This window comes from Streptomyces sp. NPDC001137, assembly GCF_040298885.1.
Classification (GTDB): domain Bacteria; phylum Actinomycetota; class Actinomycetes; order Streptomycetales; family Streptomycetaceae; genus Streptomyces.
The window spans coordinates 72,348-128,432 of the sequence record NZ_JBEPBA010000028.1 but is presented as its reverse complement, the minus strand read 5'-3'; the positions used below and the strand labels follow the sequence as shown (position 1 = coordinate 128,432).

At 70.2% G+C, this 56,085-nt stretch carries 50 protein-coding genes and 4 pseudogenes (1 of these 54 cut by a window edge); 25 read left to right on the top strand and 29 right to left on the bottom strand.

Going from position 1 to position 56,085, the window contains the following annotated elements:
• Positions 1 to 493 precede the first annotated feature (493 nt).
• Entirely contained in the window at positions 494 to 1,360 is an 867-nt protein-coding gene (locus tag ABT254_RS39320) for a helix-turn-helix transcriptional regulator (protein WP_351481522.1), read from the bottom strand.
• Between the two features lie 147 nt (positions 1,361 to 1,507).
• Here ABT254_RS39320 and ABT254_RS39315 point away from each other — a divergent pair, with 147 nt between their 5' ends.
• Entirely contained in the window at positions 1,508 to 2,422 is a 915-nt protein-coding gene (locus ABT254_RS39315) for an SDR family NAD(P)-dependent oxidoreductase (RefSeq protein WP_351481519.1), read from the top strand.
• A gap of 171 nt (positions 2,423 to 2,593) precedes the next feature.
• Positions 2,594 to 3,046: a transposase family protein gene (locus ABT254_RS39310; protein ID WP_351481516.1), complete on the top strand. Its 453-nt coding sequence runs from the start codon at positions 2,594 to 2,596 to the stop codon at positions 3,044 to 3,046.
• A gap of 70 nt (positions 3,047 to 3,116) precedes the next feature.
• On the opposite strand, the gene ABT254_RS39305 is transcribed toward ABT254_RS39310, so the two are convergent.
• Together ABT254_RS39305 and ABT254_RS39300 are read right to left on the bottom strand one after the other, a co-directional pair.
• On the bottom strand, positions 3,117 to 4,424 hold the full coding sequence (locus ABT254_RS39305; protein WP_351481513.1) for a flavin-containing monooxygenase: 1,308 nt from the start codon (positions 4,422 to 4,424) through the stop codon (positions 3,117 to 3,119).
• Positions 4,425 to 4,550: 126 nt separating this feature from the next.
• Positions 4,551 to 5,501: a LysR family transcriptional regulator gene (locus ABT254_RS39300; RefSeq protein ID WP_351481510.1), complete on the bottom strand. Its 951-nt coding sequence runs from the start codon at positions 5,499 to 5,501 to the stop codon at positions 4,551 to 4,553.
• Between the two features lie 192 nt (positions 5,502 to 5,693).
• Between ABT254_RS39300 and ABT254_RS39295 the strand changes: the two genes are divergently transcribed.
• The 3 genes from ABT254_RS39295 to ABT254_RS39285 all read left to right on the top strand — a co-directional run bounded on the left by ABT254_RS39295 (position 5,694) and on the right by ABT254_RS39285 (position 9,154).
• Positions 5,694 to 7,583: an APC family permease gene (locus ABT254_RS39295; RefSeq protein WP_351481508.1), complete on the top strand. Its 1,890-nt coding sequence runs from the start codon at positions 5,694 to 5,696 to the stop codon at positions 7,581 to 7,583.
• A 106-nt stretch (positions 7,584 to 7,689) separates the two neighbouring features.
• Positions 7,690 to 8,448 (top strand): SDR family NAD(P)-dependent oxidoreductase, encoded by a 759-nt coding sequence (locus ABT254_RS39290; protein WP_351481546.1) that lies wholly within the window; start codon positions 7,690 to 7,692, stop codon positions 8,446 to 8,448.
• Positions 8,426 to 9,154 (top strand): SDR family NAD(P)-dependent oxidoreductase, encoded by a 729-nt coding sequence (locus ABT254_RS39285; protein WP_351481506.1) that lies wholly within the window; start codon positions 8,426 to 8,428, stop codon positions 9,152 to 9,154. Before ABT254_RS39290 ends, ABT254_RS39285 begins: the two co-directional genes overlap by 23 nt.
• A gap of 159 nt (positions 9,155 to 9,313) precedes the next feature.
• On the opposite strand, the gene ABT254_RS39280 is transcribed toward ABT254_RS39285, so the two are convergent.
• Positions 9,314 to 9,931 (bottom strand): TetR/AcrR family transcriptional regulator, encoded by a 618-nt coding sequence (locus ABT254_RS39280; protein WP_351481504.1) that lies wholly within the window; start codon positions 9,929 to 9,931, stop codon positions 9,314 to 9,316.
• Between the two features lie 96 nt (positions 9,932 to 10,027).
• Between ABT254_RS39280 and ABT254_RS39275 the strand changes: the two genes are divergently transcribed.
• The 8 genes from ABT254_RS39275 to ABT254_RS39240 all read left to right on the top strand — a co-directional run bounded on the left by ABT254_RS39275 (position 10,028) and on the right by ABT254_RS39240 (position 19,143).
• A complete protein-coding gene (locus tag ABT254_RS39275; protein ID WP_351481502.1) occupies positions 10,028 to 10,966 on the top strand; it encodes an aldo/keto reductase in 939 nt (312 codons plus the stop codon).
• Positions 10,967 to 11,095: 129 nt separating this feature from the next.
• The gene (locus ABT254_RS39270; protein ID WP_351481499.1) at positions 11,096 to 11,854 is read left to right on the top strand and encodes an SDR family NAD(P)-dependent oxidoreductase; all 759 of its coding nucleotides are present in this window, start codon (positions 11,096 to 11,098) and stop codon (positions 11,852 to 11,854) included.
• Between the two features lie 241 nt (positions 11,855 to 12,095).
• A complete protein-coding gene (locus tag ABT254_RS39265; RefSeq protein WP_351481496.1) occupies positions 12,096 to 12,944 on the top strand; it encodes a helix-turn-helix transcriptional regulator in 849 nt (282 codons plus the stop codon).
• Between the two features lie 179 nt (positions 12,945 to 13,123).
• On the top strand, positions 13,124 to 13,741 hold the full coding sequence (locus ABT254_RS39260) for a (2Fe-2S)-binding protein (RefSeq protein ID WP_351481494.1): 618 nt from the start codon (positions 13,124 to 13,126) through the stop codon (positions 13,739 to 13,741).
• The gene (locus tag ABT254_RS39255) at positions 13,741 to 14,718 is read left to right on the top strand and encodes an FAD binding domain-containing protein (RefSeq protein ID WP_351481491.1); all 978 of its coding nucleotides are present in this window, start codon (positions 13,741 to 13,743) and stop codon (positions 14,716 to 14,718) included. The genes ABT254_RS39260 and ABT254_RS39255 overlap by 1 nt, the downstream gene beginning before the upstream one ends.
• Positions 14,715 to 16,925: a xanthine dehydrogenase family protein molybdopterin-binding subunit gene (locus ABT254_RS39250; RefSeq protein ID WP_351481488.1), complete on the top strand. Its 2,211-nt coding sequence runs from the start codon at positions 14,715 to 14,717 to the stop codon at positions 16,923 to 16,925. Before ABT254_RS39255 ends, ABT254_RS39250 begins: the two co-directional genes overlap by 4 nt.
• 31 nt (positions 16,926 to 16,956) lie before the next feature.
• A complete protein-coding gene (locus tag ABT254_RS39245) occupies positions 16,957 to 18,186 on the top strand; it encodes an XdhC family protein (RefSeq protein ID WP_351481485.1) in 1,230 nt (409 codons plus the stop codon).
• Positions 18,187 to 18,204: 18 nt separating this feature from the next.
• The gene (locus ABT254_RS39240) at positions 18,205 to 19,143 is read left to right on the top strand and encodes an aldo/keto reductase (protein ID WP_351481482.1); all 939 of its coding nucleotides are present in this window, start codon (positions 18,205 to 18,207) and stop codon (positions 19,141 to 19,143) included.
• A 198-nt stretch (positions 19,144 to 19,341) separates the two neighbouring features.
• On the opposite strand, the gene ABT254_RS39235 is transcribed toward ABT254_RS39240, so the two are convergent.
• Complete coding sequence (locus ABT254_RS39235) at positions 19,342 to 20,268, bottom strand: NADP-dependent oxidoreductase (protein WP_351481479.1); 927 nt, start codon at positions 20,266 to 20,268, stop codon at positions 19,342 to 19,344.
• 50 nt (positions 20,269 to 20,318) lie between these two features.
• Here ABT254_RS39235 and ABT254_RS39230 point away from each other — a divergent pair, with 50 nt between their 5' ends.
• The 3 genes from ABT254_RS39230 to ABT254_RS39220 all read left to right on the top strand — a co-directional run bounded on the left by ABT254_RS39230 (position 20,319) and on the right by ABT254_RS39220 (position 25,683).
• Positions 20,319 to 20,945: a TetR/AcrR family transcriptional regulator gene (locus ABT254_RS39230; protein WP_351481476.1), complete on the top strand. Its 627-nt coding sequence runs from the start codon at positions 20,319 to 20,321 to the stop codon at positions 20,943 to 20,945.
• Between the two features lie 271 nt (positions 20,946 to 21,216).
• Positions 21,217 to 24,579: an alpha-L-rhamnosidase-related protein gene (locus ABT254_RS39225; RefSeq protein ID WP_351481473.1), complete on the top strand. Its 3,363-nt coding sequence runs from the start codon at positions 21,217 to 21,219 to the stop codon at positions 24,577 to 24,579.
• Between the two features lie 426 nt (positions 24,580 to 25,005).
• Positions 25,006 to 25,683 (top strand): arginase family protein, encoded by a 678-nt coding sequence (locus ABT254_RS39220; RefSeq protein ID WP_351481470.1) that lies wholly within the window; start codon positions 25,006 to 25,008, stop codon positions 25,681 to 25,683.
• Positions 25,684 to 25,878: 195 nt separating this feature from the next.
• Here ABT254_RS39220 and ABT254_RS39215 read toward each other — a convergent pair whose 3' ends face one another.
• On the bottom strand, positions 25,879 to 26,619 hold the full coding sequence (locus ABT254_RS39215; RefSeq protein WP_351481467.1) for a GNAT family N-acetyltransferase: 741 nt from the start codon (positions 26,617 to 26,619) through the stop codon (positions 25,879 to 25,881).
• A 129-nt stretch (positions 26,620 to 26,748) separates the two neighbouring features.
• Positions 26,749 to 27,630, bottom strand: a complete 882-nt coding sequence (locus ABT254_RS39210) for a helix-turn-helix domain-containing protein (RefSeq protein WP_351481464.1) — start codon at positions 27,628 to 27,630, stop codon at positions 26,749 to 26,751.
• A 194-nt stretch (positions 27,631 to 27,824) separates the two neighbouring features.
• Between ABT254_RS39210 and ABT254_RS39205 the strand changes: the two genes are divergently transcribed.
• The 3 genes from ABT254_RS39205 (at position 27,825) to ABT254_RS39195 (ending at position 29,830) form a co-directional block, all read left to right on the top strand.
• Complete coding sequence (locus ABT254_RS39205; protein ID WP_351481462.1) at positions 27,825 to 28,490, top strand: SDR family NAD(P)-dependent oxidoreductase; 666 nt, start codon at positions 27,825 to 27,827, stop codon at positions 28,488 to 28,490.
• 194 nt (positions 28,491 to 28,684) lie between these two features.
• A complete protein-coding gene (locus ABT254_RS39200) occupies positions 28,685 to 29,032 on the top strand; it encodes a cyclophilin-like fold protein (RefSeq protein ID WP_351481460.1) in 348 nt (115 codons plus the stop codon).
• Positions 29,033 to 29,062: 30 nt separating this feature from the next.
• Positions 29,063 to 29,830, top strand: coding sequence for an SDR family NAD(P)-dependent oxidoreductase (locus ABT254_RS39195; RefSeq protein WP_351481458.1), 768 nt, complete (start codon positions 29,063 to 29,065; stop codon positions 29,828 to 29,830).
• A 54-nt stretch (positions 29,831 to 29,884) separates the two neighbouring features.
• On the opposite strand, the gene ABT254_RS39190 is transcribed toward ABT254_RS39195, so the two are convergent.
• The 5 genes and pseudogenes from ABT254_RS39190 to ABT254_RS39170 all read right to left on the bottom strand — a co-directional run bounded on the left by ABT254_RS39190 (position 29,885) and on the right by ABT254_RS39170 (position 35,876).
• Positions 29,885 to 31,456: a carboxylesterase/lipase family protein gene (locus ABT254_RS39190; protein WP_351481455.1), complete on the bottom strand. Its 1,572-nt coding sequence runs from the start codon at positions 31,454 to 31,456 to the stop codon at positions 29,885 to 29,887.
• A gap of 856 nt (positions 31,457 to 32,312) precedes the next feature.
• Positions 32,313 to 32,810 (bottom strand): DUF6644 family protein, encoded by a 498-nt coding sequence (locus ABT254_RS39185; RefSeq protein ID WP_351481551.1) that lies wholly within the window; start codon positions 32,808 to 32,810, stop codon positions 32,313 to 32,315.
• Positions 32,807 to 33,847: an SDR family NAD(P)-dependent oxidoreductase gene (locus tag ABT254_RS39180; RefSeq protein ID WP_351481452.1), complete on the bottom strand. Its 1,041-nt coding sequence runs from the start codon at positions 33,845 to 33,847 to the stop codon at positions 32,807 to 32,809. The genes ABT254_RS39185 and ABT254_RS39180 overlap by 4 nt, the downstream gene beginning before the upstream one ends.
• 145 nt (positions 33,848 to 33,992) lie before the next feature.
• Positions 33,993 to 34,124, bottom strand: a pseudogene (locus tag ABT254_RS39175) (histidine kinase); the annotation flags it as partial.
• A 717-nt stretch (positions 34,125 to 34,841) separates the two neighbouring features.
• Positions 34,842 to 35,876 carry a zinc-dependent alcohol dehydrogenase gene (locus tag ABT254_RS39170; protein WP_351481449.1) on the bottom strand — a complete coding sequence of 345 codons (1,035 nt, stop codon included), beginning with the start codon at positions 35,874 to 35,876 and terminating at the stop codon, positions 34,842 to 34,844.
• A gap of 291 nt (positions 35,877 to 36,167) precedes the next feature.
• Between ABT254_RS39170 and ABT254_RS39165 the strand changes: the two genes are divergently transcribed.
• Together ABT254_RS39165 and ABT254_RS39160 are read left to right on the top strand one after the other, a co-directional pair.
• Entirely contained in the window at positions 36,168 to 36,671 is a 504-nt protein-coding gene (locus ABT254_RS39165; protein WP_351481446.1) for a MarR family winged helix-turn-helix transcriptional regulator, read from the top strand.
• A gap of 130 nt (positions 36,672 to 36,801) precedes the next feature.
• Positions 36,802 to 36,969 (top strand): annotated as a pseudogene (locus ABT254_RS39160) (GntR family transcriptional regulator); the annotation flags it as partial.
• Positions 36,970 to 37,273: 304 nt separating this feature from the next.
• On the opposite strand, the gene ABT254_RS39155 reads toward ABT254_RS39160, so the two are convergent.
• The 6 genes from ABT254_RS39155 to ABT254_RS39130 form a co-directional block, all read right to left on the bottom strand.
• Positions 37,274 to 38,722, bottom strand: coding sequence for an MFS transporter (locus ABT254_RS39155; protein WP_351481443.1), 1,449 nt, complete (start codon positions 38,720 to 38,722; stop codon positions 37,274 to 37,276).
• 108 nt (positions 38,723 to 38,830) lie between these two features.
• Complete coding sequence (locus tag ABT254_RS39150; protein ID WP_351481441.1) at positions 38,831 to 40,105, bottom strand: cytochrome P450; 1,275 nt, start codon at positions 40,103 to 40,105, stop codon at positions 38,831 to 38,833.
• A gap of 23 nt (positions 40,106 to 40,128) precedes the next feature.
• Positions 40,129 to 41,322 carry an NAD(P)/FAD-dependent oxidoreductase gene (locus ABT254_RS39145; RefSeq protein WP_351481438.1) on the bottom strand — a complete coding sequence of 398 codons (1,194 nt, stop codon included), beginning with the start codon at positions 41,320 to 41,322 and terminating at the stop codon, positions 40,129 to 40,131.
• Positions 41,319 to 41,519, bottom strand: coding sequence for a ferredoxin (locus ABT254_RS39140; RefSeq protein ID WP_351481435.1), 201 nt, complete (start codon positions 41,517 to 41,519; stop codon positions 41,319 to 41,321). The genes ABT254_RS39145 and ABT254_RS39140 overlap by 4 nt, the downstream gene beginning before the upstream one ends.
• A complete protein-coding gene (locus ABT254_RS39135; protein ID WP_351481433.1) occupies positions 41,516 to 42,193 on the bottom strand; it encodes a TetR/AcrR family transcriptional regulator in 678 nt (225 codons plus the stop codon). The genes ABT254_RS39140 and ABT254_RS39135 overlap by 4 nt, the downstream gene beginning before the upstream one ends.
• A gap of 2 nt (positions 42,194 to 42,195) precedes the next feature.
• On the bottom strand, positions 42,196 to 43,416 hold the full coding sequence (locus tag ABT254_RS39130; RefSeq protein ID WP_351481430.1) for a cytochrome P450: 1,221 nt from the start codon (positions 43,414 to 43,416) through the stop codon (positions 42,196 to 42,198).
• A gap of 290 nt (positions 43,417 to 43,706) precedes the next feature.
• Between ABT254_RS39130 and ABT254_RS39125 the strand changes: the two are divergent.
• The 4 genes and pseudogenes from ABT254_RS39125 to ABT254_RS39110 form a co-directional block, all read left to right on the top strand.
• Positions 43,707 to 44,194: pseudogene (locus ABT254_RS39125) on the top strand (IS701 family transposase); the annotation flags it as partial.
• A 272-nt stretch (positions 44,195 to 44,466) separates the two neighbouring features.
• Positions 44,467 to 44,683: pseudogene (locus ABT254_RS39120) on the top strand (IS701 family transposase); the annotation flags it as partial.
• An 83-nt stretch (positions 44,684 to 44,766) separates the two neighbouring features.
• Positions 44,767 to 45,024 carry a hypothetical protein gene (locus tag ABT254_RS39115; RefSeq protein ID WP_351481548.1) on the top strand — a complete coding sequence of 86 codons (258 nt, stop codon included), beginning with the start codon at positions 44,767 to 44,769 and terminating at the stop codon, positions 45,022 to 45,024.
• Between the two features lie 111 nt (positions 45,025 to 45,135).
• Entirely contained in the window at positions 45,136 to 46,032 is an 897-nt protein-coding gene (locus tag ABT254_RS39110) for a DUF5655 domain-containing protein (RefSeq protein ID WP_351481543.1), read from the top strand.
• Positions 46,033 to 46,180: 148 nt separating this feature from the next.
• On the opposite strand, the gene ABT254_RS39105 is transcribed toward ABT254_RS39110, so the two are convergent.
• The 11 genes from ABT254_RS39105 to ABT254_RS39055 all read right to left on the bottom strand — a co-directional run.
• Positions 46,181 to 46,483 carry an SPDY domain-containing protein gene (locus ABT254_RS39105; RefSeq protein WP_351481427.1) on the bottom strand — a complete coding sequence of 101 codons (303 nt, stop codon included), beginning with the start codon at positions 46,481 to 46,483 and terminating at the stop codon, positions 46,181 to 46,183.
• Positions 46,368 to 47,480 (bottom strand): hypothetical protein, encoded by a 1,113-nt coding sequence (locus ABT254_RS39100; RefSeq protein ID WP_351481424.1) that lies wholly within the window; start codon positions 47,478 to 47,480, stop codon positions 46,368 to 46,370. Before ABT254_RS39100 ends, ABT254_RS39105 begins: the two co-directional genes overlap by 116 nt.
• Positions 47,481 to 47,604: 124 nt before the next feature.
• Positions 47,605 to 48,744 (bottom strand): DnaB-like helicase N-terminal domain-containing protein, encoded by a 1,140-nt coding sequence (locus ABT254_RS39095; protein ID WP_351481421.1) that lies wholly within the window; start codon positions 48,742 to 48,744, stop codon positions 47,605 to 47,607.
• Positions 48,744 to 50,021, bottom strand: coding sequence for a DNA cytosine methyltransferase (locus ABT254_RS39090; RefSeq protein ID WP_351481418.1), 1,278 nt, complete (start codon positions 50,019 to 50,021; stop codon positions 48,744 to 48,746). The genes ABT254_RS39095 and ABT254_RS39090 overlap by 1 nt, the downstream gene beginning before the upstream one ends.
• Positions 50,018 to 50,779, bottom strand: a complete 762-nt coding sequence (locus tag ABT254_RS39085; protein WP_351481415.1) for a hypothetical protein — start codon at positions 50,777 to 50,779, stop codon at positions 50,018 to 50,020. Before ABT254_RS39085 ends, ABT254_RS39090 begins: the two co-directional genes overlap by 4 nt.
• A gap of 217 nt (positions 50,780 to 50,996) precedes the next feature.
• Positions 50,997 to 51,440: a hypothetical protein gene (locus tag ABT254_RS39080; RefSeq protein WP_351481412.1), complete on the bottom strand. Its 444-nt coding sequence runs from the start codon at positions 51,438 to 51,440 to the stop codon at positions 50,997 to 50,999.
• Positions 51,433 to 52,173 (bottom strand): tryptophan synthase subunit alpha, encoded by a 741-nt coding sequence (locus tag ABT254_RS39075; protein WP_351481409.1) that lies wholly within the window; start codon positions 52,171 to 52,173, stop codon positions 51,433 to 51,435. Before ABT254_RS39075 ends, ABT254_RS39080 begins: the two co-directional genes overlap by 8 nt.
• 694 nt (positions 52,174 to 52,867) lie before the next feature.
• On the bottom strand, positions 52,868 to 53,146 hold the full coding sequence (locus ABT254_RS39070) for a hypothetical protein (RefSeq protein WP_351481407.1): 279 nt from the start codon (positions 53,144 to 53,146) through the stop codon (positions 52,868 to 52,870).
• Positions 53,147 to 53,159: 13 nt separating this feature from the next.
• Positions 53,160 to 53,468 (bottom strand): hypothetical protein, encoded by a 309-nt coding sequence (locus tag ABT254_RS39065; RefSeq protein WP_351481404.1) that lies wholly within the window; start codon positions 53,466 to 53,468, stop codon positions 53,160 to 53,162.
• Positions 53,469 to 53,703: 235 nt separating this feature from the next.
• Positions 53,704 to 55,500, bottom strand: coding sequence for a vWA domain-containing protein (locus tag ABT254_RS39060; RefSeq protein WP_351481401.1), 1,797 nt, complete (start codon positions 55,498 to 55,500; stop codon positions 53,704 to 53,706).
• Positions 55,497 to 56,085, bottom strand: the 3' portion of a protein-coding gene (locus ABT254_RS39055) for an AAA family ATPase (RefSeq protein WP_351481540.1). 554 nt of this gene lie beyond the right edge of the window; 589 of the gene's 1,143 nt are visible here — the last part of the coding sequence; its start codon lies off the right edge, out of view — the gene reads right to left on this strand; the stop codon is at positions 55,497 to 55,499. The genes ABT254_RS39060 and ABT254_RS39055 overlap by 4 nt, the downstream gene beginning before the upstream one ends.

The window sequence follows — 56,085 nt, the reverse complement described above, 5'->3', positions numbered from 1 at the left end:
GAGACGACACCCGGGCCCTCAGCCTGCCCGCCCTCCACCACCGACAACAAAATGGGCCGCCGACTTCGTCGACGGCCCACCACGAAAGTTCGAGGCTAGGGAATTCTCTCCTAGGATAGGAGCCCTCCTGGGAGAAAAAATCCCATACCTCACCGAGGTATTCCTCGAATTTAGCCGGAGCGATATGGCTCACGTTCGGGGGCGGTGAGAATTCCGTCGGACGCCTTTCCTGTCCCAAGGCAATTAATTGGTCATGGGACAGGAATGGGATTCTTTCATTACGCTGTTCGACCTGGTCATACTGCTGACCGTGCTGCTGTTCGCCGTGTCGGGCTACCGGCGCGGGCTCGCGGCCTCCGTGGCAGGACTGATGCGTTCCCAGGCTGCGAGATGCAGCAGGTCGAGCGCGCGCTCGGGCCCCGACCGATAGTGGTGGGCGGCAGCGGTGAGCTTCGCCCCAGTCAGCTTGGTGAAACCGCCCAGCAGCCGTCGGTCAGGGGAGCGCGGTGGCGGTGTGGCCACCTGTAACGCGAAGAAGGTCCATTTTGCCCGCGTCGCTGCTTCCGGTCGCTGCCGTGTAGGCGACCATACGCAGGTCGGCACCGGGGACGACGAGGACGTCGCAGTCGAGGTGGATGTTGCCGATCTTCGGATGTTGGATCGTCTTGCGGTCAGTGGTGTGTTGGGCGGCGGTCGTCTGCGTGGCCCAGTAACGAGCGAAGGCGTCGGACACGACTCGCAGTTCCTGTACTAGACGATCGAGCTGGGCGTCGCCGGGATAACGGGACACCGCGTCCTTGAGGTCGGCGACGATCGACGCCTCGAAGACGTCTGGTCCGCGCTCGGATTGGACGGGAAGCATTGCGGCGTGTGCGACGCCGTCGCCGAAGAGCGCACGGGCGAGGTTCCGTTCGGCGGGCGGGATGACAGCTGCGTCGCCGAACACGGCGCTCCACATGGTGTTCCACCACACCAGGGACCAGTCCGCGCTGAACACGCCGACCGGGACGTCGCCCATACGCGCGGCGAGCCGTTGGACGCTCGCGGGTACATGGGTGTTGACAGTCCCGTCCTGCGGCGGCAGGAGCCCGGCGCTCCGGTAGAGCTGGTCACGCTCGGCGTTGGAGAGCTGAAGGGACCGGGCGAGGGCGCCGACGACCTGGGCCGAGGGGTTCTTCGCACGTCCCTGTTCCAAGCGCAGGACGTAGTCGACGGAAAGCCCGGCCAGTTGCGCGAGCTCCTCGCGGCGCAGTCCTGGGGCACGACGGCCGTCCGTCACGGGGAATCCGGCGTCGGCCGGAGCCAGGCGGTCTCGCCAGGCGTGCAGGAGGGCGCCGAAATCGGAGCGGGAGGAAGCCATGGGGTCATTCTCGCCGCGCGGCGGCGCATCAGCCTGGGTACTGCCGGTCCTAGTGACGGGGACGGCACTGGTTGGCGGTGGTGCAAACGGCGAGCGTGGAGATGTGTCCGAGCCGGGCGCATCGGCGAAGCAGTGAAGGAGCCTTGCATGAAGCACACCATTGTGATGACGGGCGCGAGCCGCGGGATCGGCCGCGTCGCCGCGAGACACATCCTGCGCCAGTCGCCGGAGGTGCGCCTCCTCGTCGTCGCCCGCGGATCCTCCGGCGCACAGCTCGCCGCGGAACTCGCTACGGGCGGGCACGCGGTCTCGTACGTCTCGGCGGACCTCGGCTCGCTGGACAGTGTCCGCTCGGTCGCCACCGAGATCCGTGACCGGCTCGATCGCGGCGTCCTCCCGCCGCTGCGCGGCTTCGTGGGCAACGCGGGCATGCAGTACACGAACGCGCTCACCGAGACACCCGACGGGTTCGAGGCCACCTTCACGGTCAACGTGCTCGCCCACCACCTGTTCATCCGCATGCTCCAGGACCGCTTCGCCCCTCCCTCCCGGATCGTGATCACCGCCAGCGACACCCACTTCGGCGACTTCAAGCACAACATGGGCATGGTCCCCGGCCCGGCCTGGAAGTCCCCAGACATCCTTGCCCGCACCGGCGCCTTCCCCAAGCCGGATACCGTGGCCGCCGGGCGCACGGCGTACTCGACGAGCAAGCTGGCCGCCATCTACCTCGTGCACGAGTACGCGCGCCGCCTGCCGGCCGGGATCGACGCTGTCGCCTACAACCCGGGCTTCGTCCCCGGTACCGACCTCGCCCGCAACGCCGACCCCGTCTCCCGGTTTGCGATGCGGCGCATCCTGCCGGTGATGACCCTCACCCCTTTCGCCACCAGCCGCAACGCCGCGGGTCGCTATCTCGCTGACGTCGTCCTCGGCACGTTCCAGGCGCCGACCGGCTCCTACGTCGACCGTGGCGGTGTGGACCGCTCGTCGGAGGAGTCCTACGACCCACGGCGCGAAGGTGAACTCTGGGATGCCGCGGAACGGTTCACCGCGGCGTGAGCAGCCAGGACGGATGCGCTCTTAGGTGACCTAGTGAGCGGGTGTCCCCGATAGATTGAACAGTGCTCGAACAGCCCGACTGGCGGCAGTGAATGCGAACCTGATGATCAAGATTGTCGAAGCCTTTCATCATGAACAGGGGTCGAGTTCGCGTGTCATCCTCTCTGATCGGTGTCCTGCGGTGCCACTGCGCAGACATCGACTCCGCCTGCCCGGATCCGGAAGTGCCGCACTTGCCTGCCTGGCGGACGTGCTGGGCCGGCACCCGAGCCCCGACGGGTCCGAGGCCGCCGCTTACCGCCTGGACCCCTGCTCGCGCTGTGCCTGGTCGCCGTCCTCGGCGGAGCCGTGTCCCTGGCCGCCATCGCCCGCTTCGCCGCTGATGCCGACCGCGACCTGTGTGAACGGCTGGAGCTGACTGCCGGCACGCCGAATGCCTCCACGCTGGGACGGCTCTCGGCCAGCCTGAACGGCGACACAGTGGGCGACGCCGTGGGCTCCTGGCTCGCCCGGTGCACGGCCGACGCGGTCGACGAACCGGGCGATATGCAGATCGGCCTGGCCCTGGCTGCCGACCGACTGCGTGACCTCGCCGACCACTGGGCGGGCCGGCAGGCCCCTTGAGCCGCGGCCCGTGAGCGCGTAGCGGTCAGGCCCGTCCCCGCAGGCAAATCCTGTGGGGACGGGCCCGGTCCTACACAGTCTGGAGCGAGGGGGCCGTGTCGCCGGAGGACAACTCGTAGGCGGCGAGCAGGCGTTCTGTGTCGGCCATCTGCCTCAGCCAGCCGTCGCGGACCACGTCGATGCCCGTCTCGGGCTCCTGAAGAGACGCCAGGTACCGGGCGAGTGGGGCGCCCGACGGACCAGCCTTCTCGTGCAACTCGATCATCTTGGCAGCGAGTTTGGCCTGCATGCCGTAGATCGGGATCTGAGGACCGCGCGGGGCGATGAGGCCGATGAAGTACAGCTTCTCGACCGTCTCGGTGACGATGCCGCCCGCGTAGCGGACCGGTGCACCGGCGGTCCACGGGAAGAGGGAGTCCTCGAGGAAGGGGAGGCGGACGTTGAAGCCGGTGGCCCACAGGACGGTGTCGTAGTCGCGGGACGTGCCGTCGGTGAAGTGGACGGTGGTGCCGTCGAAGCGCTCGATGCCGGGGCGGACGGTGATGCGGCCGTGGTGGATCCAGTACAGGAGAAGGTCGTTGACGACCGCGCGGCCCTCGGCGAGGGTGGCGCCCTCCGGCTGCGGCAGGCCCGGGTAGGCGTGCCAGTCACCGATCGACAGACGGGCCATGAGCCGGTTGATCAGATCCTGCTCGGCGGGGGAGAACTCGGCCAGGAACGGCACCTGTTGACGCGGCACCCCGAAGTAGGTCTTCGGCTGGAACCACGATCCGTGCCGGACGACGATGTCGGCGTCGATGCGGTGCTGGGCGGCGTCCACGGCGAGATCGCAGCCGGAGTTGCCCGCGCCGACGACGAGGACGCGGTCGCCCGCCAGGTCGGAGACGTTGCGGTACGACCCCGAGTGGATCGTCTTCCCGGTGAACTCACCCGGAATCTCAGGGATCTTGGGGTCCCAGAGGTGGCCGTTGGCGACCAGGACACCGTCGTAGACCTCGTCGTGGCCGGACGACGTCCTCACACGCCAACCGTGCGAACCGGGGCGCGCGTCGGCGGGGCCCTCGACCGGCTCGACGCTCGTCACCGCCGTACCGAAGCGGATCACGTCGTAGAGGCCGTGCTCGCGGGCGTACGACTCGATGTAGGCGCGGACCTGGTCGCGGCGCGGGAAGTGCGGGTAGTGGTCCGGCATCGGGAAGTCCTCGAACGTCGTCATGTCGCGCGAGGTGATGAGGTGGAGGGCGTCGTAGTCGGTGTGCCAGTGGCCGCCGACCCGGTCGGTCTTCTCGAAGCAGTCGACGTCGTGCCCGAGGGCGCGGAGCCGCTGGAGGGCGGAGACGCCTGCGGCGCCGGCGCCGATGACGCAGTAGCGGGGCATGGGGATTCCCTTCGTGGGCGGGATCCGTGCGGGGCGCGAGGGAAAGGGCGGGGGGATGACCGAAGTATCGGCAGCGGGCCCGCTCCAGGTGAAGCCGTGTTTTCCGGCAACACCCATAGCCGTTCCCTATGGCTGGGCGGGGCTTCCCAGGCGGGCCAGATGCTTCGCGGCCAGCTCCATCAGCACTCGTGTCGCGGGGGACAGGTGGGCTTCCCGTCGGGTGATGAACGCGAACGTCTCGTGCAGTGGCGGGTCCAGGGAGACCGCGTGCAGACGGTTCATGTAGCCGAGCCGGCGGGCCAGGGGCAGGGAGCTGACGGTGTCGCCGACCCCGCGGGCGGCGAGCTCGACGGCCAGGGCGGGGGACTCGACCTCGACCACCGGGGTCAGGGAGAAGCCCTCCTTCTGCACGCGCTCCAGCAGTCGGCGCCGGGTGGGGTCGGCGTTGCCCCAGCGGGCCTCGGGGAGGATGAGCGGGGCATCGGCCAGCCGCTCGGCGGTGGGCGGCTCGGCGGTGCGTGACGGGTCGGCGCTGAGGTAGACGGCCTCGCACGTCCAAACGGCACTGCTCACGTCCAGGCCGCGGTCGTCCACGGGGAGCGAGACGAGCCCCGCCTCCAGCGTGCCCTCCCGGACGGCGTCGGCGACCTCTGTGGAGTTGAGCCCGACGACACGGACCCGCACCTGCGGGTGGCGGGCGCGGAAGTCGGCGATCAGATCGCCCAGCATCAGGTGCTGTGCGCTGCTGAACGTGCCCAGGGAGACGGTGCCTCCGGTCAGCGTCCGCACTCCGCGCACCGACTCCTCCGCCTCCTTCGCGGCGGCCAGCGCGTGTTGGGCGCGGGGGAGCAGCAGCTGGCCGGCCTCGGTGAGCACCAGCTTGCGGTTGGTGCGGATGAACAGCGGGACGCCGAGCGAGTGCTCCAGGCGCCGGATCTGCTCGGACAGGCTCGGCTGGGCGATGTAGAGGGCCTCGGCGGCCGCGGAGAAGGAGCCGTGCTCGACGGCGGCGAGGAAGTAGGTCAGCTGCTGCAGGGTCACGGTGTCCGCCGGGTCGTCACGCCGTGCCAAGGGCACCGGCCAAAGGTTCTGCCTTGAGGAACCCCGAAACTTCGAGGGTTCACCAATCGCTCAGGGGCTCCCCATACTCACCGCAAGCGCTGAGGCGGTCAACGGTCGTACGCACACCGCCGTCGTCGGACCCGGACCTCCCCGCACCCTCACGCTCAGGCTCCTCCCACCATCCCCAGGTCTTTTCGGAGGTTTCCCGTGCCGCAATCCCCTGAGCAGTCCCCATCAGCGGTTCCGGACGAGGGCGCGGACGGCAGGCTGCGCCGCACCATGTCGCTCCAGCAGGTGCTCTTCCTCGGCGTCGGTGGCCAGATCGGCTCCGGCTGGCTGTTCGCCATGCTCTACGCGGCCGGTGCCGCCGGCCCCGCGGCGATCATCTCCTGGCTCATCGGCGGCGCCCTGATCATGCTGATCGCGCTGGCGTGGATGGAGGTCGGCGCCGCACTGCCCCGCAGCGGTGCCATCGTCCGCTACCCGTACCTCACCCACGGCGGTCTGACCGGCTGGCTGATGGGCTTCTCGTACTGGATCGCCAACATCTCACTGCCCGCGATCGAGGCCCTCGCCGTCATCACCTACCTCGGCGACGCCTTCCCCGGCCTGGACATGCTGGAGGTCAAGGAGGGCGTCTCGGTGCTGACCTGGCCGGTCGGCATCTTCACCGCCATCGGCCTGATGATCCTCTTCTACCTCATCAACGCGTTCGGCGTACGACTGCTCAGCGAGGCCAACCGCTGGGTCACCTGGTGGAAGATCATCATCCCGTCGGCCACCTTCGTCCTGCTGCTCTTCGTCTTCAACTCCTCCAACTACACCGCCCACGGCTTCTTTCCCGGAGGCGGCGGCTCGGTCTTCGAGACGGTCGCGGTCTCCGGCATCGCCTTCGCGCTGATGGGCTTCCGCGGGGTCATCGACTTCAGCGGCGAGGTGGTCAACCCTCGCCGGACGATCCCGCTGGGCACCGTGGGCTGCGTCCTGATCCCGCTCGCCGTCTACCTCGCCCTCCAGATCGCCTTCGTCGGCGCGGTCAACTGGGGTGACGCGGGGATCTCCGTCGGCGACTGGTCGGCCCTGGGCGGCAGTTCATGGTCGGACGGCCCGCTGCTGCACGCCCTGCGCGCCTCCTCCATGGCGGCCCTCGGCGCCTTCGCGACCGTCCTGCTCATCGACGCCGTCGTCTCCCCGGGCGCGGCCGGCTACATCTACCTCGGCACCGCGGCCCGCGTCGGCTTCGGCCTGAGCGTCCACGGATACCTGCCCATGGCCTTCCAGAAGACCAACAAGCATGGCATCCCCTGGTTCTCCACCGTGGTGACCTTCGTCGTCGGCTGCGTGTTCTTCCTGCCCGCGCCGAGCTGGTACCGGCTGGTCGGCTTCATCAGCGCGGCGATGGTGCTCAGCGCCCTGATGGCCGCGGTCTGTCTGCCGGTGATGCGCCGTCACGCGCCGTCCCTGCCACGGCCGTTCGTGCTGCGCCAGCCTCGGATCTGGGCGCCGGCGGGCTTCCTCGCCGCCGCCGGGATCATGTACTGGGCGGGCTATGTCACCCTGGTCAACCTCACGGTCGTGGTCTTCGCCGGGCTCGCGGTGTACGGCGCCCACTACGCCCCGTACCGCGGCTGGATCTCCCGACGCACCGGCCTCGCGGTGAGCGCGGTCTACCTCGCCCTGTGGATCTACGTCACCGACCGGGGCGGCTGGTTCCTCGCCCCCGGCACCGAACCGGCCGACGGCAGCTGGTCGTTCGCCGTCTACTGCGCCGCGAGCACGGCCGTCGTCGTCGCGTACGTCGCCACCGTCTGGTGGCTGGCCGATGTCGAGGGCAGACAGCACACCCGCAGCGGCTTCTGGCTGGTCTTCCTGCTGCTGGCCACGCTTCCGGTGTCGTACGTCGGTGAGTTCGGGCCCGTGAAGGACCTCGCGTTCCCCGTCGGCACGCTGATCGAACTCGGGGTCGCCCTCGTCGCCTACTACTGGGGCGTCGCCTCGGGATTCGCCACCGACGAACTGCACGAGCAGGTCGCGGTGGAGATCCGGCGAGAGGCCTCGGCGGCGGTTCCGGCGCCCGTGGTGGCCGCGGCCGAGTGAGCCGTGGGGCCGAGCCGTGATCCACGGCCCGGCCCACCGCGGAGATCTCACGAACACCCCTATGTAGAGATCTCACGAATACCCTTACAAGGAGGCCCAGTTGAGCATGCCGCCCGCACCGGTGACCGGTCCGCGCCTGTCCGGCAGGACCGCCCTGATCACCGGCGCCGCCCGCGGCCAGGGCGCCTCGCACGCCGAACGGCTCGCCTCCGAAGGCGCCAGAGTCCTCGCCTGCGACGTCCTGGACGACGAGGGCAAGGCCACGGCGGCCCGGCTCCAGGAGGCGGGGCTGGACGTCGTATACCTGCATCTCGACGTGACGTCACCGGCCGACTGGTCGCACGCGGTCGAGTACGCCCGGTCGGCCACCGGACGCCTGGACGTCCTGGTCAACAACGCCGGCATCATCCATGTGAACCCCCTCCTCGACGAACGCCCCGAGGACTGGAACGCCACCCTCGCGGTCAACACCACGGGCCCGCTGCTCGGCCTCCAGGCCGCCGTGCCCCTGATGCGCGCGGGCGGCGGCGGCTCGGTGATCAACGTCGCCTCGATCTTCGGCGTGGTCGGCGCCGCCGGTTACGCCGCCTACTGCGCCAGCAAGGGCGCCCTGATCGCGCTCACGAAGACCGCCGCCCTGGAACTGGCCGCCGACGGCGTCCGCGTCAACGCCCTGTGCCCCGGCGGGGTCAGCACCCCCATGAACGAACACGAGAAGGAAGGCGGCGTGATCCCGCAGACCCCGCTGGGCCGCCGCGCCCACGTCCGGGAGATCTCCGGCGCCGTGGCCTTCCTCGCGTCCGACGACTCCAGCTTCACCACCGGAACGGAGATGATCATCGATGGCGGTTTCCTCGCACACTGAGCCTGTCGGCAGCACGGCCCTGGTGACGGGCGCGGCGAGCGGCATGGGAAGGGCCGTCGCCGAACGCTTCCTCACCGAGGGATGGACGGTCCTCGCCCTGGACCGGGACGCGGAGGCCCTCGACAAGGCGGCGGCCGAACTGGGCCTGGCCTACCGCCCGGTGCCGGTGGACATCACCGACCGCACGGCGGTCGCGGAGGCGCTGGGGGAGCCTGTCGGTCTCCGCGCCGTCGTCAACGCCGCCGGCATCTACCCGCCCAGCCTCCTCGCCGACTACGACGAGCCGGCCTACCGCCGCATCTTCGACGTGAACGTCCTCGGCACCCTCAACGTCACCGCGGAGGCCGTTCCCGCCCTGCGCGCCACAGGAGGCGGTACGGTCGTCAACTTCGCCTCCATCGACGCCTTCGCCGTCTCCCCGGGCCAGCTGCTCTACAGCGCGTCGAAGGCGGCCGTGGTCTGTCTGACCCGTTCCCTGGCCCACGAACTCGGTACTGACGGCATCGCGGTCAACGCGATCGCCCCCGGCTGGGTGGACACCCCGGGCACCCGCGCGGGCGGCCGCATGGAAGAGGCGGTGGCCGCCGTCCCGTTGGGCCGCGCCGCCCAGCCCGAGGAGATCGCCGACTGGGTGTGGAAACTGTGCCACGGCAGCTATCTGACCGGCGAGACCCTGGTGGTCAGCGGGGGGCTCACGGTCCGCTGACGTATAGGCGTCGCGGCCGCCGGGCCGGGTCCCCGCTCACATGGCCCGGCGCCGGCGCCCGTGTTTGCGGGGCCTTGCGGACGGTGCCTGCGAGCCCCTGGTTCCAGCCGCGTCTCATGCCGTGCTCGGATCGCCCGCCCTTGCGGGCGAGGTGCTCCCTCAGGAGGCAGCGGCTGCCGGGGCCGTATCGCCGGCGGCCGCGGGGAACAGGCGCTGGACGGCGGCGACGATGGCCGCGCGGCGGCCCGCCAGGAAGGTGTCGCGTTCTTCGTCGGCGGGAGCGAGACTGGCCTGGCTGACCCATGACAGGGCCAGCTGACTGACGAACACCAGGACGTCCTCGGGTTCCCACGCGGGATCGAGGTGGCCCGCGTCCTGTGCCTTGCGCAGCTGCTCGATCTTGTGGCGCAGCGATTCCTGGAACGGGTCGTCGGCGGCGGGTTCCCCGGCCGGCAGTTCCAGTTGGCCCCACATCATCAGCCGGTGGCGCTCGGGATGGCGGGCCGCGTGGTCGTGCAGGCGGCCGGCGTAGCCCGGAAGGTCGGCGGCGTCCATCGGGACCGCTTCGGCCATGGCCGCGAGTTCCCGGCCGGCGACGAACCGGTAGAGCGCCTCCTTGCCGCGGAAGTGCGCGTACACGCGCTCCTTGCTGGTGCGCGCCGTTTTGGCGATCCGCTCGACCCGTGCTCCCGCGATGCCGTAGCGGGCGAACTCGGTGGTTGCCGCGGCGATGATGCGGTCGCTCGTCGTGTCGGTGCTGCTGGTGCGGGGGGCCATGCGCCCCAGCATACCAAACCGTTCGGTTTGACCGGAGTGGAGCGCATGCCTACGCTCGAACCGAACCGTTTGGTATGAATCCATGGGAAGTGACTCATGCAGCAGCGCAGTCTGGGCCGCCAGGGCCTGACCGTCTCCGAGATCGGCTACGGCGCGATGGGCACCGCCGTCGGCTACGGCCCCTCGGACGACACCGTGTCGATCACCGCGATCCGCCGCGCCCATGAACTCGGCGTGACCCATTTCGACACCGCGGCCGGGTACGGCTGGGGCGAGGGCGAGAAGCTGCTCGGTCACGCCCTAGCGCCCGTCCGCGACGAGGTGACGATCGCGACCAAGTTCGGCATCGACCCGGGCTTCGTCCCGGACTCGCGGCCGCAGCGCATCCGGGAGTCGGTCGAGGACAGTCTGCGTAATCTCGGCGTCGACGTCATCGACGTGCTCTACCAGCACGGCCCCGATCCAGACGTCCCGGTCGAGGACGTGGTGGGCACGATGAAGGAACTCGTCGAGGCGGGCAAGGTCCGGTACCTCGGCCTGTCCAACACCGACGCCGACGCCGTCCGCCGCGCCCACGCGGTGCACCCGATCTCGGTGCTCCAGGAGGAGTACTCGGTCTTCGCCCACCACTCCGAGCAGTTCTTCCCGGTCCTGGAGGAGCTCGGCATCGGACTCGTCGCCTACTCCCCGCTGGCCCACGGCTTCCTCAGCGGCGCCGTCACCCCTCGTGAGAAGTACGCCGCCGACGACTTCCGCCGGACCGCCCCCTGGTGGGACCCGGAGAACTTCGACCGGAACCTCTCAAAGGCCGACGAACTGACCAAGCTCGCGGAGAGCAAGGGCGTCAGCCTCTCCCAGCTGGCCCTGGCCTGGCTGCTGGCGAAGAAGGACTACATCGTCCCGATCCCCGGCTCCCGCAACGCCGACCGCGTCGTGCAGAACATCGCCGCCGCGGACCTGGAGCTGACCGCCGACGACCTCGCCCGCGTCGACGAGATCGCCCCCGACGGCGCCATCGGCCGACGGGGCATCTGAGATCCGCACCGCCGCCGTCCGCATCGGAAAAAGATGCGACCGCGGGGAGAGGCGGTGATGCTGCTGCGAGGGACGGTGCACGCACACAGCCGAGCACAACCGCTCGGTACACACACGAGGAGAATCCCCGTGACCGACAGCACGAAGATCGCCATCGTCACCGGAGCCAGCCGCGGCATCGGCCGCTCCATCGCACTGGCCCTGGCCCGGGAGGGCCTGGACGTGGTGATCACCTACCGCTCCAACGAGCAGGAGGCCGCCGGGGTCGTCAAGGAGGTCCAGGACCTCGGTCGCACGGCCGTCGCCCTCCGGCAGGACGTCGCCGACTTCGGCTCCCTCGACGCCTCCGTCGCGGAGATCCGCGCGACCCTGCAGGACACCTGGGACCGTGAGACGTTCGACTGCCTCGTGAACAACGCCGGCATCGGTATCACCAAGCCGTTGGCCGCTCTCGCCGAGGACGACTTCGACGCCATGATGAACGTCCACGTCAAGGGCGCGGTGTTTCTCACCCAGAAGCTCCTGCCGCTGATGAACGACGGTGGCGCCATCGTCAACATCTCCTCCGGCCTCACCCGCGTCACCGCGCCCGCCGCCGGCGGCTACGCCATGATGAAGGGCGCCATCGAGGTCTACACCCGCCACCTGGCCGCCGAGCTCGGACCCCGGGGCATCACCGTAAACGCGGTGGCCCCCGGCCCCACCGCCACCGACTTCGGCGGCGGCCTCATGAAGGACGAGAACGTCAGCGCCGGCATCGGACAGTTGAGCGCCTTCGGAGAGATCGGCAACCCCGACAACGTCGGCACCACGGTCGCCGCCGTCCTGTCCGGCCGCATGCACCGGGTCACGGCACAGCGCATCGAGGTCGGTGGCTTCCAGATCTGATGACCCTGGGGCCGCGGGCGTCTCAAGGCAGAGGGCGAGTGCGCTCGCGCACGGCACCGGCGGCGGGAAGACGTCCGGTTCGCCGATGTCGGCCGTGGCCAGGGCTCGGCAGGACGCTCCGGCGCCGGGGTCGGCACCACCGTGCCTGACAGTCCCTCCGCGGAGGCCAGTCCCCGCGCGCGCCTCAGCCAGGGATCGCCGATCCCTGGCTGTCGTCACCGCCCGCTCGGATGATGGGCGTATGGAGCATTTCGATCAGGCGGCCATGGCGGATTTCCTACGGCGCCGCCGCGAGGCACTTCAGCCCCATGACGTAGGCCTTCCCAAGGGCACGCGGCGCCGGGCTACCGGCCTGCGCCGCGAGGAGGTCGCGGTGCTCGCCGGGATGTCGACGGACTATCTCGCCCGCCTCGAACAGCAGCGCGGGCCGCGCCCGTCCGAGCAACTCCTCGCCGCGCTGGCCCGCGCCCTGCGGCTCAGTCTCGACGAGCGCGACCACCTCTTCCGCCTCGCCGGGCACGGCGTGCCGGCACGGGTGCGCCGTGAGGAGCACGTCAGCCCCGGGCTGATGCGGGTACTGGACCGACTGGAGGACACCCCGGCACAGGTCATATCCGACCTCGCGGAAACCCTCGTACAGAACCGTCTCGCCACCGCGCTGCTGGGCGACGAGACCCAGTACACGGGCATGGCCCGCAGCGGCTTCTACCGGTGGTTCACCGACCCACGCGCACGCGGCCGTTACGCGCGGGCCGACCACGCGCTCCAGAGCCGTAGCCATGTCGCGGGGTTGCGCGCGGCGCTGTCGCACGGCGGTGACGACCCGCGCCTCGTGGCCATGGTCGACGACCTGTGCCGACGCAGCGCGGAGTTCAGGGAGCTGTGGGACCTGCACGAGGTCGCCGTGCAGGTCGGACAGCGCAAGACGTTGCTGCACCCCGAGGTCGGCGCTCTCCGCCTGGACTGCCAGGTGCTGTTCACCGAGAACCAGGCCCAGGCCCTGCTGGTCTTCACGGCGACCCCGGGCTCGGAGGACCACGACAAGCTCCAGCTCCTCAACGTGCTCGCGCACGGGCGTATCAGCGCCTGAGCGTGCCCGGCAAGACCTCAGACAGGGATCGTCGATGGGCGGACAAACGGTCCCTCCCTCCGCTGCCGGGTCCTTGCCATGCTGAGCGTCCACCGGGCTGTACGGGTCGGAACGCGGCGGCCCATGTCTGACGCCCGGTGCCCATGGACCCTTCCCCTACGAGGCACCCAGGAGCGCTCATGCAGGAATCCACAGGACAACACAGGCAGGCCGGCTCCCGGTTCTCCCGTCGCGGCTTCCTCGGCGGCACCGCCGCCGTGGGGGCCGTGGGTGTCGGGGCCGTGGGAGTGGCCCAGGGCTCGACCCCCGGCGACTCCGCGCCGGAGGGCACCCTGACCGTGCGCCTGAAGGTGAACGGCAGCGGGCAGACCCTGCACCTGGACCCCCGCGCCACACTCCTGGACACCCTGCGCGAGCGGCTGGAGCTGACCGGCGCCAAGAAGGGCTGTGACCGCGGCCAGTGCGGGGCGTGCACGGTCCACATCGACGGCCGCAGGGTGCTGTCCTGTCTCACGCTGGCGGCGTCCGCAGACGGGAGCGAGGTCACCACCATCGAGGGCCTGGAGCCCGCCGCCGACCGGCTGCACCCCATGCAGCAGGCGTTCGTCGACCGCGACGGATTCCAGTGCGGCTTCTGCACGTCGGGGCAGATCATGTCGGCCGTGGCGCTGGTCGAGGAGGGGCGCGCGCACACCGACGACGAGATCCGGGAGCACATGTCCGGCAACATCTGCCGGTGCAGCGCCTACCCGAACATCGTGCGGGCCGTGCAGGACGGCAAGAAGGCGATGAGCTGATGCGCACCTTCGGATTCACCGCACCCACCAGCGTGCGCTCCGCACTGGACCGGTCGAACGACTCCAGCGCCTACCTCGCAGGCGGCACCACCCTGGTCGACCTGATGAAGCTCGGCGTGCTGACCCCGCGCAGCGTGGTCGACATCAACCGCCTTCCGCTGCACGGCATTTCCCGCGACGAGCGCGGGCTGCGCATCGGCGCGCTGGAGCGCATGGGCGACGTGGCCGCGCACCCCCTGGTCCGCACCCACTACCCCGTCATCAGCCAGGCGCTCGACCTCAGCGCCTCCCCCCAGCTGCGCAACATGGCGAGCATCGGCGGCAATCTCCTGCAACGCACCCGCTGCGGCTACTTCCGCGACGTGACCACTCCCTGCAACAAGCGCGAACCGGGCAGCGGCTGCTCCGCCCTCCACGGAGAGAACCGCATCCACGCGATCCTCGGCACCAGCGACTCCTGCGTCGCCACACACCCCAGCGACCTGGCCGTAGCCCTGATGGCCCTCGACGCGGTCCTGAGTCTGCGCGGCCCCGACGGCGAACGCACCGTCCCCCTGCGGGAGTTCTACCGGCTGCCCGGCGCCACCCCGCACATCGAGAACGCGCTCAAGCCCGCCGAGCTGATCACCGGGGTCACCGTGCCCCCGCTGGAGTGGGCGCGGCGCTCGTCGTACCTGAAGATCCGTGACCGGCAGTCGTACGAGTTCGCCCTCGCCTCGGCCGCCGTGGCCCTGCGCCTGGACGGGGACACCGTCGTCGAGGCCCGTGTCGCGGTCGGCGGTGTCGGCACCCGCCCTTGGCGGCTGCCGGCGGTGGAACGCGCCTTGGCCGGGCGCCCCCGCACGGCCGCCACTTTCGAGGAAGCGGCGGCGCTCGCCGACGACGGCGCCCGCCCGCTGACCCACAACGCCTACAAGATCACCCTGGTGCGCCGGACCGTGCAGCGCGCCCTGACCGAGCTCGGAGGTGCCCAATGACGCTGTCTCCCGTGGGCCGCGACCTCGACCGCGTCGACGCCCGGCCCAAGGTCACCGGACGGGCCAGGTACGCCGCCGACTACCAGGCACAGGGCAAGGCGTACGGCTTTCTCGTGCAGGCAACGATCGGCAAGGGCACCGTGCGTGCCATGGACACCGCCGCGGCGGCCAAGGCGCCCGGTGTCGTCGCCGTCTACACGCCGTTCAACCCGCTCAAGCTCTACGCGCCGGCCGGCGGCCCCATCGTCGAGAACTACGCCCCGCTCCAGGACACCAGAGTCCGTTACCGCGGCCAGATCATCGGCCTGGTGGTCGCCGAGACCTTCGAGCAGGCCCGTTACGCCGCCGGTCTCGTCACCGCCACCTACGACGCGCAGGAGCCGCGGACCTCCCTACCGGCCGGATCACCGGGCACCACGGCGCCGGGCGGGGAGCCCGGGGGAGCGGCCAGGTCGACCGTGCTGGCCTCCGGCGTCGACTCCATCGAGGACGCCCTGCGCTCCTCCGACGTCACCGTGACCACGACCGTGACCCAGCCCGCGCAGAGCCATGCCGCGATGGAGCCGCACGCCGCCCTCGCCATCTGGCACGAAGGGCACCTGACCATCCACACCGGCACCCAGGCCCCGGCGATCCACGCCCAGAGCATCGCCGCCCGCATCGGGGTCGAGCCCGACCGGGTACGGGTCGTCAACCCCTACGTCGGCGGCGGGTTCGGCAGCAAGGCGCCCACCTGGAGCGAGCCGGTCCTCGCGGCCGCCGCGGCCCGGGACCTCGAGCGGCCCGTGAAGCTGGTCCTCACCCGCGAGCAGGTGTTCGTCCTCACCGGCCACCGCTCGGCCGTCACCCAGCGGGTGCGGCTCGGCGCCTCGGCCGACGGCACGCTGAAGGTGGTCGCGCACGAGTCGGACGCGGAGGACCCCGCCGTCAGCGCATGGCCCATGCTCCCCGCCCAGGGCACCTCGACCCTGCTGTACAAGACGGAGAACCTCGCCGTCGACCAGCGGCTCGTCGAACTCGACGTTCCGCCGGTCTGCGCGATGCGCGGCCCCGGCGAGTCACCCGGCGCCTTCGCCGTGGAGACGGCGATGGACGAACTGGCCGACAAACTCGGCATGGACCCGCTGGAACTGCGGCGCAAGAACTACGCCGTCACCGTCCCCGGCACCCAACTGCGCTGGTCCGGCAAGCACTTGGACGAGTGTTACGGCGTCGGGGCCGAGCGGTTCGGCTGGTCGCGCCGCAGCCCCCGGCCGCGCTCGCGCCGCGAGGGCGACTGGCTGATCGGCATGGGCATGGCCACCGCCATCTACGGGGGCGGCCGTATCCCGGCCCAGGCCCGGGTCGGTTTCGAGGCCGACGGCACCGCCACCGTGGGCACCGCCACCGCCGACCTCGGCACCGGGGCGCGCACGGTCATCGCCGTCACCGCCGCGGACGCCCTGGGCATCCCGCTGCAGCGGGTCACGGCGGACCTGGGCGACTCCGCGCTGCCCCAGGGCGCGATGGCCGCAGGCTCCTTGGCGACCGCCAGCTCCGTCCCCGCCGTACAGGCGGCGGCCCGCGCGGCCGTCACCGCCCTGATCGACCAGGCGGTGGGGAACGAGCGCTCGCCCTTCCACGGCCTGGACAAGGACGACGTCACCTACAGCGACGGACGGATCAGCGGCGGCGGACGCTCCGTCACCTTCCGGCGCCTGCTCCAGACCATCGACCTGCCCCGGGTCCAGGCCACAGCGGGCTCGTCCGCGCCCCCGCCGCCCGACCAGTACGCCCTGAACAGCTTCGGCGCGCACTTCTGCGAGGTGAAGGTGCACCGCCTCACCGGCGAACCCCGCGTCACCCGGTTCACGACCGTCATCGACGCCGGCCGCATCATGAGCGCGCGGACCACCCGCAGCCAGATCTCCGGCGCGGTCATCTTCGGCATCGGACACGCCCTGCTGGAGGCCAACCCCATGGAGGAGTCCGGGCGTTTCGCCGCAGGGAACCTCGCCGACTACCTGGTGCCTGTCAACGCCGACATCCCCGACCTGGACGTCCACTACCTCGACCGGCCCGACCCGGTCGTCAGCGAGCTCGGCGCGCGCGGTCTGGGCGAACTCCCCTCGGTCGGCGTGGCCGCGGCCATCGGCAACGCCGTCCACAACGCCACCGGCATCCGCGTCCGCGACCTGCCCATCACCCTCGACAAACTCCTGGGCTGACCCCTCAACACGCCTGTCAGGAACGACACTCATGCTCGAACTGGGCAAGGAACTACTGAAGCGCCTCGACGGGGATGAGGATGGGGCCGAGGGCGCGCCCCTCGCCGTGGCCACCGTCACGGCCGTACGCGGCAGCGCACCGCGCCCACCCGGCGCCACGCTCGCCGTCGACCAGGACGGCACCGCCCTCGGCAGCATTTCGGGCGGCTGCGTCGAAGGCAGCGTCCACGCACTGTGCACCGAACTGCTGGGCGAGGACGCCGGGTTCGGCGCGGCGGTGCACAGCTTCGGCTACAGCGACGACGACGCGTTCGCGGTCGGCCTCACCTGCGGAGGCGAACTCGACGTCCTCGTCCAGCGCATCGACGCCGCGCAACGCCCGCAACTGCGCGCCGCGTTGGCGGACGCGGCCGACGGCCGGGCCATCGCCCTGGTCACGGTCGTCGAGGGCCCCGGGCAACTGCTCGGGCGGGTCCTGGCCGTACGCGAGGACGGCAGCCACGTCGGCAGCCTCGGTGACGCCGAACTCGACCGGAAGGCGCTGGCCCAGGCACGCGCCTCACTGGAGGCGGGAGGCACCAGGACGGTGAACGTCGGCCCGCACACCAGCGGCGTCGGCCCGCTGACGCTGCTGGTGGAGTGCGCCCTGCCCGCTCCCCGCATGCTCGTCTTCGGCGCGATCGACCACGCCGCGGCGCTCGCGCAGGCCGGGGCGTTCCTCGGCTACCGGGTCACGGTCTGCGACGCACGGCCCACCTTCGCCACCGCGCACCGCTTCCCGTACGCCGACGAGGTCGTCGTCGACTGGCCGCACCGCTACCTCGACACCCAGCGGCTCGACCGGCGCGTCGTCGTCTGCGTTCTGACCCATGACCCGAAGTTCGACGTCCCGCTGCTGACCCGGGCACTGCGGCTGCCGGTCGCGTACGTCGGCGCCATGGGTTCCTGGCGCACCCACCTCCAGCGCCTGGACCTGCTCCGTGAGGCGGGGCTGACCGAGGCGGAGCTGGGTCGGCTCAAGTCACCGATCGGCCTGGACCTCGGGGGCAGGACACCCCAGGAGACCGCGCTGTCGATCACCGGGGAGATCGTGGCCCTCAACCACGGCGGGTCCGGTACGTCGCTCTCGACCGGGATACCCATCCACCACGACGACGCCCACGCCCGCGCCGGAGCCGCATGCCCAGACCGCCGCACCGAAACGTTCGGTTTGGTGAAGGCGGCGGACGTGTGTATGCTCGAACCGAACCGTTTGGTTTGAACCTATTGGGAGTCACTCATGCAGCAGCGCAATCTGGGCCGCCAGGGCCTGACCGTCTCAGAGATCAGCTACGGCGCGATGGGCACCGCCTTCGCCTACGGCCCCTCGGACGACACCGGATCGATCACCGCCATCCGCCGCGCCCACGAGCTGGGCGTGAACCACTTCGACACCGCCGAGATGTACGGCTGGGGAGAGGGCGAGAAGCTGCTCGGCCACGCCCTGGCCCCGATCCGCGACGAGGTGACCATCGCGACCAAATTCGGCCTCACCCCGACCTTCGCGCCCAACTCGAAGCCGGACCACATCCGTGAGGTCGTCGACAACAGCCTCCGCAACCTGAACACTGACGTGATCGACGTGCTCTACCAGCACGGCCCCGACCCCGAGGTCCCGATCGAGGAAGTGGTCGGCGTGATGAAGGAGTTCGTCGACGCCGGAAAGGTCAAGTACCTCGGCCTGTCCAACACGGACACCGACGCCATCCGCCGCGCCCACGCGGTCCACCCGATCTCGGTCCTCCAGCACGAGTACTCGGTCTTCGCCCACGACTCCGAGCAGTTCTTCCCGGTCCTGGAGGAGCTGGGTATCGGCCTCGTCGCTTACTCCCCGCTGGCCCGCGGTTTCCTCAGCGGCGCCGTCCAGTCCCGCGAGCACTACGACCCGAGCGACATCCGCAACATGATCCCCTGGTGGGCCCCGGAGAACTTCGACCAGAACGTCTCCCTCGTGGATGAGCTCACCAAGCTCGCGGAGAGCAAGGGCGTCAGCCTCTCCCAGCTTGCCCTGGCCTGGCTGCTGGCGAAGAAGGACTACATCGTCCCGATCCCCGGCTCCCGCAACCCCGAGCGCGTCGCGCAGAACATCGCCGCCGCCAACTTGAAGCTGACCGCCGACGACCTCGCCCGCGTCGACGAGATCGCCCCCGACGGCGGCATCGGCGGGCGAGGCATGTGACACCCGCGGCCGCCCGTCGGAGCGCCGCCGCGTGAGACGGGCGGGAAGCCCGCCCGCGGGCCCTCCGCCCTGTGTTCTCACCGCCACTCGTGGGGCCCGAGCTTCACGTCAGGGCGAACGCCGCCCTGAGCGCTCCGCCGAACCGGTCCCATGCGCGGCTTCGCCGCGGAGCCACCGGTGAGCGCGGCCCGCCCCCGTTCAGAGCGTGAGGACGATCTTCCCCCGGGCGTGGCCGGTCTCGCTCAGCTGGTGTGCCTCGGCCGCGTCCTCCAGAGGGAAGGTGGCCGCGAGGGGCACGGTGAAGCGGCCCTGTTCGGCGAGGGCGGCGGCCTCGGCCAGCCCCTCGACCGCCTGCGGGTCCCCTCCGGGGCGCGCCGAGGTCGACAGGTGGACCCCGTACTTCGCGGCGTTCAGGTCGGCGATGGTCACCACCCGGTCCGGGCTTCCGGCGAGGTCCACCAGATCGGGCAGTGAACCGGATCCGGCGCAGTCCAGGACGGCGTCGACGCCGTTCGGAGCGAGGGCGCCGACCCGCTCGCCCAACCCGGGGCCGTAGGTGGTCGGTCTCGCTCCCAGCCCCGCCACGAACTCGTGGTTCTGCGCGCGGGCGGTACCGATGACGGTCGCGCCACGGGCCGCCGCGAGCTGGATGGCGACGGTGCCGACCCCGCCGGCCGCGCCCTCGATCAGGAGGGTCGTCCCGTCGGTGACCTTCAGCCGGTCGAGGGCACGCGCCGCGGTCTCGATGTTCGCGGCGGCAGCGGCCTCCTCCCAGCTCAGCGCGGCCGGCTTCGGCGCCCAGGTCGCCAGGACGGCGTACTCGGCGTTTCCACCGCCCAGCGCCGCGAGGTCGACGATGCCGAAGACGGCGTCGCCCGGCTGGACACCGGTGACCCCGGCGCCGACCTCGTCGACCACACCCGCGGCATCCACGCCGGGCACATGGGGGAGCGACACCGGCATGAAGTCGCGAAACCTGCCGGAACGGACGGAGCAGTCGGCGGGGGTGACGCCCGAAGCCCGGACGGCCACCCGGATCTGGCCCGGTCCCGCGTGCGGCTCCGGTATGTCGGCGATCTCGAGGACGCTGGTGGGGCCGTACTCGGAGAATGTCAGTGCTCTCATGTCCCGGGACGGTAACGGAACACCCCGTCCGTTTGGCTAAAGTGAGAGCGGTGACGAACCTTTTGCCTCATTCCCTGCGCTCCGATGCCCGGGACAACCGCGAGCGCATCCTCGCCGCGGCCCGCACGGTCTTCGCCGAGCAGGGGCTGGACGTGGCGATGCGCGAGATCGCTCGGCGTGCCGAGGTCGGCCCCGCGACCCTCTACCGGCACTTCCCGACCAAGGAGGCGCTGGTCACCGAGGCCTTCGGCGAGCAGATGACGGCCTGTTCCACCCTCGTCGACGAGGGACTGGCCGACCCCGACCCCTGGCGCGGCTTCTGCCGGGTGATCGAGAAGGTGTGTGAACTGCACGCACGGGACCGGGGGTTCACCGCGGCGTTCGTCTCGGCCTTCCCCCGCGCGGTCGACTTCGCCGCGGACCGGGAGCGGGCCCTGGGCAAGGTCGCCGAACTCGCCCGCCGGGCCAAGGCGGCGGGCAAGTTGCGCCCGGACTTCGTCCTGGACGACCTGATCATGGTGCTCATGGCCAACGGCGGCATCCGGACCACCTCGCCGGCCACCGACGAGGCCGCCTCACGGCGCTTCGCCGCCCTGCTGATCCAGGGCATGCGGGCCCAGCCGGCCATCCCGCCACTGCCCCCGGCGGTCCGGCTGCCGCTGACGGCGGTGAGCTAGCGGCGCATGCGGGTGCGACCAGCCGCTCACCAGGGACGCAAGCGGCCACTCACCACGGAAGCAATCAGCCGCTTACCACGGATGCTTGATCGCCGGAAGGGCGAGATCGTTCCTACGCGCAGCAGGATCACCCTCACCGCAGGTGCCGCCTGCACGGGGATTGACGCCCCTGTGTGCCAGGCCCAAGGATCACCGCTGCAACAACGCGATTGAAACGATTCATCGCCTCTCCCCGCTCCCTCCGCTCACCGCACCTCCCCAGGAGCCCACGATGCCCCTCCTCACCCGCCGGTCCGTCCTGTGCTCGGCCATAGCCGTGGCCCTCGCTCCCACCCTGGGCTCCCTGACGCTGCCGGGCCTCGCGTCCGAGGCGTCCGCCGCCGTCTCGTGGACGGCGAAGTGGATCTGGGCTCCGTCCAGTTCGACGAACCAGTGGGTGGCCTTCCGCAGATCGTTCATCCTCGGCTCCGCGCCCTCCAAGGCCGTGACCCAGATCGCAGCCGACTCGAAGTACTGGCTGTGGGTGAACGGCACCATGGTCGTCTTCGACGGCGGCCTCAAGCGCGGCCCGAACCGCACGGACACCTACTACGACGAGGTCGACCTCGCCCCGTACCTCACCAGCGGCACCAACACCGTCGCCCTGCTGGTCTGGTACTTCGGCAAGCAGGGCTTCTCCCACAACAGCAGCGGCAGGGGCGGGCTGCTGTTCCAGTCCGACATCACCACCGGTTCGACCACAATCCGGCTGGTCAGCGACACCAGTTGGAAGCACACCGTCCACCCGGGCTACTCGAACAACACCAGCGGTACACAGGTCAACTTCCGGCTCCCCGAGTCGAACATCTTCTACGACGCCCGAGCCGCCGCCGTCGTCTCGGGCTGGCGCTCGCCCGGCTTCAACGACGGCGCCTGGACGGCCCCGACCGACTTCGGCGCGGCCGGCGCCGCGCCCTGGAATGCCCTCGTCCAGCGGCCCATCCCGCAGTTCCGCTACTCCGGCCTGAAGTCCTACGCCAACGCCGCCGCCCTGCCCTCCACCGGCCAGGGCGCCACCGCGATCTCCGCCACCCTGCCGTCCAACATCCAGGTGACCCCGTTCCTCAAGGTGGACGCCCCGGCCGGGGCGGTTATCGGCATCCAGACCGACCACTACGACGACGGCGCGGGCCTGACCGGCATCGAGCCGGGCACGCAGTACAACGTGCGCGCCACCTATGTCTGCACCGGCGGCGTCCAGGAGTTCGAACCGCTGGCCTGGATGAGCGGTACGGTGGTGAGGTACACGATCCCGGCGGGCGTGAGCATCCTGGACCTGAAGTACCGCGAGTCCGGCTACGACACCGACTTCGCCGGCTCCTTCAGCAGCAACGACACCTTCCTCGACACCCTGTGGACCAAGGCCGCCCGCACCATGTACGTCAACATGCGGGACAACTACATGGACTGCCCGACCCGTGAACGGGCCCAGTGGTGGGGCGATGTGGTGAACCAGCTCAAGGAGGGGCTCTACACCTTCGACACCCGCTCCCACGCGCTCGGCGCGAAGGCCATCGCCCAGCTCGCCGCCTGGCAGAAGGACAGCGGGGCGCTGTACTCGCCGGTCCCGACGACCATCTGGACCGCCGAACTGCCCGCGCAGATGCTCGCCTCGGTGTGGTCGTTCTGGACCTATTACCTCTACACCGGCAACGCCGAGGCCGTCACCGTCGCCTACCCGGCGGTGAAGCGGTACCTGAACCTGTGGACCCTGGACGCCGACGGCCTGGTCAACCACCGCAGAGGCGACTGGGACTGGGAGGACTGGGGCTCCAACATCGACGCCCGCCTCCTGGACAACTCCTGGTACTACCTGGCCCTGGACACCGCCGCCAAGCTCGCCGACCTCAGCGGCAACGGCGGTGACGTGGCCGGCTGGCAGTCCCGGCGCGACAGCATCAAGTCCAACTTCGACCGCGTGCTGTGGAACGCGTCCAGGAACGAGTACCGCTCACCCGGCTACAACGGCGACACCGACGACCGCGGCAACGCCCTCGCGGTGGTCGCCGGACTGGCTCCCGCCTCCCGCTTCCGGCCGGTCACCGAGGTGCTGCGCACCCACCTCAACGCCAGCCCTTACATGGAGTTCTACGTCCTGGAGGCCCTGTACCTGATGGGCGCGCCCGTTGTCGCCGAGGAGCGCATGCGCAACCGCTTCGCCGCCCAGGTCGCCGACCCCGCCTGCCACACCCTGTGGGAGGTGTGGGAGAAGGCCGCGGGCACCGACAACCACGCCTGGAACGGCGGCCCGCTGTACGCGCTGTCCGCGTACGCCGCCGGGGTCCGTCCCACCAAGCCCGGCTGGACGACGTACGAGATCATCCCGCAGACCGGGACCCTCACGAAGATCAACGCCGTGGTGCCCACCGTCCCGGGCGACATCCGCTTCGGCATCACACGCGACGGCACCAAGGCCAACCTCACGCTCACTTCGCCGAGCGGGACGACGGCCCGGGTCGGCGTCCCCACCTACGGCGGCGCGCAACCGGTCATCGCTGTGGGTGGCACCACCGTCTACACCAACGGGGCCGCCACCGGCAGCGTCAGCGGTGTGGCGTACGACGGCAAGGACGCCTCCTACGTCTACTTCACCGTGCAGCCGGGCGCCTGGGCCTTCACGGCCGCCGGTACGGGCCGCCTCGACAACCTCGCCCTGGGCAGGCCGGTCAGCAGCAACAACAGCCTGGAGAACGGGGACTGGGGCAGTAGCAGGCTCACCGACGGCCGACTCACGAGCGTGGGCGGTGCGAAGGGGTACACCAGCAACGAGTTCACGTCCGCCGACGTGTCCTCGAATCCGGTCTGGGTCGAGGTCGACCTCGGGGCCGACACCGACCTGGACGCCGTACGCCTCTTCCCGCGCACCGACACCTCGGCGGCGGGCGGCGGCACCGCGGGCTTCCCGGTCGACTTCACGCTCCAGACCCGCCCGGACGGCGGCACGTCCTACACCACGGTCCGCACCGTCACGGGCCAGCCGAACCCGGGCGGCCTCGTCCAGACGTACGGCTTCAGGACGACCACCGCCCGCTACGTCCGCCTGCAGGCCACGCGTCTCGGCAGCCCCGCCTCCGACGAGACCACCAAGTACCGCCTCCAGCTCGCCGAACTCACCGTCCCCACCGCCGCGACCACGGTCACCGCCAACTACACCCTGGAGAACGCCGACTGGGGCAAGACACGGCTCCTGGACGGCACCACCACCAGCGTGACCGGCGCCAAGGGCTTCACCAGCATCGACTTCCCCTCCGCCGACGTCAGCCGCACGCCGGTCTGGATCGAGATCGACCTCGGTGCCGACCGCGCGATCGGCTCCGTCACCCTCTACCCGCGCACGGACACGAGCGGGGCTGGTGGCGGCTCGGCGGGCTTCCCGGCCGACTTCACGTTCCAGACTCGGGCCGACGGCGGCACGTCGTACAGCACCGTCCGCACGGTCATCGGGCAAGCGAACCCGGCCGGAGCCGCCCAGACCTACACCCTCACCTCCGCCACCGGCCGCTACCTGTGCCTGCAGACCACCCGGCTGGGAACACCCGCCTCGGACGAGTCGGGCAGGTACCGCCTCCAGCTCGCCGAGATCCTCGTCAGGTAGCCCGTCGGTCGGCGCTCCAGCATGATCACGAAATTCTTCGTTCCCACCCACCAGGTGTTCTATGGAGAAGCCGCTCTCTCCCGCGAGAGCGGCTTCCCCTAGGGGCTGTCTGAGTCGTGATCAAAAAGGGGAGATGCCGCTTCTGGTGATGGTTTAGTGGCCGACCAGGCAGCTCGTGCCATCGGTTCGGAATGTGACACGGCTTGCTGCATGGCCAGACCAGCGGCATAGGCTGTATTGATCAGCCTGGAGGGGGAGAGTTTCGTGTCCGGTCAGGTCGTACTTGAGGTAGGGCAGTGGCAAGGCTCGGGGACCGCGACGGCCGTCCGGTTGCGTAGCGGGGCTGCCCGGCTTGCCGAGCTGATTCCCGAAGGTCCATGGTGCACGGTCGTACTCGACAGCGGCCTTGGGAACTCGCGGGACGGAGTGCAGAACGCCGACGTCCTGGAGCGACACCTGCAAGCAGTGCGCGAGGCGCTGGCCAAGGTTCCGCCAGGCGCCCGGACCGTGACGATCGGTGGTGACTGCGCGGTCGATCTCGCCCCGGTCGAAGCCGCGCTCTCCACGTTCGGCAACCGACTGGCGCTGGTGTGGTTCGACGCGCACGCAGACCTCAACAGCCCTCAATCGTCACCATCCGGAGCATTCCACGGCATGGTGCTGCGCGCGCTCATCGGCGACGGGCCAGAGGGCCTGCGGCCGCTGCACAGCGTGCGGGCCGACCGCGTGGTACTGGCGGGCGCTCGGTCGCTGGACCCGGGTGAACAGGACCTTGTCGCGAGTCGCAGCATCCGACACATCAGCGTTGAGCAACTGGCGGAACCGGGGCCGCTCCTGGCCTCAGTGCGTGCCACCAGCGCCGAGGCGGTGTACATCCACATCGACCTCGATGTCCTTGACCCTCAGGTGTTCCCGGCCGTCGGTACACCAGAACCCGGTGGGCTCGGTGTCGAACAGCTCCTCGGAGCGGTGCGAACACTGACAGAGGAATTCACGCTCGCCGGCATCGCGCTCACCGAGTACGAGCGGACGGAGGACCCCGACCAGGAGGAGGCCGTCCTGCGTCAGATCGTCGACGGACTGTTCGGATCCGACCGCACCTGAGCAGCGTCTCTGCGCTCACACTCGATGCCGACGTACTGGTGTCCGTCATACTCGCTCACCAGGGGCCTCCCTCGCCGTGACGAATGTGAGCCACCTGGGACCTACCCGGGAACCCACAGGGGCGGAGGCCCCGTCCCTTCATCGCATCAACTCTTGTGGCTCGATGGTTCTTGGCGTCGTGCGGCGCGGAGGCATTCAGCCGTCGGTGACGCGGGCGGCTGCGAGAGGACGCCATGACAGGCCGAGGCCGCGGTAGAGGCGGATGGCGGCGGTGTTCCAGCTGTCGACAATCAACGCGGCCACGCCGTGGTCGACGACAAGGCGGTCCAGGACGAGACGGCACACGGCCGTGCCCATACCGCGCCCGCGCGCTTGTTCGGCGGTGGCGACACCCGTGAGGAAGCCGACACTCGGCGCGCTCCAGGCGTCGGCGGCACATGCCAGCAGCGTTCCGGATTCATCGCGGGCACCGGCCCAGCGACGCACGCCCGGCCGATCGGGTCGGGCGTAGGAATTCGGGAATGCCTCGTTCAGCAACCTGGCGATGTCGGAATGATCCGATGCGGTCAGCCACACGGCCCCGTCGCGGCGGCTGGTGGAGGTCCTTGTCTGCATCCATCCGAAAGCGTCGACAATCTCCAGTTCCAGAACGCAGGTCACGAGGCTGCGGATAAGATCCTCGTCGCCGATAGGCCGGAAGGCAGGGCCGACTTGCGGCAGAACGGCGCGGATCAAGTCTGCGGCGTCGTCGGCAGGGCCGGTGACGGCAAGCCGATCGCGGCAGGACAGCGCCGGCGCCGCCACCGCTGTGGCCTCACCGAGGGAAAAGGCCCGCGTGCCGTGCGATAGATCGCCAGCGGCCCACAGCAGCAGCGCATCACCGTTCGCTGCGCTGCGGACGTCATGGATGGAATGCAGCTCACGCAGGTTGGCCATGGGCGCAGAGTAATTGGCACAAGGATCACGCCGCTCTCGTCTCCTCACGTTCGACGAGGTGGCCGCGTTCGAAGCGGGCTCCGGCGCGGACGAGGTCGGCCGGCCGTCTGCCATTCGACGGGCACGTGGTCAGGTCAGCGGGGGAGAAGCTGGCAGGTTCTGGTCGGCGGCCCAGGAGGCGAGAATGCGCAGCCGCTCGTGGGTGGGGGAGCCGGGTGCGGCCGTCCAGACGGTGAGGTGCTGGTCGGGGTCGGTGTTGGCGGTCAAAGTGTCCCAGTCCAGGACGAGTTCGCCGACCACCGGGTGGTTGAGGGTCTTTGTGCCCACCGTGCGGGCCGCGACCTTGTGGTCGCCCCACCACTGGGCGAACTGCTTGTCACGCAGGGACAGTTCACCGACCAGCTCGATCAGGCGGGGGTCCTCCGGATACTGCGCGGCTTCCATCCGCAACTGCGCCACGGCGAGCCGCGCGGAGGTCTCCCAGTCCGCGTACAGCGTGCGCATGGCCGGATCCGTGAAGATGATCCGCGGGTAGTTGCGGTGCCTCTCCGGGATCCGGGAGAAGTCGGTGACCAGCGCTGCCGCCAACGCGTTCCACGCCAGGACGTCCCCGCGCCGTCCCTGCACGACGGCCGGGGTGGCGGTGAGGTCGTCGAGCACCCGCTGCAACTGCGGCTGGACCTTCTGCCGGCCCCGGGTGCGGGCGCGGGTGGTGGTCTTGCCGGCGAGCTGGAAGAGATAGCCGCGTTCGTCGTCGTCGAGATGCAGCACCCGGGCGAGTGTGTCCAGCACGGGCGCGGACGCCTGCATTCGACCCTGTTCGAGACGCGTGTAGTAGTCGGTGCTGATGCTGGCGAGCTGGGCGACCTCTTCGCGGCGCAGCCCGGCGACCCGGCGGGGACCGCCGTTGTCGGGCAGGCCGACAGTGCGTGGGCTCAGCTCGGCGCGGCGCTTCTTGAGGAACTCTCCCAGCTCGTTGAGGGGAACATTGCCGGTCATGCCGTTCAGCATGGCATCGAGCGCAGCTGCGGAAGGAGGGAGAGTTTTGACCCAGGATGGCTCCCTCCCCGGATGTCCTTCTCCACTTTTCGCCCGTGCCCCGTCGTGTGAGGCTCGACATGCAGCAGCTGGTGCGGCGATCCCGAGCGCCTTGCCGGCAAGGCCCCCAAGCCCGAGCGAAGCCCCTCCACCCACAAGGACTCACCATGACGACCTTCGCACTCGTCGGCGCCGGCCCCGGCCTCGGGCTCGCCACCGCCCGCCGCTTCGGCACCGCCGGACACACCGTCGCCCTCATCTCCCGCAACGCCGAGAAGCTGGAAGGACTGACCGCTGAGCTGGTGCGTGACGGCATCCGGGCGCGGGGCTTCACCGCCGACGTCCTGGACATCGAGTCACTGGACGCGGCCCTGTACGCGGCGGCGGCCGCCCTGGGGCCCGTCGAGATCCTGCAGTACAGCCCCGTGCCGCGCGCCGATTTCATGAAGCCGGTCCTGGAGACGACCGCCGACGATCTCTCAGCGCCCCTCGCCTTCTCCGTCAAGGGCCCGGTCACCGCGGTGAACGCCGTCCTGCCCGGCATGCGCGAACTCGGCCGCGGCACGCTGCTGTTCGTCAACGGCGGCAGCGCCGTACGCCCCAACCCCAAGGTCGCCGGCACCTCGGTCGCCTTCGCCGCCGAGAGCGCCTACGCCCGCATGCTCCACGACGCGCTCGCCCCGGAGAACATCCACACCGCCCAGCTGATCATCCCGGGAGCCATCCGCCCCGACGCCGAACACAGCAGCCCTGAAGTGCTGGCCGACCGCCTGTACGACATCCACCTCCAGCGCGACGGCTTCCGCCACTACGCCGAGCCCCTGCCCGACTGACGCCCCCGGAGGGTGCCGTGAGTCTGACCACGCGTTCCACTCTTGCACGCACCGTACCGACCGCCTTACTGCTGGCGGTCACCGCCTGTACCGATGAGACGTCCCCGTCCGCGTCTTCCGCGTCCGCTTCACAGCGACCGTCGGCGCCGACGGCGACGGCACCAGCCTCACCCTCCGAGGACAAGGGCACCGCCATGAACCTCCGGCTCACCATCGACGGCCACCGGGTCGACGCCACCCTGAACGACAGCGCCACGGCCCGCGACTTCGCCGTCCTGCTCCCGCTCACGCTGAACCTGAGCGACTTCCACGAGACGGAGAAGATCGCTGACCTGCCCCGTCGGCTGTCCACCTCCGGCGCCCCGGACGCCGCCGAAGCCAAGCCCGGTGACCTGGCGTACTACGCGCCCTGGGGCAACCTGGCCCTCTTCTACCGCGGCAGCGGCTCCAGCGACGCCGGCCTGATCATCCTCGGCCACATGAACGGCGACACCCAACGCCTCGCCACCGCCACCAAGATCACCATCGAAGCAGCGTCCTGACCCGGCGCACTCTCAACGGGAGAAACGCACGTGAACCCCACCTACGACTTCACCGGCCAGGTCGCCCTCGTCACCGGCGCCGGCTCCGGCATGGGCCTGGCGACCGCGCGGGCCTTCGCCGAGTCGGGGGCCGCCGTCGCCCTCACCGACATCGACGAAGCCGCCCTGAACGCGGCCGTCAAGGAACTCACCGACGCCGGTCACCGAGCACTCGCCCTCACCTGCGACGTCAGCGACGAGGACCAAGTGGCGGCCGCGGTCGACCGCACGGTGGAGACCTTCGGGCGCCTGGACTTCGCCTACAACAACGCCGGCATCCAGATCCCGGCCAGCGACGCCGCTGAGGAACCCGCCGAGCGGTTCGACCGGGTCAACGCCATCAATCTGCGCGGTGTGTGGGCCTGCATGAAACACGAGCTGCGGCACATGCGCGCCCAGGGCAGCGGCGCCATCGTCAACTGCTCCTCCCTCGGCGGCCTGGTGGGCCTTCCCGGCCGTGCCTCCTATCACGCCTCCAAGCACGGCGTGATCGGCCTGACCACCAGCGCGGCCCTGGAATACGCCCCGCGCGGCATCCGTATCAACGCCATCTGCCCCGGCACCATCGACACCCCGATGGTCAGCGACATGATCGCCAAGGGGGATCTCGACCGCGCCGAGGCCGAGGCCAACCAGCCCATCAACCGCCTCGGTACGGCCGAGGAGATCGCCCAGGCGGTCCTGTGGCTGTGCAGCCCAGGAGCGAGCTTCGTGGTAGGCGTCGCCCTCCCCGTCGACGGCGGCTACGTCGCCCGATGACGGTTTGGGGCCGCCGTCACGCAACCGATGGCGGCTCCCGCCCAGCGTCGGATATCAGCAGACGGCGAAGGGATCAACCCCGTCCCAAGCCTCGCGCCGCGCGTCGGCGAGCCGGTCGCGCACCAGACGCGGCTCCACGTCGAACGACAGGCACGCCCGGTCGCGAGGGGTGAAGGCCGGCCAGTGGGGCAGCGCCCGGGTCGCTGGCGTTCCGTGCTTGGCGAACGAGGCGAAGGAGTCCACCATCTTCGCGGACAGCGCCTCGGCAGTGGGGAGGTCGGCGGGCGCGGCGCCGCTGAAGTCGCCCTGGCCCCAGTTGCCGAAGGTGTACTGGACGTCGCTACCGTGCGTGGGCCCGAAGGGACCGGCCTGGGCGTAGTCGAAGGTGTACTGCCACACGTTGGCGCCGGCCCGGTGAGCGAACTCGGCCAGCCAGACCGAGGGCATCACGACGAACCAGCCGCTGAGGATGTCGTTGAGGGTGACGTGCCCGGGCAGGGCGGTGTCGTCGTAGACCTTCTGGAGACGGTCCCAGTGCTCGCCGGTCGCCTGGCGGGCCAGGGTCTCGAAACGGGCGGAGAAGACAGGCGAGCCCATGAAGGGCTCGGCCTCCATGTTGCAGGTGCCGATCAGCAGGTCGACGTCGCCGCCCACGGCTCCCAGCGGGTGCTGCGGCAGCACCTGCCTGTCGATGACGTGGCCGTACGGCTCCAGCAGTTGCGGGTCGTTCGCGGCCTGCACCGAGGCGTCGAGGAGTTCCGCGGTCGACACCTTCGTCAGGCCCGACGCGTCCGCGAGCCCTAGGGAGTGCAGGACCGCTTCCCGGGTGGCGGAGGCGACCTCGGCGGTGTGGACGGGGCGGGGGCCGCCGCTCTGGATGATGGCGCGGTGGAACAGTCCGCGCGCCCGGGGGGTGCCGAGCAGCGCGCCGATGGACATGGCGCCTGCCGATTCGCCCATGACGGTGACAGCGCACGGGTCACCGCCGAAGGCGGCGATGTTGTCGCGGACCCAGCGCAGCGCGGCCATCTGGTCCAGCAGTCGCAGGTTCCCCGAACCGTAGCGGTCCGGCTGGTAGAGGCTGCCGAAGGCGCCCAGGCGGTAGTTGAAGGTGACGACGACACAGTCGCGCTGGGCGTAGTTCCCACCGTCGAAGGTCGGATCGTTGCCCGTCCCGGCGAGGAATCCGCCGCCGTGGATCCACACGATCACCGGCCGTTTCCCCTTGGTCGACGGCGACCAGACGTTGAGGTACAGACAGTCCTCGCTCTGGTTCGGGGTCTCCGGCAGGCCGGGCAGCAGCGGCACCTGCGGGGCGGCATGGCCGTACGCGGACGCGTCCCGTACCCCGGTCCACGACGCCACCGGCTGCGGCGGGGCGTAGCGCCGGGCTCCGGTCGGCGGAGCGGCGTACGGCATGCCCTTCCAGACCAACACGCCGTCGCTGCGCTCGATGCCGCGTACCCTGCCCGAGCGCGTGCCGACGACGACCGGCCGGGTGCCGGCATCACTGCGGGGACTCGCCAGGGCGTCGGCGGGTGCGACGGCGCCTGTCCCGAGCGCCGCGCCGACGACGCCCGCGCCTGCGATTCCCAGAAACCCTCTACGTCCAAGATTCTGATTCAACGGGTACCCCTTCCCAGCCGAGACTGAGAGACGAAAGCCGATGTCGGCGGCACGACGAAGCGCGTCGACGACCGCATGATCGACGAGGCTTGCATGTCTGTCGCTAGAAAGGGAGGGAAGAATTCCTCCCCCTTTGGCCTGAATCTCAGGGCAGTCTCGGGCAGAAGGTCCCGACAAAGGTGGCGGGCAATTCTTGATGTGGGGTCGGAGAGCAGGGACCCAGTGGCTGCTGTCCGTCCCACCATGCCCGGAAGTAGCGTGACCCGCATGTCTCAACATCACTGATGCGGCATCAGGTGCCGTGGAGGCGAAGGTCTGCGCGATCCGCCACTGGCACCCGAAGCTGGTGAGGAGGACGGGCCGGGAGACGCGGGAACCTGGCTCTGACCGGCCGGCTGCGGCCGCCAACATCGTACGGGCGCGGGTGGCGGAAGCCTGGAGGCGAGCGGAGCGGGAAGGCGACGCGTGAGGGCGGCCGCCCGGCAGGCCTGCGTCGGCGGGTGCTTGCCGCTCGTCGTAACGTCGGGCTCTCGTCAACCTTTCCCACTTCTGAAGTCAATGACGTAGTCGACGAACTATGACGGCCTGGGCCGTGGTCTGGTTGGCGAACGGACCGACATGGTCCAGGAATTCGCGTTACAGGGAGTTTTGGGACCTCGTTTCCTTCTGGTTCACGCGGCTTGGTGCACTTGCCGGTGAACTGCTTGCCGTTGCCAGTCAGCAGTTCCCGTGCCATTCCGTAGGCGAAGACGGCTTCGGTTAAGGGGGTGCACACCGCGCGGCCGGACGGTACGGCGACCATCTTGGCGGTCGCAATGAACCGAGAGTGGTTGCCGATCCCGGTGATATGACAGCGTCAGGTGTAGGCCAGGAGCCTCCCCGCGATCGTTACACCCGTCCAGGACGTAAGGGAGACGACTGCGGCGAGCCGGGCTGCGACAGGCGTCGGCTGGTCCATGTCCCAGTCGGCCACGCTTCGGTAGGTCCGCCGATGGAAGACCAGGATGTTCAGTCCCGCGAGCAGGATGAGGCCGAGCTTCCACGGGGCGCTGACCCGGTCGGCGATGCGGCCGGCGCCGGGCACGAACATGGCCACGCCGGTGACCGCCGCGATCACGAAGCCGAGGCGGGATAAGCGGAGCAGGTGGTGAGCCGCAATTGTCACCCGCATTGCCCCCCGCCCCAGTCCCAACAGCCGGAGATCGAATGCCGCGGCCGGGCCGATGAGGAGGGTGATGCCGATGATGTGGACGCTTTCGAGGATCGGGTAGAGATAGTCCGTGCCACGGACGACCTCGGCGAACCAGCTGTCCTCCAGCCAGGAGAAGACACTGTCCATGATGCGCGCCGTCACGTCCGGGGCGAGCGTCGTCGCAGGTAGAGGGCTCCGCCTGCGATGGTGGCGACCAGTACACCACCGAGCGTGGCCCACACTGCGGTCGGGGACGTGCCGCCGGAGTCCTCTGCGTCGGTCCTGATCGGCGTCGGGGGACGCAGCCGCGTCGCCCTCCGGATACGGGACCGACAGCGGCCTCGCCGGGAGCTCCTCGTTGAGGACCTGGTTGACGGGCCTGCCTTCTTCGTACCAGAACACGACCGGGCGGAACTCGTCGGTGTGACTCCTGCCGACGTAACCGACGGCTTCGATCCGCTCGCCGTCCTCCAACTCACGGTCCAGGCCCCACATCTCTGTGTAGCTCGGCGGCGCGATGGTGACCGCCAGCTGACGAGTTCGGCCTGATCCCGCTTCGTGGTGTGCAGCTCCCAGTAGACGGGGGAGATCTCCTCGGGCTGAGCCGTCGGGAATCCGGGGACGGCCGGAGTACCGATCGACACGTCGATGCCGATGTGGGCGGCCTGGATGCCGGTGCCGTCCAGTTCCTTGTGTAGGTTGATCACCCAGTTGCGCAGCGCCGCGGCGGCGGCGTTGACGTTGCCGACCTGTGGCACGGGGTCGATGGAGCCGGCCCCAGTGGTGTAGAGCAAGGTGGCGGTGCCGGCCTCGCGCATGGCTGGCAGTACTGCTTTGGTGGCGGCGATGGCCCCGTAGAGCTGGAACTCGATCTCGTGCTGTACATGGGACGGTTCGGTCTCGACGGGGGTGATCAGAACGGTGGATCCGAAGCCCCCCACCGGGGAGTACTCCAGGACATCGATCCTTCCGAACTGCGTGGTTGCGTCCTTGAGCGCCTGGGTGAGGGCGTCGCGGTCGAGTACGTCGGCGGGGAAGGCGGCGGCGGTGATGCCCTCCGTGCTGAGCGTGCCGACGAGGCCGTCGAGCTTGTCGTGGCTCCGGGAGATAAGGGCGACGTCGAAGCCCTGCCTGCCGAAGGTACGAGCGATGGCCAGGCCCAGCTGAGGGCCGGCTCCGACGATGGCGATGGTGGTCACAGCGCAAGGGCCGCCGCCCCGCGGGAGCGGGACGACGGCCGTGTGCCGGACGGTCGGTGGGCTCGAGCGGCTTGTCCGCATCGCCCGCCTGACGCAACAGGCCGACGGTGGACCTGAGTTCGCGCAGCGCGGAGGCCGTGGTGCCACTCAGGTCGGAGGCGATCCGCAGCGCCTCGCCCGGCCTTCCGGGCAACTGCCTGGCGATGGCGGCGGCCTGAAGGACGGCCAGGACCAGATGGTGGGCGACGACATCGTGCAGATCGCGCGCGATGCGCATGCGCTCCTCCGCGACCCGGCGCCGCGCCTCCTCCTCCCGGGTCCGCTCGGCGTGCTCGGCACGCTCCCGCACGGCGTCCAGATGGGCCGCGTGCAGCCGGGTCACGGTGCCGAGGGCGGTGGGCAGCAACAGCCAGGCGGCCGGGCCGAGCAGCTTGAGCACCAGCGGCTCGCCGACGGGTCCGACGACCAGCCCCGTGCCGACCAGCAGAGCAATACCGCTGAAGGCGAACGTATTGGCTGTCCTCCGGTTCGTACCCACGGCCAGCGAATACAGCGCGACCATGAGCGGCCGGAGCAGCAGAACGGTGAGGAGATAGCCGAGCACGGACGCGACTGCGGCGCACGCCAGGGCCACGATCACGGTGGTGCGGGGGCGGACATGCCGCCACGGCAGTGCGATACAGGAGATCCTGGTCAGCAGTACACCGGGCCACCAGGGGATGCCGAGGTCATGGTGGGGGAGAGTGATCAGACTGCCGGGGAAGGAGCAGACGAAGAGAGCAGTGGCGACAACCGCGTCGACGGGGCGGGGGCGTCTGCGGGGCGGGCGTAGCAGATTGTCGATCATGGCGGTCGGGTTCCTCTGGAGCGGTGGGGGGCAGCCGCGCCCCACAGGGGTGCGGGGCTGTATCGGTATGCGGCTCCGCCGCGTGTGCGCGATCAACCACGACGACGCCGCAGCCGAAGAACGACCCGTCGCGCCTCCGGCGCCCGCCTACTCGAAGGTGACGACGACCTTTTCAGCCGCCCCGGGCGTCATCGCCAGCTCAAAGGCCCGCTCGGCCTCAAGGAACGGCACACGATGGCTGATCAGCTTCGCGAACCGCTCGTGGTGCTCCACGATCTCCGGCGTCACCTCGAAGATCTCGGTCGGATACCCCTGCGAGGCGACAAGCGTCAGCTCACTGCGCAGCATCCCGCCGAGATCGATGTCCGCGCCCTTCTTCTGCACGGCGACCATGACCAGCTTGGCGCCCCACTTGGCGGCGTCCACGGTGGCGTTGAAGACGGCCGCGACCCCGGCGGCGTCGATGTAGATGTCGGTGCCCGCGCGGGGCTGCCCGAGCGCGTTCGCGGCGGCGCCGTGCAGCTCGGCCAGCCGGGCCGTGACGTCCTCGGTGGCGGAGTTGATGACGGCGTCCGCGCCGACGGCGAGCGCGGTCTCCAGCCGCTCGGGGATGACATCGGCGACCACTACATGCCGAACCCCGCGCAGCTTCAGCCAGATCGTGGCGCCCAGCCCGATGGGTCCCGCGCCGAAGACCACGACCTTGTCGGTGGGCTTGGCCTCCGACCGGTTGACGCAGTGCCGGGCGACCGCCATCGGCTCGTTCAGTGAGGCGACGTCGAAGGGCACGGTGTCGGGGAAGACGGCGACGGTTCTGCCGATCTCGGCGTCCTCCAGCAGCAGATACTCGCTCATCGCGCCGTGCTCGCCGCCGCAGCCGATGATCCCGGACGGCACGCCCTGCGGATTGACCACCACACGGTCACCGACCTTCAGCTCGGTGACCCCGGCGCCCACCTCCACGATCTCGCCGGCCGGTTCGTGGCCCAGCGGGATGGAGCGTATCGACCCGTCGGCACCGGCCGGCATGCCGCCGAGATGCAGGAAGAACGTGTCGGTGCCGCAGATGCCACAGGAGCGGATCTTGACCAGCACGTCCTTCGGCCCCGGAACGGGACGTTCGATGTCGACCAGGTCGATGCGGTTCTGGGCGCCGGTCTTCACGGACTTCATGGTGGTCATCGGCGGACTCGCTTTCCGGAGGGGGGTGAGGCGGGTGAGGGGGGTCGGTGCGCGGGGCCTTTGATGTGCCACCGGGCCCGGCGCCGGCCGGGGGAGTGCGTCGGCGGCGGACCCGGTGACTGCGCCGTTCCCCGTCCCACGGAGCCGGCGCGCTGGGGCCGCCTCCGCTCGGGACGGCCCGGTCTGTGGGCTGACTGGCTTGCTTGACTTAGGCAAACATAGTAACATTACTTAAGTCAAGCAATCACTTTCATGTTGCTTAAGTTAGGCAATTAGATTTACGCTCGTTGTATGCCAGCACAGCGATCCGCCCCGGCGTCGGTCCCGGCGAACGTGAACGACATCGAGCGGGCGCTCACGCGCGTCACCTACCTGGCCGGCCGGGCCCGGCAGCACGAGCGCCTGATGGCCATGGCGGGACTGCCCCTCGACCGGGCCGCCGTCGCCATCCTGCGGCACATCGCCGAAAGTGAGCCGATGCGGCCCGGCGTGCTGGCGGTGCGGCTGTCCGTGGAGGCCTCGCATGTCACCCGGCAGCTGCGGCAGTTGGAGCAGGGGGGCCAGGTGGTCCGGATCGCCGACCCGGACGACCGGCGGGCCCAGCGAGTCCAGATCACCGACCTCGGGCTGGCGACGGTCGACCGCATCCGCGAGGCGAACTGCCGCGGCCTGCAGATGGCCCTGGCGGACTGGTCGGGGGAGGACCTGGAGCAACTCGCCACCCTCTTCCGCCGGTTGGTGGACGACTTCGTCGCCCATGCCGAGGATCCGCTGCCGAGACCTCCGGCCGTCTGACCGGCCCCGGCGTAGCCCTGTCCCTGCTGACTCGCGGCAGGCTGTGTCGAGCCAGGCCAGCAGTATGGCGGACAGAATTGTCGACCATCTCGTTTTTTACGTTCGACGGGCACTCACTCAGGGGGCAGCGATCCCGAAAGAAGCTCGTCCGAGCACCGGAGAGCAGGTCAAACAGCATGCGCTCGCGCAGCTGCGGCAGGCGATCCTGCACGGCGAGATGGCACCGGCGCAGCGGCTGGTGGAGAACGAGCTCGCCATGCAGTTCGGTGTGACACGGGCCAGCATCCGCAGCCGTATTGGGCGGGCCAGGGTTTGTCCGGGCCCGCCGAACCGACTGTCGCAGCCGGGACAGTGCCAGCCATGCTTCCCGGGCTCAAGTGGAAGAACCCCTACGTACTGGGCCGTTGTACCTTCCCTGCAAAGCCAGGCGACCCGGTCACTGTGACCGTCACCAACGTCAGACCAGCGGCACGACGATGACTCCCACGCCCTCCACGCTGCGCGGCGCCCGTCCATCGGAGCGCGGCCGGAGAACTGTCGGCGTACGCACTTCAGGTGTACGCCGGCACGAACAGGGCACGGCCGAAGTCCTCCTCACGCCGTCATGCGTTCTTCACAAGCGCGGTCTGTGCGTCCTCGTCCTGCCGTGCGGGAGCGGGCTTGCGAAGCGGGATGGTGAGCGCGATGGCGGCCGCGGCGAGGGCGGCGCCGCAGCCGATGAGCATGCCGGTGCGGAAGCCGTCCTTGGAGGCTATGGCGTGGCCGCCCAGGTTGACGGTCATGTGGGCGAGGACGACGCCGACAACGGCGGCGGAGACGGAGGTGCCCACCGAGCGCATCAGGGTGTTGAAGCTGTTGGCCGACGCGGTCTCGGACTGCGGGACGCCGCTCATGATGAGGGCGGGCATGGCGCCGTAGGCCAGTGCGACACCGCTGTTGATGATGACGGTGACGACCAGCAGGCAGCCGGTGGAGCCGGAGAGGGCGAGGAACGAGGCGTAGCCGGTCGCGATGACCGCGCCGCCGACCGCGAGGGTGATCTTCGGGCTGGTGGCGGCCGACAGCTTGGCGCCCAGCGGGGAGACCAGCATCATCATCAGGCCGGCCGGGGCCATCCACAGGCCGGTGGCCTGCATCGACTGGCCGAGGCCGTAGCCGGTGGCCTTGGGCAGCTGCAGCAGCTGGGGGATGATCAGCGACGAGGAGTACATCGCCAGTCCGACGACGACGGACGCCGCGTTGGTCATCAGGACCTGGGGGCGGGCGGTGATGCGCAGGTCGACCAGCGGGGCGGGGTTGCGCAGCTCCCACCAGCCCCAGGCGAGGAAGACGACGGGCGCGGCGATCAGCAGGCCGAGCGTGGTCCCGCTTGCCCAGCCCCAGTCGGCGCCCTTGGAGACGCCGACCAGCAGGCAGATCAGGCCGGTGCCCAGGCCGAGTGCGCCCACGTAGTCGAAGCTGCCCTGCGCACGGGCGGGGACGGCGGGAATGAAGAACCAGATCAGCACGCCGACCAGGGCGCTGAGCGCGGCGGAGATCCAGAAGAGCACGCGCCAGCTGGCGTGTTCGGCGATGGCGGCGGCGATCGGCAGGCCGAGCGCGCCGCCGATGCCGAGCGAGGAGCTGATCAGTGCGACGGAGGAGCCCAGCTTCTCGGGCGGCATCACGTCGCGCAGTGCGCTGATGCCCAGGGCGATCACGCCCATGCCCATGCCCTGCAGTCCGCGACCGACGATCATCATGCCGACCGAGGAGGCCAGCGCGCACAGCACGGAACCGAGGGTGAGCGGCACGATGCAGGCCAGCAGCATGCGGCGCTTGCCGTAAAGGTCGCCGAGCCGGCCGGTGGCCGGGGTGGTCACGGCGCCTGCAAGGAGGGTCGCGGTCACCGCCCAAGAGGCGTTGGAGGCCGTGCTGTGGAGCATCATGGGCAGTTCGCCGATGAGGGGGACCACGAGGGTCTGCATCAGCGAGGCGACGATGCCTGCGGTGGCCAGCACTCCGATGATCGCGCCCGGGCGGACCGCTGGGCCGGAACGTGAAGAAGACATGCAGAACTCCTGTGAACGCAGGGCGGCCGGGCGCGGGCGGGCGGTCAGGGCCCCCGCCCTGACCGCCCAGCAGCTCTCACAACCCTCGGAACTTTCGGAATGCCCCGGTCACCAGGTGACGTGGAGCTGGTGGGCGCCGTAGATCACGGCGTCGTACTTGAACGGGACCTCGTCCAGCTCGGTTGCGAGCCGCAAGGTAGGGATGCGGCGCAGCAGCGCCGGGTAGATCACCTGCAGTTCCATCCGGGCCAGCGGCTGCCCTACGCAGTGGTGGGTGCCCCCGCCGAACGCCTGGTGCTGGCGGGCGTCGCGGGTGATGTCCAGCCGGCCCGGGTCGGGGAAAACGGACGGGTCGCGGTTGGCGAGCTCGCCCAGCATGATCACGCCGTCGCCCCTGCGGATGGTCTGCCCGGCGATCTCGATGTCCTCCAGCGCCGTGCGGCGGCGCCCGAGGTGGGCGATGGTGAGGAAGCGCAGCAGCTCCTCTACCGCCCGCACGACGACCTGGGGGTCCTCGGTCTCGCGGATGGCGGCGGCCTGCTCCGGGTGCTGGAGCAGCAGCAGGGTACCGAGGGTGATCATGTTGGCGGTGGTCTCGTGCCCGCCCAGCAGCAGCAGGACGCCCATGGTGGCGACCTCACGACGGGTCAGCTCACCGGCCCTGACCTGCTCGGCGAGCCGGGAGAGCAGGTCGTCGCCGGGGTTGGCGAGCTTCTCGACGACCAACTTGTCCAAGTACCGGGCCAGATTGGTGTGCGCGGTGTGCCGCTCGGCCTGGGGCGCGGTGGTGGAGACGATGGTCTTGCTGTTGTTCTGGAAGAACTCGTGGTCCTCGTAGGGCACCCCGAGCATTTCGGAGATCACCAGCGAGGGAATCGGCAGCGAGAACGCCTGGACCAGGTCGACGGGCTTGGGCCCCTCCAGGAGGCGGTCGATGAAGCCGTCCACCATCTGCTGCACGGCGGGGCGCATGGCCTCGACCCGCTTGATGGTGAAGGTGCCACTGACCATCCGGCGCAGCCGGGCGTGCTCTGGGTCGTCCATCCCGACGAAGCTCATGTCGGTGACGCCATGGCCGTCCCCGCCGCCCTCGCCGTAGGCCCCGCCCTCGTCCTCGCCGCCGTGGTGGGCGATGGGGCTGGGGAAGTTGGGCGCGGCGAAGTCCACGCTCAGTCGGTTGTCGGCGAGCAGGGCCTTCTGCTCGGCGTGGCTGGTCACCACCCACGGGGTCTTGCCGTCCCAGTTCCGGACCTGGAACACCGGGCCGAAGGCGGCCAGCGCCAGCGTTGCCGGGGACGGATCGAACGGGCAGTCGGCGACACGCGGCTCGGGGAAGTCGGGGATGTCGGCTGAGACCGGGCAGGTCTCGTGTGACGTAGTCATGATTCGCTCCTCGTGACGGATGCTCAGCGCTGCAGCGCGGGGGAGGCGTCGGCGGCGTCGACGAGCACCTGCCGGTGCAGGCGGGTCTGCTTGGGCATGTTCCAGCCGAGGACGCCGGTCGGACGGCCGTTGCTGCGGTAGAGGGCGACGAAACGGCGATTGTCCTCGCTGCCTTCGACGATCTCCACATCGGCGTCGGCGCAGAGCATCCCGTATACCTGGATCTTGGCGTTGAACTGGTCGGTCCAGAAGTACGGGATGGGGGTGTAGGCGCGGTCCTCGCCGAGGATGTTGCCGGCGACGACGCCGGCCTGCTCGGTGGCGTTGGTCCGGTTCTCCAGCCGGAACATGGCGCCGTGGCCCTGGTGGTGCCAGCGGGCCACGTCGCCCACCGCGTAGACCCCCTCCGCGGAGGTCCGGCAGCGGGAGTCGCAGACCACGCCGTTGTCCAGCACCAGGCCGCTGCCCTCCAGCCAGTCGGTCACCGGGACGGACCCGATCGCGACCACGACCACGTCTGCGGGCAGCACGTCACCGCTCGCCAACCGGACGCCGCTGACCCGGCCCTGATCCTCCGTCAGCCCGTCGACGGCCGTGCCGAGCAGCAGCCGTACGCCGTGTTCGGCGTGCACCCGGCCGAGCAGCTCACCCACCCGCGGGCCCAACTGACCTGCCATCGGGGCCGCCTGGGGGCCGACCAGGGTGACGGCCGCGCCCAGGCCGCGCGCGGTGGCGGCGATCTCGGCGCCGAGCACGCCGTCGCCGACCACCACCGCACTCGCCGCGGCCAGCAGCTCACGGCGCAGCGCCGCCGCATCCTCCAGGGTGCGCAGCAGATGGACGCCCTGCAGGCCCTCGCTGCCCGGTAAGGGGCGCGGGCGGATGCCGGTGGCCAGTACGACCACGTCGGCGCGCGGCGTCTCCCCGGAGGCGGTGCTGACGGCGCGGGCCGCGGCATCCAGCGCCACCGCCGGATCGCCGAGCACGAACTCGGCGTCCAGCGCGTCCAACACCTTTTGCCCGCGCAGCTGCGTCTGCTCGGGGTCCCAGGCCCCGGAGAGCACCTGTTTGGACAGCGGCGGCCGGTCGTAGGGCAAGTGCCGCTCGGCGCCCAGGAGGGTCAGCGCGCCCCGGTAGCCCTTGCGCCGTAGGGACTCAGCTGTGGCCAGCCCGGCTACGGACGCGCCGACGACCAGCACGCTCTCAGGTGTGCTCACGACTCCTCGCTGAGGTGGATCGCGGCGGCCGGGCAGACGCTCGCGGCTTCGCGTACGGTGCTGTGCTGCTCGGCGGTCGGCTCGGCGTCCAGCAGGATGACGATGCCGTCCTCGTCGCGCTGGTCGAACACCTCCGGCGCGATGAGCACGCACTGGCCGGCGCCGCAGCACTTCACTTCGTCGATGGTGACCTTCACGGCTGGTTCTCCTTGGTGGGGGTGTGGGGTCGGGGCGTGACGGGGGCGAGCAGCAGGCCGGTGATCGCGTCGGTCAGCGACATCGCCGTGTGCTGCCACGGTGGCTGGAGCGCGCCCGCACCCTCGGCGAGGGCGCGCTCCCGTTCGGCGCAGGTATGCACGATCAGCAGCCGTGCCATCTCGCCGCGTTCATGTCGCACGACCGTCGGCAGCCCCGGAAGACGGCGGCCGAGTTCGTGCAGCGTCCTGCGCAGCGGTGGCCGGTCGATGGCTGCCTCACTGACCGCCACCCGCAGCACGGGGTCTGTCATCACCTGGGCGGCGAAGCGTGCGTGCCACGAGGGCGTGCCGAGCGAGTCGAGGTACTCGATGACCGGGCGCACCAGGCAGCCGACCCAGTCCCGGATGTCGTCGCTGCCGTCGATCTCGGCGAGCAGACGCTCCCGGATCTGCTCGACGGGCCCGGCGCCCCTGCTGATCATCGCCTCGATCAGGCCGGTCTTGCTGCCGAAGTGGTAACCCACCGCCGTGTTGTTGCCCTGACCGGCCGCCTCGCTGATCTGACGGCTCGACACCGCGGCCAGCCCCTGCTCGGCGAAGAGCCGCTCCGCGGCGGCCATGATCGCCTCACGGGTCTCCACGGCCCGTTCCGTCCGCACGTTTGCACCGTTCATGTTCACCACCTGACCGGGAGCTCGCGCAGCGGTGTGGTGATGAGGCCCTCGACGCGGCTCAGATCCGCCGGGTCGACGGCGAGGTCGAGGGTGGGCAGGCGGCGCAGCAGCACGCCGAGCACGGTCTGCATCTCGGTGCGGGCCAGCGGCTGGCCGAGGCAGGAGTGCGGCCCGGCGCCGAAGGCGAGGTGGGCGTTGGGGGTGCGCCCCAGCTCCATCTCCTCGCCGTTCGTGAAGGCGTCGGCGTCGCGGTTGGCCGCGGCCATGCTGCACACCACGGTGGTGCCACCGGCCAGCACGGCGCCGCTGGGCACCTCGGTGTTCTCGTGGACGTAGCGGAGCATGCCGAAGCCGGTGTACGGCTCGAAGCGGAGCACCTCCTCCACCGCGGAGCGGATCAGCGAGCGGTCCAGCAGCAGCTGCTCCCAGCGACTGCGGTCGGCGAGCAGCACGGCCGCCATGGTGGTGATGAAGCCGGCGGTGGTCTCGTGCCCGGCCAGCAGCAGCCCCTGGCCAGTGGCGGCCAGGGCGAGGTCGGTCATCGGCCGGCCCTCGGCGTCGGTCGCGACGATCAGCTTGCTGATCAGGTCGTCCTGGGGGTCGCGCCGCTTCTCCTCGATCAGGGCGGCCATGTACTCGCCGAAGTCGCGGTGTGCCGCCTGCATCTCCTCGGCGGTGTACTTGGAGAGGCTGAGGAAGGTGTCCGACCAGCGCTTGAAGTCGTCCTGGTCGCTCTCCGGGACGCCGAGCATGTCGCAGATGACGTACACCGGCAGCGGGAAGGCGAGCGCCTGTACGAAGTCCGCGGGCTGCTCCTGCTCCAGCATCTCGTCGATGAGCCGGTCGGCCATCGCCTCGATCTTCGGCACGAGCGCCTGCATGCGCTTGGCGGTGAACCACTTGCCGACCATCCGGCGCCAGCGCTCCTGGCCGAAGTCGTTGAGCGCCCGCGCCATCGGGCTGTCGAAGATGTCGCCCGCATCGCTGGCGCTGATCCGGGCCGCATCGGGCCGGGTCAGGCCCTCCCGGCTCAGGCGCGGGTCGGAGAGCGCGACCTTGACGTCCTCGTAGCGGGTGAGCAGCCTCGCCCGGTCGCCACTGGGCAGCGCAATGTGCGCGACAGGGCACTTCTTCCGCAGCTCCGGCCACTCGACGGGGGGTACCAGCGGGCCGGCGGTCGGCAGCGGGTAGTTCAGCACATCTTCGGGCTGGAGCTCGGTCATGAGCACTCCTCGGGTTCCGTTTCTGGCTGTCGCTGCTCAGCCAACTCCGCCAAGATTATTTAAGTCAAGCGCTTGACTTAAAGTGAGGATGAATTGTCCGCGTACGACCTGTGAGGGCCCCGGAACATGCCGCGTTCTCTGCAGCCAAACTCCGGGCTCACGCCGTCGGCCCGCGCCCCGTCCCGGCGAACTCGTGGGCACCACACGGGAGTTTCGTCGGTGTCCCTACTCGGGGCGGTGGGTCCGGCCGCTGTGGGCGCGGGCGCGGCCCTCGCCTGCGCTGTCTCGACGCGAAGGGACAGCGGTTCTACGACTGGGCCGTCATCGACCTCGCCGAGGCAGACCCGGGTCGCACCAGCTCCTGGTCCGCCGCAAGCGCACCACCGGTGAACTCGCCTACTACCGCTGTCACTCCACCACGTCGGCGTCCCTGGCCACCCTGGTCAAGGTCGCAGGTTCCAGATGGCGGGTGGAGGAGACCTTCCAAAGTGAGAAGGGGCTGGCCGCACTGGATGAGCACCAGGTCCGCCGCTACCCTTCGTGGGCCCGGTGGGTCACCCTCGCGATGCTGGCCCATGCCTTCCTCGCCGTCGTCCGCGCTGATGAACATACACAGCAACCCACACCGGACGACCTGATCTCGCTGACCTGCAACGAGATCCAGCGCCTGTTCATCACTGTCGCCGTCCGGCCCGAGCACGGCCCGGCCTACCGACTCCGCTGGTCTGCCTGGCGGCGCCGCCACCAGGCGCGATCACGGGCCAGTCATGCAAGCCGCATCCCAGACATGAAGATCACAACAGTATTGGACACCAAAACCCGAAGCGGGCTGGGCAGGACAGGAGGCAGGCTACGACCGTCGCGCCGATCAAGGCACCAAGATGTCCCACCACCTGGTCGCGGGTGAGCTCAGCCTCGCCTGGGACGCCCCCACCTGTGTGCCGACCCGGACCAGCAGCTGATCGTCTGGAGCGCTGAACCCGGCTCGCGCGCCCACGAGGGGCTGTGCTCCCTTTCCTCTTGGGCGGCGACCCGGCTGGCGGCGAATCCCTAGCCCGGGGGATGATCGAACGGTGCCTGGCCGCCGGACACCGCGTCGGCTGGGTCACCGGTGATGGCGTCTACGGTGGCGACCCGAAGCTGCGGAGGGCTTTGGAGGTTCGCGGCATCGGCTACGTCCTCGCGGTGCCCTGTTCGGCCGAAGTGCCCACCGGCGCAGGCACGTTCCGCGCCGATGCCCCTGGCGCGGAAGGTGCCGAAGCGGGCTCGCGCCGGTGATGGACTGATTGGCGCGCTACTCTCTCGGCCATGTCAGAGACCCGGCGAAGACTGGTTACGGCCTTTTGGGCCGTGGACCGCGTCCTTGGCGGTGAACGCCCGCCGACATGCACACAGAAGTTCGCAGCCCGGCATCCGGTGGTCCTGTTCCCTCTGACGGGAGCAGTGTGGGCCGCCTACTTCCTGTTGCTCCCAGACGTGCAGCCGTCGGACTACGTCATCGCGCCGATCGGCGGCTTTCTGCTTGGCGGGATCTTCGGGCTCACGGCGCTGTACGAGAGGCATCGACAGCGCCGTCTGCGACGGCTGGGGCTGTGGGACGGCTCGTGAGAGAGCGATCCCAGACATGACGATCGCGATCTACAGTTGGCGCATTAACGGCCGTTGCGGAAACAAATCTCGCCCCACTCGACGTTGTTGATCTCCGATGCGATATCGGGGGTGGTCGGCTTGAGGTTGTTTCGTACGGGCACAACGCAAAGCGGCGTGACCGAGGTCACGCCGCGGCTTGCTGAGGTTGAGGCAGATGTGCAGGGCCTCGTCGAGGCGCACATGGAGATGCTGCTGGGCGTCCGTTTCCTGGCGAGCGAGTACGGCACCGGGCCGGTCCATGGGGGACGGATCGACTCTCTCGGGCTGGACGAGAACGGATCGCCGGTAATCGTCGAGTACAAGCGCGGCGTCGACGCCGGCGTCATCAATCAGGGTCTCTTCTACCTGGCGTGGCTGATGGACCACCGTGCCGAGTTCGAGGACCTGGTCCGCGACCGGCTCGGGGTGACGGCCGCGTCCCAGGTCCTGTGGAGCGGTCCACGCCTGGTCTGCATCGCCGGCGACTTCACCCGCTACGACGTGCATGCCGTGCGCGAGCACCGGCGCTCGATCGACCTGGTCTGCTACCGACTCTTCGGCAGTGACCTGCTCGGGCTTGAGACGGTGGCCTCCGTGAGCGGCGGCATGCAGGTGGGCCGCCGGGTGCGGCGCCAAGCGGTTGCCCGGGCGGCGGCCGACGTCCAGGGCGCGTCGATGGTGGAGTTGGCGGGCGCGGTCGACGAGGTCCTGCTCGGGCTCGGGGACGGTGTGAACCGGGTTGAGCGTAAGCAGTACCGGGCGTATCAGCGGCTGCGGAATTTCGCCTGCCTGTGTCCGCCGCAGCGGAGCAAGCTGCTGGTCTACCTGAAGGTCGACCCTGAGGACGTCGATCTGGTTCCGGGCTTCACCCGGGACGTGTCGGGTCTCGGTCACCATGGGACGGGTGATCTGGAGGTGCAGCTCCGTACGCCGAGGGACGTGGAGCGGGCGCAGGATCTGTTCCGGGCAAGCTACGCGGCGGCGTGATCGGATGCCGCTGCCTGCTTCTCGGCGGGCTGCGCTTCGTGACGTGTCTGCGGTCGTAGGTGGAGCCTCTCGACGTGCGGGCAGGGCGTGGCGGTGGACTGTCAATGGTGCGCGGGATCGCCGTTGCCCCGCTCGTGTGCGCTAATGATCAGCGTGAACGGCTGGCGGCTGGGCCCGCCGGAGCGGCTGGCGGACTGGTAGCGAGGCGGGTCCTGTGCTCGTGGCCCGCGGGCTGAACCTGGCGCGTGCCGGTCTCGGTGGCGAAGGTCTCGGAGAGATCGGCCAGTAGCGAACTCGGGGTGTGCGGGGACGCGCTGATGGTCCAGGTGGGTCGGTCAGGACCGGGGCCGGCCCAGACGGTCCAGGTGGCCAGTACTGGCTCGGGTGCTGGGCGGTGAAGGCGTCGAACTGGACGCCCGGGTCCCCGGCGGGGGACGTCCAGCGGATCCATCGCCCGTCCACGGTGTGCTTCCATCCGGCGTCGGAGAGGGGCTGCGTGGCCGCGGCGACCATTTTCTCGTCCACCGCGGCACCGATGGGCGTGTCCCAGCCGTCGCCATCGGCGAGGTGGTCCAGCAACCCCTCCAACACTGGGGCAGGGGTGGCGCCGGTCGGGTGAGGACCCACATGCGGTCGGAGACGGGTGTCTCGTAGGCCGCCACGGTCCAGGCGGTCTCGTGAGCGGGCGTCTCGTGGACGCGCTCGATGCGCAGGGTCTGGGACTCGTGGATGGCGTGGGTCGTCGCGTCCGACCATGTCCGCCACTTTTCCCATTCGCTGTGGGAGTCGATGAATGCGTCGAGGAGCGCGTCGTGGTCGCCGGCATCGGCCAGGTAGGCCGGGACGGTCTCCGGCTCCGGGCGGGCCGGTTCGGGGTCGGCTGCGGCGTGGGCGAGCGGGGTGCGGGCTTCGGCGGCGGTGCATTCGGTGTCGGTCAGGGGTGCCGGGCCGGGGCGCATCTCGGCGCCGTGTACCTTCTCGAAGGCGAGCATGGCCTGGGCGGGTGAGTCGAAGGTGTCGGCGATCTGACGCAGATGGTCCTCGCCGTGGAGGTAGACGGACTTGCCGCCTCGGTGGAGGTAGGTGCCGACCGCGACGGTGGTGTGGCCGTCGTGGGCGTGAGCGTGGATGAGCAGCTGGCCGTGGCGGATGTCGTCGTGGATCTTCTGGGCCTGATCGGAGACCTCTCGGATCTCGCTGCGGGTGCACCACGGCATCGGGTAGTTGGCCCAGGTCCATTCCTCGTCCATGGCCTCCCGGAGCCGAGGGGTGATCTCGACCGAGATGCCCTCGGCGCATAGATGCTTGGCTGTGTCCTTGGTCCAGTAGGGCTCCTCGTGGTCGATGCGGACCAGGACCAGGACGTTGTCGGCGACGACGGTCCAGTCGGCTGCCTCCAGGCCCAGGTGGGCAACGTGGGCCTGGAGGCCGGTCAGGACGGCGGTCACGGCGCTGGGATGGGTGGGTGGGTGTCGAGGCGGACGTGGGCGCCGATGCTGGAAATCACGTGGGGTGTCGTTTCTTCTGCCGGTGGCCGGGCCTTCGGGTCCGGCCACCGGCGTGTGCGGGGTGCTATCGGGTTGCTCGCGCGGTGCGGGAGACGGGCGCGGCCATGGCGGTCGGAGGGCCGGCACGGGTGGTGGGCGGGCCGGCACGGGTGGTGGGCGCGGGACGCGGTCGTGGTGTCGGGGCCGTTCCGGTGGCGTGCTGCCAACGGGTGCGGACCGCGCCGATGTCGGCGAGGCAGCGGCGCGCGCCGACGACGAGCTGGAACGGGGTGTTCGCCGGGTCGCCGGCGTACGCCTCGATCTGTCGGCCAGTGAGATCGGCGGTGGCCAGGAGGGAACGCTGCAGGGCGCGCTCGCCCCAGTGCTCCACGGATCCAGCAGGTTCGGCCAGCATGCGGAGCACCTCGCCCGGGTCACTTCCGTCGCCTAGCAGGCCGCGCTGCTGGGCCTCCCACAGGACCGTGACGGGGTCGACGGGCTCGCGGCGGCGAGCCAGGGCGGTCAGGCACTGCCAGAGACCGGCGTGCAAGGGCAGGGTGAGGTCGTCCGGGAGCAGCCACCGGGCGGACTCGATGTCGGCGGGGCAGGCGGTGGCGGTCGCGAGCAGCAATCGCTCCTCCTCGACCGCCTCCATGTAGTCAGGTGGGACGGGCGGCGATGGTGCCTCGGTGCGGGGCAGCACGCCGGCGCGTGGTGGGAAGCGGGCTGCGATGTCGTCCACGACCGCGGTGAGCGCGTCGGCCTCGGCGAGCACTGTCTGGACGGGGTGTGGGAGGGAGGCATCGTGGACGGTCTGGACGAGGCGTTCGGCGGCTGCCTGCAGGCGGCGGCGGGCGTGTTCGGCTTCGACCATGCGTGCGTAGGCCGGTGCGTGGCGGGGCCAGGGGCAGACCTGGACGAGGGCGTGCAGGTCTGAGGCGGTCAGTCCGCGTGCCTGCTCGCGAGCCGCGGCGAGTACGCGGTCGAGCCATTTGGTGTTCTTCGCGTGGTCGGCCGGGTCGGGGGGCGGCAGGGTGCTGATCGCGGCGAACAGGGCGGAGTGTGCTGCTGTGGAGAAAGAGTCGGCGGAGATGCCGGTCACGTCGCCGAGACGGTGCGGCTCGAGGAGGAGGGCGCCGAGGAGGGCCTGCTCGACGTGGAACACCGGCTGCGGTGGTGAGCTGGCGTAGAGGTCGTCTTCGTCGGGTTCGTAGGCTTCTGGCATCAGGCGGCGAGAGTGAAGTCGTCGGGGTCGAGGGCGACGCCGAGGTGCGGTGCGAGGAGGTGGCCGGCGAGCAACGGCGGTACGGCGTTGCCGATCTGCGAGAACTGTTGGCCCTTGTTGCCGGCCCAGGGGTAGTCGGCCGGGAAGGTTTGCAGGAGGCCGGCCTCGCGGGCGGTGATCCGGATCCGCTCCGGCACTGCCGACGCGTCCGTGCCGGTGTCCGTAGTCGGAGGCGAGGTGGGTTCGGCGACCCAGGTGCACTCGTTGGCCCGGTGCCCGAAGAACAGCGTGCCTGCCGGCTCGGACAGCGGACGGACGGTGGCGTTGGCCTGGTTGTTGCTGCGCAGGGACCAGGACCAGCGGTGCGCCTCGGCGGTGAACGCCGGAGCCGGAAGGTGGGCGGCCCGGTGCTCGTGTGTGCCGTGCCGGTCCGCCCATCCAGCGCCTTCACGACGGGATCGAAGGACCCCTCCGTCCCTCCGGGGCATCCAGGTGCCGCGCTCCCGGGCGTCGGAGAGTGTCTTGCGGGAGCCCGACGGGAATGGTTCGGGTCCGCCGCCAGGCCCGCCACCGGCGCAGACGGTGGGAACGGGCCGGTCGGTCGCGCCCCACCCCAGGGCCTCGGCCATGCTCACCCAGCGGGCGCGGCCCGGCCCGAACAGTGATTCCGGCTCGGCGACTTGGGAGTGCGTAGGCATGGGAGGCTGGGCCGTACGGACCCGGGAGGCCAGCAGGATCGCCCGCCTCCTGGTCTGCGGAACACCGAAGTCGGCGGCGTTGAGGATCCCGTACCAGACCGAGAACCCCCACCCGCGCAGAACGGCCGCATACTGCTTCCACAGCGGCAGGACGTCCGGCACCTCCTCCATGGCGACCCAGTCGGGCTCGCCGACCGTGTTCAGTGCATGCAGGTAGCGCATCGGCTCGGCCGCGAGCAGGGAACGCTCGTCACGGCACGCGGCGAGGAGCCGTTCGCGGGTGTCGCGTCCGGCGGCCAGGTCCTCGACCGCCGCATGCACCAACGGCTGGTCGAGCAGGCCGAGACGCTTGCCGGCCATGCTCCACGCCTGGCACGGCGGGGAAGCGATCAGCCCGCGCGTGCGGCCGATGAACGGCCAGGTCGGATACAACGCCACGTCGGTCCGGATGGTCAACTGTCCAGCCGCAGCACGGGTCTTGCACGCCCATTCATCCCATTCCAGCCCGACGTCGCGCGCGCCAAGGACATGCAGTGCCCGGCTCCAGCCGCCAGGCCCCGCGAAGAGATCGAGTATCACGTGGCCAGCCCGAAGTCGTCCTGACTCAGGGCATCGGCGTCGCCCCGGCACGCCCAGGGCGAGCAGCCGTCCTCGACGCCCTTCTCCAGTACGTCGGCCTCGTCCGCACCGATCCGCAGGGTGGCCCGCTCCGCCGCGGTGACGTGGTCGATCGGCGCCTTGCTCAGCGGGACGCGGGAGCGGTGCAGAAATGCCTCACCAAGCAGACGGCTGCCCGACGCGTTGGCGCGGGCATTACCCTGCCGGATGGCCGCGTCGAATTCGACGACGTCCGCCCACTCGGACGGCGATGTGTCCCTGAAATGCCTCCATTGTGCATTTCCGTGGAACGGGCAACCCAGGCAGCTCGATTTCGGCGTATCGGCAAGACCGAGCGAGGTCAGGTATCGCACGCAGTCGGACCTGCTCCAGGACAGATCCAGAAGAGGATGCCGGTTGCGCATGTACTTGACGTCGGCATCCTTGGCGCGATGGAATTCATCGGTCGAGATTCCCACCCATTGTTCGACGAACACTCCTGCGGGGATGCGGGCCGGGTAGGGATAGCCGAGCAATTCGCGAACCTTCTGCTTTATCGGCTTTACCTTATATTCGCCCATACACTGCCTCCGGGTCATTCCAGGTCGCCCGTCCTTGTTGAGGATGTGGAGAGGCATGGATGCGAACCGGTGATCCGGGTTCAGGGCGTCACTGCGAATGTCTCCGGACGATACGCGAAGTACCGGAATTCCGGCAGGCCTGGCTATCTCCTTTTCCATACGGTCAAGGTGATTATAAACGGCTTCGGGTTCCCATCCGGTGTCTGCGAAAATCGCGTAGTCGACCCTTGGAAGGACGCCCTCTGCTGACAGGGCGAGGAGGGTGCTGGATTGAACCCCCGCACCAAGGGAAAGGGCGCGGAATTGGGGCTGGTCTGAAATGATCTGTCCTGGGGGGTGGGGGAATTTGGGGTGTGCCCTAATTGCCGCCGATGCGTCAGCGGCTGAAGGAAATCAGCCGGTCGCGGGATATGGCGTGGTAGAGGGCTGGGATGTGGTCGAGGAGGTCGACGGCCGACTCGATGAACTGCTGTGGTGACGGGCCGACCAGGACGACCCGTCCTGATCTGGCGTCGGCTTGGCGGCGCCGGTTCTCTACGGCGCGGGCAAGGGCTGCGGTCAGTTCGGCGCCCGCGTCCTGGGCGGCCTTGGCGATCTGCGCGACTCGGTCAAGGAGCAGCAGGTCCGTGGGCGAGGGCTGCGCCGCGTGCGGGGCGAGGTCGAGGAACAGCCGCAGGGCGGTGCCGGCGAGTTGCTGGGCCTCGGTGATCCGAGCGGCCAGAGTGTGTGCCTGTTCGGCGGGGCGGGAGTGCAGGGCCCGGCGCAGCGTGAACGCGTCGGCCGTGATCCGGGCCAGGGCCGGGTTGATGGGGTCAGGCACGGATCTCCATGGCGGTGTGCGGGTTGAGGGCCTGGGCGAACGCGGCGGTCAGTGCTGGTGCCCGCTCGGGGGCGGTGGTCAGGGCGCGGACGACGGGGGTGCCGATGACCACGGCGTCCACCAGCGGAGCGACGCGTGCCGCGAGGGCGGGGGTGGAAATCCCTACGCCCGAGACCACGGACAGGGGGCTCGCGGCGCGCAGGCGCTCGGTGAAGTCGGCGAGAGCCGGGATGTCGAGCGGCCCGCGATAGCCGGTGGGAGCCGTGCTTGCGGGCGCGTAGAGCCATCCCGACGCGCCGGCGAACACCCTGGCGAGGTCGGTTTCAGCGCTGTGGTGCGGGACGAGGCGTGGTGTGTGAAGGTTCGCGGCCTTCGCTGCGTCCTGCCAGCGGGCTGCCTGGTGGTCGGACAGGTCGACGACCATCACGCCGGCGGCACCGGCGTCGGCGAACAGATGGGCCAGGCGTTCGGGGCCGTGTCGGTCGACGGGTTCCCAGTAGGTCATGACGACGGTCGGCCGCAGGCGCGCGGCATGCTCGACCGTGCGGACCGTATGGTCGTGGACGTTCGCGTGCTGCAGGGCGCGGCGGTAGGCCGCCTGGATGACGGGTCCGTCGAGGCTGGCGTCATGGTGGGCGAGGCCGACCTCGAACAGGTCGGCACCTGCCCGTGCGATCTGGTCGACCTGACGGCGCTCGACGTGGGGTGGGCACAATCCGGCGGGAACGAACACGCCCAGCGCGCATGGGGGTTGGGCCAGGATGGTGCGAAGGGAATCAGTGGTGGCCAGGGGGTGCCTTTCTCGGCAGTCGGGCTGTCGCTGCAGGTCAGCGGTGGCGTGCGACCGGTGAAGTCGGGGAGCGCCGGAGCGCTGGCGTTCCGGCCGTGAGTGGCCTGCTGGCCGGGTGCGTTGTCCGCGGTGGGCGGGCTGCTGAAGGCGGGAGCCACCCGGTCGAGGGCCTGAGCGATCTGCTGGGCCTGGTCGTGGGCGTCAGCGAGCTGCTTGGCGACGTCGTCGGGGAGCCGGTCCCATTGGGCTCGGTACTGGTAGCGCTGGATGATCTCGGCGGCATTGCGCAGCTGCTCGGCGACCTGCCGCAGGACTGCGGTCTTCTGCTCCGGGGCGGTCGCGGTGTGCGTGGCCTGCAGCAGCGAGTCCAAGGCGGCGGGCAACGGCTCGTCTTGCGTGGGGAGGCCGTAGAGGGCGGCGTGCAGTGCCTGGGCGTAGACCGTCACGGGCCCGCCCCGACCTCGCCTGCGGTATTCGACGGGGGCTTGACGGCGGGCACCGAAGCTGACGGTCGCGTCTCGGGGAGCGGCACCGGGGTGGAGCTGGTCAGCGAGAGCGCGGGCGAGAGCATGCACGGTGGGGGTGTCGGAGGACGTGGTAACTCCTCGGATGGCGGTGATGGCGTCTGCGAAGGTCGTCAGCGGGTGCGGCGACGGGCCGAGGGCGTGGTCTGCGGGCCGGTGCCAGCAGTTGGGCGGCGGCGGGCGCTGGCGGGGATGTCGGCTGGTGTGGGGATGCCGAGCTGGACGCGCGCGCTGAGACCGTGGGCGTATGCGTGCGCCTCGGCAGCCGTGACGACGCCGAGCAGTCCGCGCTCGTCCAGCCCCTGCTGCGGGCGGTAGAGCGAGCCGTCTGCCGTGGGTGCGAAGCCGTGCTGCTCCAGGAGCGAACGGGCGCTGGTGGTCTTGGCGGTCACCGCAACGGTGCCGTCACCGAACTGGAAGTGAAGGTCTGGGTCGACTGCCTGATGGTCGGGGCTCCAGCGTGTCGTCCAGGAAAGGTCGATGAGGTCGTGTGTGGGCTAGTAGCCCGTACATCGCAATTCCGGCGCGCTCGTGTGCCTCCTGCGCGGTGCCCGGTGGCAGCAGGTAGAGCCTGCGGCCGAGGTGTTCACGGGAGAGGAAGCCGGCCTCGGTAAGCAGCAGATCGGCGTCGCGGATGCGACGGTTGAGGACGACGAAGGTGTGTCCGTCGTCGGTGGACCCGATGAATACATCGGGAAACTCCAGAAGAGACACGGTGGTCCAAGGGGTTCGGCGGGCTGCAGGCCGGGAGGGGCGCCAGCGGCGCGCTGGGACGGACTGACTGGAACGTCAGGGCGTGCAGCAGATGGGAGGAAAGGGGAAGACCAACGGGTCTCCGCGCGTGCCGCGCTCGTTTTCGGGCTGCTGGTTGGTCGGGCGGTGGTGAGTGCAGGGAGCCGTTGGAGTGCTTGGCGGTGGTCTCGGGGACGCTTCCGCCTTCTGCGTCGTCTCAGCGTGTCCTGCGGATGGCGTCTGTGGCCGCCTTGGCGATGGCGACGGGAGCGCTGGAGGGCTGGGGCAGGTGCAGCAAGGTGGTCCCCGGCAAGTGGTGGGACTTCGCGGTGAGGGTGAGCTGGAGTACGGCGCAGCCGGCGGTCGTGAGCTGCTTGACGCGGGTGACGGCTTGAGCGGTTTCGTCGCTGGCGTACCGGGCGTCGGTGACGATCACGAGGAGGCGGCCGGCGCCGGGGCGGCTGAGTTCGAGGCCTTGGTCGAGTGCGTCGATGGCGTCGCCGAGGTTGTGGTGGCCGCCGTTGGCATCGAACGTCGTCACGCGCTCTGGTGCTCGGTGGGTGGGCCGGATCAGTGCGGTCAGGTGCCTGTCGTAGGCGATGGTGGCGGTAAGGGAGTCGGGGTCGGTCAGGGCTGCGGCGCGTGCCACGATCCAGGCAGCGGACGCGACGGGCGCGCAGGCGGCACGCATGGAGCCGGAGACGTCGACGGCGATACCCACACGCAGCGGTGGGGTGGGGGAGTTCCGGCGGCGGGTGTGGGTGAACGGTTCCGCGGTGGGGACCGACCCGGCCGCGCGCTGGGCGTCGCGGGCGAGGGCCGCGCGCATGTTGAGGCGGCCGGGCGGGGTGGGGCTGGTGGTCCGCTCCTCGGTCCGCTCGCGGTAGGCGGCGGCACGCAGGGCGCGGCTCAGGCGCGCGGCGGCACTTTGCTCGGCGGCGGTGGGCCTGCGGGTGCCGGTGATGGGATTGCTGTGGGGCGCGGGTGTGCCGTCGGGGTTGACGGTGCCGCGGGTGTTGAAGACCGACTTGGCGGTGGCGGCGGCTTTGCGTCGCTGGTCGGCCCGCTGGGCGCGGTCCTGAGTCTGCGCTTTGGACTGCGCGTCGATGGCGTTGGTCGCTGCGGCCTGTGCCGCGAGGTCGGCGGCGTCGGTGGCGGCCGTGCTGTCCATGACGATCCCCACGGCGCCGGACAGCAGGTCGGTGAGGTTGTCCGGCACGGGCAGGGCGGGGGCCGCGGTGTCCAGGGCGTCGCACCATTTTTGAGCGTGCGCGAGCATGGTCGTGGCGTCGTGGTCGGCGCACTGGTGGGCTGCGGTCCAGATGCGGGTGAGGGTGGTCAGCAGGTTTGCGCCCAGCACCTTTTCGCACAGATCGGCGACGGCCCGGGTCTCGCCGGCGTCCAGGATGCCGACGTCACGGCGGCCGAGGACCAGGGCCGCCACGGCGGCGGCCTGCTCGATGCCCTTCAGGGTGGGGTGGGCGATGTCGGGCATGACCAGGGTTCGGGCACTGGTGCGCAGGTACGTGCGGTCCGTGGGCCGCGTGATCAGGTGTGCGCCTTCGACGCGGCTCTCCTCCAGCAGGAGCGCGGCCTCGACGACACGGGGGCTGGCTCCGGCAGGCTGTGTCCAGACGGAGTGGGCGGCGTGTGCGGCCTCGTGGACGAACACTCCCCAGGCGGCGGGATAGCGCTCCTCGTCGCCCACGATCCGCGGATGGATCTCGTGGGGCTTCAGCGGGGCGAACAGGCCGGCGTCGAACTCGACCTCGCCCAGAGTGGGGAAGAACGCGGCCGGTGCGCCGCTGCGCGTGCCGGGGCGGCAGGTGACGAGGAGGTCCTGGCGGCCGGAGAGGGCGACCAGCCGGTCGCCGAGTTCGGCTCCCACGCGCAGCCACGCGGCCGGGGAGGAACGGGGTTGCGCGGGCGGGGCGCCGTCGTCGTCCCAGCGCGCGAGGTCGGCGTCGTCGTCCGGCGTGGTGGCGGGGGACTGGACGTGGTGGTGGGCGCTCATCGCGCGTGGCCCCGGTGTGCGGAGCCGGTGCTGCCCGGGGGCTGCCGGACGGCCGTGGCGGGGAGCTGTTTGCCGAGGGTGAGGGGCGCGATCTTCTTGACGCCGACAGCCTTGATGACGGCGGCGGCGACGATGTCGCGATCCTCCACAGGAGCGATGCCGACCAGGTTCGCGAGCGCGGCTTTGGTGCCGAGGACGGCCTCGGTCTTCTGGTAGCTGAGCAGCTCTCGCAGTTGGGGGGCCCAGCCCAGCTCGCCGAGTTCGACTTGGTGGGCGAGGTGTCGGGCGACCCGGACCACCCGGGCATCGATCCTCAAGGCCAGGGCGAGGTCATAGTCCGTGCCGATCTGGATCTGCACGCTGAACCGGCTCGCGAGTGCCTCCGTCAACACCGCGCCGTGGACGCCGGGGTTGTGGCCCGCCACCACGTAGAAGCCCGGCTCGGCCTTGATGGTCTCGCCCTTGTGGGCCTTGACCTGGATCTGCCTGCGCCCGTCCATCGCGGGATACAGCGCCGCCAGGACCTTCGGTGAGATCAAGGTGGCATCGTCGATCAGCAGGGCGCGGCCCTCGGTCATCGCGGTG

Coding starts and splice junctions, on each gene's coding strand:
- ABT254_RS39320 (WP_351481522.1), bottom strand. CDS start 1,360: ATGGCTTCCTCCCGCTCCGATTTCGGCGCCCTCCTGCACGCCTGGCGA.
- ABT254_RS39315 (WP_351481519.1), top strand. CDS start 1,508: ATGAAGCACACCATTGTGATGACGGGCGCGAGCCGCGGGATCGGCCGC.
- ABT254_RS39305 (WP_351481513.1), bottom strand. CDS start 4,424: ATGCCCCGCTACTGCGTCATCGGCGCCGGCGCCGCAGGCGTCTCCGCC.
- ABT254_RS39290 (WP_351481546.1), top strand. CDS start 7,690: ATGCCGCCCGCACCGGTGACCGGTCCGCGCCTGTCCGGCAGGACCGCC.
- ABT254_RS39285 (WP_351481506.1), top strand. CDS start 8,426: ATGGCGGTTTCCTCGCACACTGAGCCTGTCGGCAGCACGGCCCTGGTG.
- ABT254_RS39280 (WP_351481504.1), bottom strand. CDS start 9,931: ATGGCCCCCCGCACCAGCAGCACCGACACGACGAGCGACCGCATCATC.
- ABT254_RS39275 (WP_351481502.1), top strand. CDS start 10,028: ATGCAGCAGCGCAGTCTGGGCCGCCAGGGCCTGACCGTCTCCGAGATC.
- ABT254_RS39265 (WP_351481496.1), top strand. CDS start 12,096: ATGGAGCATTTCGATCAGGCGGCCATGGCGGATTTCCTACGGCGCCGC.
- ABT254_RS39260 (WP_351481494.1), top strand. CDS start 13,124: ATGCAGGAATCCACAGGACAACACAGGCAGGCCGGCTCCCGGTTCTCC.
- ABT254_RS39255 (WP_351481491.1), top strand. CDS start 13,741: ATGCGCACCTTCGGATTCACCGCACCCACCAGCGTGCGCTCCGCACTG.
- ABT254_RS39250 (WP_351481488.1), top strand. CDS start 14,715: ATGACGCTGTCTCCCGTGGGCCGCGACCTCGACCGCGTCGACGCCCGG.
- ABT254_RS39245 (WP_351481485.1), top strand. CDS start 16,957: ATGCTCGAACTGGGCAAGGAACTACTGAAGCGCCTCGACGGGGATGAG.
- ABT254_RS39240 (WP_351481482.1), top strand. CDS start 18,205: ATGCAGCAGCGCAATCTGGGCCGCCAGGGCCTGACCGTCTCAGAGATC.
- ABT254_RS39235 (WP_351481479.1), bottom strand. CDS start 20,268: ATGAGAGCACTGACATTCTCCGAGTACGGCCCCACCAGCGTCCTCGAG.
- ABT254_RS39225 (WP_351481473.1), top strand. CDS start 21,217: ATGCCCCTCCTCACCCGCCGGTCCGTCCTGTGCTCGGCCATAGCCGTG.
- ABT254_RS39215 (WP_351481467.1), bottom strand. CDS start 26,619: ATGGCCAACCTGCGTGAGCTGCATTCCATCCATGACGTCCGCAGCGCA.
- ABT254_RS39210 (WP_351481464.1), bottom strand. CDS start 27,630: ATGCTGAACGGCATGACCGGCAATGTTCCCCTCAACGAGCTGGGAGAG.
- ABT254_RS39205 (WP_351481462.1), top strand. CDS start 27,825: ATGACGACCTTCGCACTCGTCGGCGCCGGCCCCGGCCTCGGGCTCGCC.
- ABT254_RS39200 (WP_351481460.1), top strand. CDS start 28,685: ATGAACCTCCGGCTCACCATCGACGGCCACCGGGTCGACGCCACCCTG.
- ABT254_RS39170 (WP_351481449.1), bottom strand. CDS start 35,876: ATGACCACCATGAAGTCCGTGAAGACCGGCGCCCAGAACCGCATCGAC.
- ABT254_RS39165 (WP_351481446.1), top strand. CDS start 36,168: ATGCCAGCACAGCGATCCGCCCCGGCGTCGGTCCCGGCGAACGTGAAC.
- ABT254_RS39155 (WP_351481443.1), bottom strand. CDS start 38,722: ATGTCTTCTTCACGTTCCGGCCCAGCGGTCCGCCCGGGCGCGATCATC.
- ABT254_RS39150 (WP_351481441.1), bottom strand. CDS start 40,105: ATGACTACGTCACACGAGACCTGCCCGGTCTCAGCCGACATCCCCGAC.
- ABT254_RS39135 (WP_351481433.1), bottom strand. CDS start 42,193: ATGAACGGTGCAAACGTGCGGACGGAACGGGCCGTGGAGACCCGTGAG.
- ABT254_RS39130 (WP_351481430.1), bottom strand. CDS start 43,416: ATGACCGAGCTCCAGCCCGAAGATGTGCTGAACTACCCGCTGCCGACC.
- ABT254_RS39105 (WP_351481427.1), bottom strand. CDS start 46,483: ATGGATCCGCTGGACGTCCCCCGCCGGGGACCCGGGCGTCCAGTTCGA.
- ABT254_RS39095 (WP_351481421.1), bottom strand. CDS start 48,744: ATGCCAGAAGCCTACGAACCCGACGAAGACGACCTCTACGCCAGCTCA.
- ABT254_RS39085 (WP_351481415.1), bottom strand. CDS start 50,779: ATGGAAAAGGAGATAGCCAGGCCTGCCGGAATTCCGGTACTTCGCGTA.
- ABT254_RS39060 (WP_351481401.1), bottom strand. CDS start 55,500: ATGAGCGCCCACCACCACGTCCAGTCCCCCGCCACCACGCCGGACGAC.